This is a genomic window from Gluconacetobacter sacchari (genome assembly GCF_014174255.1).
Classification (GTDB): Bacteria; Pseudomonadota; Alphaproteobacteria; order Acetobacterales; family Acetobacteraceae; genus Gluconacetobacter; species Gluconacetobacter sacchari.
Map to the genome: position 1 here is coordinate 1 of NZ_JABEQJ010000034.1, position 51,526 is coordinate 51,526.

The following is a 51,526-nucleotide window of genomic DNA, read 5'->3' on the forward strand; positions in this document are numbered from 1 at the left end:
GCTCTTCAACGTCAAAAAATCCCGCCTGCTTCACGATCCATACTCCAATCAACGCAAGGAAAATGGAATCACAGAGCAGACCTCAAAACCAGAGGGTTTTTCGAACCCTCCAGGTGCGGCCGGGCCCGAAAGCCCGGCCGCCTCGGGCATCAGCCGGCCGCGATCGCCTTGCGCAGGTTGGTGTCCAGCGCCGCCAGGAAGTCCTGGGTGGTCAGCCATTTGGCATCCGGCCCGATCAGCAGGGCCAGGTCCTTGGTCATCTGGCCCGCCTCGACCGTCTCGACGCAGACGCGTTCCAGCGTGTCGGCGAAATGCGTCACGTCCGGCGTGTTGTCGAACCGCCCGCGATAGGCCAGGCCGCGCGTCCAGGCGAAGATCGAGGCGATCGGGTTGGTGCTGGTCGGCCGCCCCTTCTGGTGCTCGCGATAATGGCGGGTCACCGTGCCGTGCGCGGCCTCGGATTCCACCACGTCGCCGGTCGGGTTCAGCAGCACCGACGTCATCAGCCCCAGGCTGCCGAAGCCCTGGGCCACGATGTCGCTCTCCACGTCGCCGTCATAGTTCTTGCACGCCCAGACATAGCCGCCGCTCCATTTCAGCGCCGAGGCCACCATGTCGTCGATCAGCCGATGCTCGTAGGTCAGGCCCAGCGTCTCGAACTCGGCCTTGAACTCGGCGTCGTAGATCTCCTGGAACACGTCCTTGAACATGCCGTCATAGGCCTTCAGGATCGTGTTCTTGGTGGACAGGTAGACCGGCAGCTTGCGGTCGCGGCCATAGGTCAGCGACGCGCGGGCGAACCCCTCGATCGAGGCACGGGTATTGTGCATGCCCAGCGCCACGCCCGGTCCCTTGAAATCATGCACGTCCAGCGACACCGGCGCGCCGCCGTCGGCGGGCGTGTAGGTCAGGGTCACCGTGCCGGGGCCCGGGATCCTGGTCTCGGTGGCGCGATAGATGTCACCATAGGCATGGCGGCCGATGACGATCGGCTGCGTCCAGTGCGGCACCAGGCGCGGCACGTTGGAACAGATGATCGGCTCGCGGAAGATCGTGCCGTCCAGGATGTTGCGGATCGTGCCGTTGGGCGAGCGCCACATCTTCTTCAGCCCGAACTCGGCCACCCGGGCCTCGTCGGGGGTGATGGTCGCGCATTTCACGCCGACGCGGTACCGTTTGATCGCCTCGGCGGCCTCGACCGTCACCCGGTCGTCGGTGGCGTCGCGATGCTCGATCCCCAGATCGTAATATTTCAGGTCGATATCGAGATACGGGAGAATCAGCTTCTCCTTGATGAAGCTCCAGATGATCCGCGTCATCTCGTCGCCGTCGAGTTCGACAACCGGTTCCTTCACCTTGATCTTGGCCATGCGGCTTGGTCCTCTTGGTTTTTTCTTGCCTGCGGGGATGAAACGATCGACGAGGCCCCAGGAAACCCGACGGGGTCCCCGGCCCGCCCCGGCCCAGTCCTGCCCGCGCGATGCGCCGGCCGCGAAATCCGGGCCCAATCTCATACCGGCCGGCACCAGGGCTGCCTAGCAGGCCTCTCGACTCTGTTATGACAATCGCGACATTATACTTGCGAATGATTATCATTTGAATATTATGGACGTCACTCTCGCCCGATGGAGTCCCGGATGCAGCGCCATCTCTCGACCGGTTCCACCCTGATCTCGGCCTTGCTGGCCCGCGACCGCCCGGCCCGGCCGGCCCGCCGGGCCGACCTCGCCTTCCTCTTCGGCATCGCCGGCCCCCCGTCGTCCCCGCGCAAGGACGCGCGCGGCCATCGCGGATCACGATCGGGTCATTCCCTCGGCGCGCTGATCCAGATCATAGCGCGGAGCCATGCCGACATGGTGGAGTAGCCGCGCGATCCCGACCACACGCAAAGGCCCCGACCATGCATGCGATGAGACTGGATGCCCCGCATACCGCGCTGCGCTGGGTGGAACTGCCGGACCGCCAGCCCGGCCCCGGCGAGATCCGGGTGCGGGTCGGCGCCTGCGGCGTCTGCCGCACCGACCTGCACGTGGTGGATGGCGACCTGCCCTTTCCCGGCCACCCGGTCATCCCGGGGCACGAGATCGTGGGCCGCATCGACGCGCTGGGCGACGGCGTGCGGGACCTGCATCCGGGCCAGCGGGTCGGCATTCCCTGGCTGGGCCATACCTGCGGCGTCTGCCGCTACTGCCATGCCGGCCACGAGAATCTGTGCGACCATCCGCTCTTCACCGGCTACACGCGCGACGGCGGCTACGCCACGGCGGCGATCGCCGATGCGCGCTACGCCTTTCCCCTGGGCGAGGACGGCGACGACGTCGCCCTGGCCCCGCTGCTCTGCGCGGGGCTGATCGGCTGGCGGTCGCTGGTGATGGCGGGCGACGAGGCCAGGACGCTGGGCCTGTACGGTTTCGGCGCCGCCGCCCACATCATCGCCCAGGTCGCGCTCTGGCAGGGGCGCACGATCTGCGCCTTCACCCGCCCCGGCGACCAGGCGACGCAGGATTTCGCGCGCGGCCTCGGCGCGGCCTGGGCCGGCGGATCGGACGAACCGCCACCACGGGAACTGGACGCCGCCATCATCTTCGCGCCGGACGGCGCGCTGGTGCCCGCGGCCCTGCGCGCGGTGCGCAAGGGCGGCCGCGTGGTCTGCGCCGGCATCCACATGAGCGAGATCCCGGCCTTCTCCTACGACCTGCTGTGGGAGGAACGGCAACTGGTCTCGGTCGCCAACCTGACGCGGCAGGACGGGGTCGATTTCCTGTCGCTGGCGCCCAAGGCCGGCATCCGCACCCGCACCACGCGCTACCCGCTGCGCGACGCCAACCGCGCGCTGGCCGACCTCCGCGCCGGACGGTTCGAGGGCGCGGCCGTCCTGGTTCCCTGACGGGCGAAGCCCTGCCCTGCGGGGCAAAAGCGCTTTCGCTCTGGTATTTTCGGCGGCGAGTCTTTATGGAGCGCGATCTCCCGCCATCGTGCCCCTGCCCGCCTCGCGCCGCGCCACGCCGTGGCCTTTTCTGTCCGGATGACCCGCCTCATGCCTTTTCCCGAAACCCATCCCGCCCTCCGGCGCGCGCTCGACGCGCGCGGCTATGACGAGCCCACGCCGGTCCAGCAGGCCGTGCTGGATGTCGCGGCGGACGGCAAGGACCTGCTGGTGTCGGCCCAGACCGGCTCGGGCAAGACGGTGGCGTTCGGGCTGGCCATGGCCGACACGCTGCTGGGCGGCGCGGAACGGTTCGGACCGGCCGGCGCGCCGCTGGCCGTCATCGTCGCGCCGACGCGCGAACTGGCCATGCAGGTGCAGCGCGAGCTGACATGGCTGTACGCCCCGGCCGGCGGGCGCATCGTCTCGTGCATCGGCGGCATGGACGCGCGGCGCGAGGCACGAGCGCTGGAACTCGGCGCCCATATCGTGGTCGGCACCCCGGGCCGGCTGTGCGACCACCAGCGTCGCGGCCGGCTGGTGCTGTCGGACCTGCGCGTCGTGGTGCTGGACGAAGCCGACGAGATGCTGGACCTGGGCTTCCGCGAGGAGCTGGAGCAGTTGCTGGACGCGATGCCCGCCACGCGCCGCACGCTGCTGTTCTCGGCCACCATCGCCAAGGAAATCGCCTCGCTCGCCCGGCGGTACCAGCGCGACGCGCTGCGCATCGACACGCTGTCGGGCGCCCGCCAGCACGCCGACATCAGCTACCGCGCCGTGCTGACCGACCCGCGCGAGATCATCCCGGCCGTGGTCAACATCCTGCGCTACACCGACAGCCCGACCTCGATGGTGTTCTGCGCCACCCGCGAACTGGTGCGCCACATGCAGGGCGCGCTGCTGGAACGCGGCTTCGCGTCGGTGGCACTGTCGGGCGAACTGGGCCAGAACGAGCGCACGCGCGCCATCGACAGCCTGCGCACCGGCCAGGCCAGCGTCTGCGTCGCGACCGACGTGGCGGCGCGCGGCATCGACATCCCGGCCCTGGCCCTGGTGGTGCATGCCAGCCTGCCGACCGACAGCGCCACCCTGCTGCACCGTTCGGGCCGCACCGGCCGCGCCGGGCGCAAGGGCGTGTGCGCCCTGGTCGTGCCGGTCTCGATGCGCCGGCGCGCCGAGCGCCTGCTGGCCATGGCCAAGGTCACGGCGGAATGGACGGCGGTCCCCACCGCCGACGCCATCCGCGCCCAGGATTTCGAACGGCTGCTGACCGACCAGAGCCTGACCGACCCCGTCGCCCCGGGCGACGAGGAACAGGTCGCCCGCCTGGCCGCCGACCGCACGCCCGAACAGCTCGCGGCGGCACTGCTGCAAATGTATCGCGCCCGCCTGCCCGACCCGGAGGACATTCGCCCCCTGCGCGTCGACGCCCCCCGCCCGGCCCGGGACGGCGAGCCCGCCGCCCGCCGCGAGCGCCCGACGCGCGAGGATCACGGCCCGCGCGGCGACGGCGTCTGGTTCTCCATGAGCGTGGGGCGGCAGGACAAGGCCGATCCGAAATGGCTGGTGCCGCTGATCTGCCGCCTGGGCGGCGTGCGCAAGAACGAGATCGGCTCGATCCGCATCGCCGGCGACCACACATTGTTCGAGATCGCCCCGGCCTCGGCCGAGCGCTTCAGCGCCTGCGTCGCCGCCACCGATTCCGACGAGGTCCGGATCAACCCGGCGCAGGCCCCCGCCGGGGGCGCCGAAGGCGGCCCGCGTGGACGCAATCCCCGCAGCGCCCCCCCCTCCGGCGGCCCCCGCCGGCGCCCGGCCGGGGCATCCACGCGCAAGCGCGGCGCATAGGCTCGTTCGGCCCCGGTTCCCGCGCGCTTCGGCGGTCTCTCGGCCCGAACCGGCGTGCCGCGCGACGGAACCGGTCCCGTCGCGCGGCCGATGAGCCGCGACGAACGCACCGATCGATACCCCGTAGGGCCGAAAGCCGCGATGCCGGCCTCGCGCAGAATGTCGCAATCCGCGAGCCGGCGCCGGAACAACACAAGCCCCGCCCACTGCCTCGCCTCATCGCGGCACCAGCGCCTCAACCGTGCAGCCGATCTTCGAAGGCATCCCAAGGCGCAGGGTCAGATGCTCACCTGACCAACTTCCAGCATACGGAACCCGGCAATTTCAGGCCGGCCAGCAATGCCGCACTGGGCTTTGGCACGCGAGCCTGCATTGCCCGGTTTACCGACACAAGCCCCATATGTGGCGCATAACCAGCCGACCACTCGTAGCTATCAAGAAAAGACCAGTGGTAGTAACCCCGAATATCCACTCCATCCCGCCGGGCCCGTTCCAGAGCCGCGACGGCCGACCGGATGTAATGCTGCCGCTGTGCGTCGTCGTCCGTCGCGATGCCGTTTTCAGTCACGACCACGGGCAACCGCGCGACGGATGCAGCGTAACGACACGCCCCCTCCACACAATCGGGATAAAATTCCCACCCCATGGCCGTCTTTTCGGAAGATGCCGATGTCGGCACGATACCGGCCGGACCGATCAAATTGCGGGTATATACCTGAACACCGACGAAATCGGCGCTCTCCCGCGCCGCGACCAGCCAGTTTTCATAAACATAACGCCGCTTCTCATCCCGGCGTCCGGGCGGCCCCACAGCCTGGTCGTCCGTCATCGCAAGCGTGACGCCCAGAGGATACTGTCCCGGTCCGGAGCGGATCACACCGATGGCACGCCGATGCGCCGCGATCATCCTGTCCTCGACGCGCTGCGGATCGCCGGATAGATAATAGCCGAACCGATCCGAACCACATTGCCGCGCGGCCTCGGACAACATGGCCTGCTTCCCCGCCGGCTCGCCCGGCCGGCCCCACAACAGCAATTTGTGCAGATCCGGTTCGTTGAACGTTGCGGCGATCCCGATCAGGTCGCCCAACGCGCGCGATGTGACATCGCAATACCGCAGAAAACGGTCGACAGCGTCCCGCGCCTCCCAGCCTCCCTCGGCGGCAAACCAGGCCGGATTCGCAAAATGGCTGTACGTCACGCAGGGCACGAGATCGTGCTCGTGACAGCACCGCAATACATCCCGATAATGTGCGAGGGCATCGCGAGAAATGACCCCCTTTTCCGGCTCGATGCGCGCCCACTCGAGCGAGAACCGGAAGGAGTTGAAGCCCAGCCACGCCAGCAGGGCGATATCCTCGCGATAACGCCGGTAATGGTCGTCCGCCAGGCCCGCCGGCTCCCGGAAAAGCGTGGACGGCACGCGTTCGAGAATCCGGATATCGGCCGCGCGTTCGTCGCCCTCCACCTGGTAGCCGCTCGAAGCCGCTCCCCAGAGAAAGGGCAGCGTCCTGCAAGGAGCGGCAAAAGCGGAACGGACCGGCCATGCCGTCGCGGCCGCCAGAACGGTGCGTCGCGTCACACGTGCCGCAGCAGAGTTACCAGACGTCATTTCATCTTCCACCCATCCGTTTGCATCAACCCGCCCAGGAGACCGAACAGCCACAAATCATTCAGAACCCGACACTGAAGGTTCCGATAAACGCACGCCCCGCGCCAAGAAAATAGGTCGGTGCGCTCCCTGCGATCATGGTCCCATGCACGCCCCGCGTCGTATGCGCGGCACCCGTGACGGAATTCGCACCACTTATATAAGTCGATCCGGCGAGGTTTTGAATATTAAGCCTGAACTCAGGTTGCTTCATGAACGAAACATTATGAAACCGATACCCGAGGGTCAGATCCACATTGGCATGGGCGGGAATAGATTCGTCATCCATGAAGGTGGAATACTGGCTGTCCATATATTTCATGTTGACATTGCCGAACAGCGATCCGTCATCATAATTCAGACCTGCCGCCGCACTCCATTTCGGCGCGCGAACCGCGATCTTTCCCGCTGTCGGCAGATAGTCCCTGCCGACCTGGAGGTTATTGTCGGTGGTGACGTGCAGATACTCACCCGACATATAGGGCCGGAAGTGATGCCACGGACGGGTGCCGACCTCGACATCCACGCCACGCCCGGTTTCGCCGCCGGCATTGATGAACGTGTTGACCGACGCACCATTGATGATGGCAGCGGTGGAGATCTGGCGATTGGTGAAATTGTAGTTGAAGAAGGAAACCGTCGCCATCACCTCGGACCCGGTATAGCGATAGCCGATCTCCTCGGAAATCGAGAATTCGTTTTTCTGCTGATTGTTGCCGGCAATCAGCAGCGCACCCGTCGCGCCGTTATAGCTGTTGAACATCGAATTCGCGGTCGGCATACGGAACGCCGTGTTCCCACTGAAGAAAATCTGATGCTCCGGCGTGAACTGGTAGCGGAAGCCGAACTGCGGCGTGACCTGAAACGTGTTTTGACCGACGTCGCTCTGGTCGCCCGGCAGATAATTGTATCCGGGACGATGAATCCAGAGCAGTTTTACCCCTGCATCCGCCATCAGCTTGTCGCCGAGCGCGTTGATCTCGTCGCCCAGATACAGCGCGTTGGTATAGGTGCGCGTGATCCAGTCCGTGGACATGTATTCCTGACCGTTCTTCAGCCGCGCATTCGTCGCGTAATTGCCGAGAAGCGACGCAGGCGCGCCAGACGCCGTCACGGCGCCATAGGTCGTCGTATAGACCTGTCGCGTGTAATCGAACCAGTATCCGGCCTTGAGCGTGTTGATCCCCTTCTTCCAGGATACGACCGTATTCACGCCAGGATGTTCGATGTCGAACGTCGTCGGCACATTGACGATCCTCGCACTGCCATAAGTGGGCACGCCCGAAAGGTCGAGCGAGACATGCTGGCTGCCGTAGAACGCCTGGCCGCTGTTCGGAAGCGTGCTGCCATACGCGAAGCCACCCCAGGAATGATATAGATAGGGCGTGACGTTTATCTTGACCGTATTGTGCAGCAGGCTGAGATCGGTCGGCGCGCTGACGATCAACGTCCCGGCGTCCTCGCCATGCAACTGGTAATAATTCGGGTTCGTTCCAGTGAAAACGTTGGAATAGTTGTAATTATTTCCATATTCTCGATACTGCGCGAGCGTCGGTGTGGTAAGCATGTATAGGCGGTAGTCGGTATAGGCGACCACGAGTTTCGACGCACCGACCGAACCCCAGTCCTTGACGAGCTTGAAGTCGAAGTGGTCGCGCCGGTAGGGCGCAGCCGGACCACGCCAGTTCTTTCCGAGAAGATGCGAATAACTCAGGAAGAATTTTACGCCGGAATGCCCGAGTTCGCCGCTGTCGACCCGGAGGGACTGCCGGTATGTGTCGTAAGACCCGAACGTCAGGTTCATCTGGCCGCCCGCCTTGTCCGCGGGATCGAGCAGGGTCATGCGCGTCAATCCGCCGGCGGCGCCGATCATCGGCGCAGTCAGGTCGACTGTCGTCGGTTGCAGGCTTTCGGACTGGATCACGTCTCCATCGGGATATTGCGATGGAATGGTCACGTAGGTGCCGACATTGTTGAGCGGCGCGCCTTCCATCAGGAAGCCGATCTCATCACCATTCAGGCCGCGCACGATGAAATTGCCGGATTGCATATTATAGGGGTCGGAGGTTGCCACATTGGTGCCCGGGACCATCCGCATCACCTCGTAGGACGACGCGGTCGGCGATTGCGCAGCCACGAAATCGCGGGTGACTGTGCTGATGGCAACGGCGGAGGTCTGCTTCACCATTAGGCCGCCGCCAACATCCCGGCCGGTCACGCCACTCGGCGTCTGGTGAACGTGGGTGACGACGTCGATGGTCTCGCCACGCGCCGCGGGTTGCCGGGACGCAGCGCCGGCGACCGGTGTGGCGGCGACGCGGGAGGCGCCGACATGCGGAGTGGTCGGCCTTGCGGCGCCGGCCTGCACCTGCCGGCTCGTCGCATGCGCGGTACAGAGGGGAAGCGCCAGACACGTGCCGGCGAGAAGAAGCGCAGTGCCCGGCAACAAAGTCCGGGCAGGGCGGGGAAGCATGGAACGGATCATTGGCGCCTCCGGCGAAGGGGTCACGGTGTGACCAAATACGGTCACATTGTCCAAAAATAGAATAAGATCGCGTCTCTGTTGTGTCAACGAAATGATCATGAAATCGCGCGAGCGCGACACGTCATCGCACTAAATTCATGCTCGGAACGATGAATATTCTTCATGGAAAGGGGTCCGGACGGCAGCCGGTTCTGTCGGGGGCGGCCCCCGATCGCGTCGCAGTTCACGCCGCACGAACATAAAAATATAGAGTATTCTTCACTCTACATCATCGTAACCGCCTGAATCGCGTCGCTCCGACAGTGGCGACGGCATAGGTCACGTTCCCGCACCATCATGGCCCGGCACGGGCAGCGGAAACTTCAGAGATCGAGTACCAGCCGGCCAGACTGGCAGCGCGACACACAGATCATCATCGTCTTGTTGGCTACTTTTTCGCTTTTGCTCAGAACGCTGTCGCGATGCACCGGCTGTCCTGAAATGACCCGCGTCTCGCAACTGCCGCATACACCCTCGCGGCATGAAGACGTGACCGGCACCCCCGCGGCCTCGAGCACGTCGGCGATGCTCTTGTCGGGTGGAATCTCGAAAACCTTGCCTGATTTCGCGCATTCCACCTGAAAGCTGGCTTCGACCCCGGTAGCCTTCACCGGAGCCGCCGAAAAACGCTCGAGATGCACACGTGATTCAGGAAGATGCGCCGTGGCTTTTTCGAACGTGTCCAGCATGGGCGTTGGACCGCAGCAATAGAAATCCGCACCCGGATGCGCCTCGACAATCGAGGCGATGTCAAGATAGCCGCCTGCCTCGCTGTCGATATGAAACACGGGCTCACGGCTCAGGGCACGGATTTCATCGGCGAAGGAAAGGCAGGCATGGTCCCGCACCGCGTAATACAACTCCGGCCGATTCCCGAGCGCATGCAGACGTCGCATCATGGACAGGATCGGCGTAATGCCGATGCCGCCGGCGATGAACACATGATCGTTCGTCGTCTCATCAAGCGAAAAATGATTACGCGGCCGGCCGATCTCGAACTCCGCGCCGATCCGCAAGGTTTCGTGGATATAGCGCGAGCCGCCGCGGCTGTTCGCATCGTGCGCCACCCCCACGACGTAACGGTGCGTTTCCGCCGGGTCGTTACTCAGCGAATAGCTGCGCGTGATACCGTTCGCAAGGAAGAGGTCGATGTGGCTACCGGCGGTAAATGGCGGCAACGGCCCGCCATCCAGCGCACGGAGTTCCAGGGAGACCACATCGCGGGCCTCCCATTTCAGCACCGACGCGCGCACGCGCATCGTGTCAGCCATTGGCCAGTTCCTCGAGTTGCGTCTCCGCGCAGCGCTTGAGATACCGGCGCAGCCGCACCAGCCCCGCGTCGTGCTGATAGAGAATTTCGCGCTCGTTCGCGCCAGGTTCGTAATCCTCGATCAGGACGCGATCCTGTTCGAGAACATGCCAGTGGCGAGCTTCGAGGCGGTTGCGATACAGGAAGCGCCATGCATCGCGCTGCCAGCCCGTGACTTTGCGCAGCCGCCAGTGAAAGACCCCGCTCCATCCGTCCTGCATCGGCGTGTAGGAGCCAAGAATCGTGAAGCTTCCGCCAGGGCCGCCGGTTTTCGGATAAGGGATCTCCAGGCGCAGCCACATGGACCCGATATCGAGAAATTCCGTCCAGTCGAAATTGACGCCGCGCTGTCCCTCTTTCTCGAAGATAAAGCCGTCATCCGTCTCGACAATGCGGAAATCGGCGGTGGAATCGCCTTCCGACATGGAATGGGAATGGTGATGCAGGAACGTGCCGTGCATCGGGTCCATGACGTTGTCGATCACATAACGGTAATCGCCGCCCCACTCGGTATAACAGAGGAAGTGGCTGTAGTCGGGATCGCTGAATTCCGCCGGAAGGCGCAGTTCCGTCGGCGGCGTATCCTTCGTCTCGCCGACGAAGAGGAAGATCGCGCCCGCATGCTCCTCCAGAGGAAAGCTGCGGGTGGCATGCAGGCCTTCCAGACGGCAGCCCGGGCTGCCCGGCACCTTCACGGCGACACCCCGCGCATCCACCTGCACGCCATGATACGGGCAGGCGATCCGGTCGCCCAGCGGCGCACCCTGGGAAAGCGGGGCGCCACGATGCGGGCAGTGATCCTCCAGGGCATACGCGTTCCCCAGATGGTCGCGCCACAGCACGATGCGAAACCCGCAGCGATAGATCGATGTCGGGGTGGTGGTCACATGGCCCGAAGGCAGAACGGGATACCACTGGTTGCGCAGGCCGCGACGAAGGCGGGTTTCCAGTGATTCCGGAGAGATGGTCATGGCAGATATCCTGTGGACGAAGCGGAGGGAGGGCTTGTTTCAGGCGGCCAGGCGCGCCAGTTCCGCGGCCAGGGAGGCTTCGGACCAGGCGCCGCCGTCGGGTGCGGGGATATCGCGTTCGACCAGCACCGGAAGAATGCCGCCCAGCGTCGTGGCCCCCCGCGCGAAGGCTGCCTCCAGGGCATCCCCGATCAGATTTTCATAGGGGTCCGGCTCCCGGCAGCGGGTCTGATGGGTCTCGTTATAAGGAATAAAGGGCTTCTTCATCATGTATTCTCCGAAACGAGGATCATGCCGGCCGCCTGCTCAGGCTCTGTTCATATATGGTCAATATGAGCATGTGTGAACACATGTTACGAGATCGGAAGAGAAAATCAAGTAACATAACGTCCGCAATGCAGACGCCGACGCTTCCGTTCTTGTGAAAAACCGGCTTAAGGTCGTACGCATGACGCAGGACACCATACAGACGCACGAAGACGGTCCGACCGGCGAGGATCGCTACATTGTTCCGGGGCTGCTTCGCGGGCTCGCCATTCTCGAAAGCTTTACGAAAGATCACCCGGAACGGAGCCTGGCCGTCATCGCGCGAGAGGCCGGATTGCCGCGCGCCACCGCCTTCCGCCTGCTCCATACGCTGGAGACGGCAGGGTATGTCGAGCGCAACGCGGCGCGCAGGACGTTCCGCCTCGGCAACCGGGTCCTCAGGCTGGGCTACAACACCCTGTCCGGGCGCGGACTTGTGGACATCGCCACGCCGGTTCTCGAACGGCTGCGCGACGCGACGGGATGCACCACGCATCTCGTCGTCCTCGCCGGGACCGATGTCGTCTATGTGGTCCGCTGCCCGGGACCGGGCTGGACCAGCAATGCCGTCGGTGTCGGAACGCGCCTGCCGGCTCATGCCACCGTCATCGGTCGCACGCTTCTGGCCCACATGGCACTGGCCGATGTTGTCCGCCTGTATGACGGGTACGCGTTCTCGACCTATACCGATGCCACGCCCGGCGATCTCGGTGCCCTGGTCGCGCAGCTCGAGGTGGACCGTCCGCAGAGAAGCCTTGCCAGCTGGGGATATTTCGAACCCGACGTGGCCAGCATTGCCGCGCCCATACGCAATCGCGTCGGCATCGCGGAAGCCGCGGTCAACGCGATCTGCCCGCTCTCGGCCTATGACCGCGCGGAACTGGAGGATGTCGTGCGCATTCGCGTCGAGGCGGCCGCCGCCGAAATCTCCGCTGCCCTCGGCTATCAGCCCTAGCGACGCATCGAAGCCCGGCCGGCCAGGCGTGCAGGTGGCGCCCCTTGCGGGCCGTTCGCGCTCATTTGCCCACATGGTCAATCGGGCTCACGGTTCGCGAGCACATGGGCAAGGCATCGGTTGAAGAGGTCCGGCGCCTGGAGATAGGAGGCATGTCCCGCGCCCGCAATCCGGCAGAGCCGCGCCGACGGCCGCAGCGCCGCAAGCGTTTCCACCGTCGCGGGCGGCACGATCCGGTCCTCCTCCGCGCAGACAAGATGCAGCGGCCCGTTCCAGGCCGGCAGATCATCCGCCAGCCGACCGCCCGCCAGCAGACGTACGGCATCGCAATATCCGCGCACCGACACCCGGGCCATCGCGTCCGTCACCGCCCGGATCATGGCGGCGTCGGCGCCTGGTCCCAGCGTGCGGGGGGCCCGGTGCTCCGCCATGCCGCGCGGGCCGAGCGACGTGATATCGTCGATGCGCGCCTGGAGCGCCGGAAGCAGGGCCGCGCCCGGCGACTGGCCATAGCCCTGTGCGGGGCTGGACAGGACGAGCGCCTTCACCCGTTCCGGCCACAGCCTCGCAAAACGCGCCGCCGTCACGGCACCCAGCGAATGCCCGACCAGCACGCAGGATGAAACACCCAGCGCATCCAGCCCGTCCATCAACCGCTGCGCCCAGAGCGTAGGGTCGCCCGTCGGCGTCCCCTCGGGAAACGGCGAGCTTTCCGCATATCCCGGCGCGTTCCACGCCAGGACGCGCCGCTCCGGCGCAAAGGCGGCAAGCTGCGCCCGCCACAGCCGCGCGTCCGATCCGATCCCGTGCAGCAGCACCAGGGAAGGAGCGGCGGCCGACCCGCACTCCTGCCAGGTCAGCACCTCGCCGTCCTGCGCGTTCCCCCCGCCGGCCATCGCTACGGACCGGAGAACGCTCACGCGCCCACGGCCGGACGATAGTCGGGGTCGCCAGGCAACGGAGAGCCGATCACGGCGAAAATCGTCGCCGCCGACACATCGTCATTGCGGAAATAATGAGGCCGGCCTGCCGGGCTGACAAACACATCCTTCGGTCCGATCTGCCGCTCGATCGTCCGGCCGTCGATCTCCCAGCCCACCGTGATATGACCGTCCAGGACCAGCCATGCCTCCTCGCAGTCCCTCGTATAGGGCCGCACGCCCGTACCGGACGGGATCAGGAACATTTCCTTGCGCGCCGTGGATGGCGGCGCGCCACCCTCGCCGACATAGATCTTCCGGCCGAAGCCCGCCGCCGTCCAGAGCACCGGCTGCTCGTCATAGCGGACGACATAATGGGCCATCAGCCGTTGCAGCGGGTGTTCCGCGTTCGCGTCCGGCCTCAGGATCTGCCCCTCGCGCGCGCCGAACCGCGCCGCAAGCGCGGGGTCGACATCTTTCGGATGATAGAGATAGCGCGGCGGCAGGGGCTTGCCCACGCCGACCATCACCGACATCGTCACGGGTGTCACCCCCGCGTTGCGAAAGCCGTGCGGAACCTCGCGGGCGTTCAGGATCATGTCCTTCGGTCCCAGCGGCGCCTCCACGACCACGCCGTTATCCTCCCAGCCAACCGTCAGCACGCCGTCGAGAACCAGGAAGGCCTCTTCGATCTCGTGCGCGTGGCATGCCGCATATTTCCCCGGATGCTTGTAGAGAAGGCTCAGCGTGAAATGTTCAGGTTTCAACGCACTGGTATCATTGACTTTCGGCGACCCGCCCGATCCGATGAACCGCATCTGTGCCCGCTCCAGCTCGGGAAAACCCCGATTGGATGGAAACGCGTCCCAGTCGAACGTCTTCTGGCTGAAACGCTGAAGATGCTGGCTGAAATCCTGCTCGATGGAGACGGGTTCTTCTGTGACGACAGACATCGGGACACTCCTGGCGGGCCGGGCATGATTCATCAAGGCCGCAATGAGTGTTTCGTATGCCAAACATAAACCGCGTTTCAAGTTAAAAATATCACTGTTTAGGCGATTGATTCTAGCGTATCCTGCAAAAAAGACCGATCATTGAACAAAAAGACGGATTTTTGTTTCATATATAAAACACGAAGGAGCCCGCCATGCCCCTCTGCGGAATCGATGCCATTACTTTCGGCGTCCAGGATATGGACGAGGCCCTGCGTTTCGTCCGCGACTGGGGGCTGCATGAACGATCCGTCGCGCCGGATTGCCTTGTCTTCGCAACCCGAGACGGCTGCGAGGTCATCGTCAAGCCTGCGTCCGATCCCGCCCTGCCTCCCGCTATCGAGGCTGGAAAGACGGTGCGCGAGGTGACATGGGGGGCCGCGACGCAGGAGGATCTCGACGACGTCCTGTCGAGTCTGGGTGATGCCGTGACGCATGGAGCAGACGAAATCCCCCGCGTCACGGACCCGAACGGACTCACGCTGGCCTTTCGCATCTCGCGCCGCGGGCCGGTGGCGGGAACGCCCACGCTACCCAATGCGCCCGGCGCGTATCACCGCATCGATCGTCGCGGCCCGGTCTTCACCCATGCGGACCCGATCCAGATCGGACATATCGTGCTCTTCGCCGGCGATTTCGCCGCCATGCGCGCCTTCTATACGCAAAGGCTCGGCTTCGTGGTCAGCGACGAATATCCCGGCCACGGCTGCTTCCTGCGCTGCCAGCCGCGCGGCGGCCACCACAACCTCTTCATTCTCAACCGCCCCCAGCGCCCTGGGATCAATCATGTGGCCTTCACCCTCAACGACATCCACGAGGTCGTTGGGGGGGGCCTGGCCATGAGCGGCAAGGGCTGGAAGACCGAGATCGGACCGGGCCGGCATCCGATTTCCTCCGCCTATTTCTGGTATTTCGAGAATCCGCTGGCCGCGCCGCTCGAATATTATGCCGACGAGGATTACTGCACCGAGGCGTGGGAGGCGCGCCTCTGGGAACGCCGCCCCGAGAATTTCGCCGAATGGGCCATCGCCGGCGGCCTCGACGCCGCCACTCGCCGCCAGAAACTCCGCGCCGAGGACAGCGACCGCGGCCACAATTGAGTATCGGCCGCCTCCCGCCCCCGGGTCCGGCGGCCCGTCCGGGGGCGGCGGTTTTATCGCGCAGCCGGCCGCCTAGGTCTGCCGTCGCGTCGTCAGCATGATGGCCGATGCGATAAGGTACGGCACCAGGAACATCACCAGCGCGCCCCGCACATTCGCAGTAAAATCGTCCCCCATTGCCAGGACGAAGAAATAGCCGGATGACGAGGCACCCAGGTAATAGACGGTCAGCAGAATGCCGATAGCCAGGGACGCCCGTGCCTCCGGCGCATTCTCGCGTGCCAGGGCATAGCAGTTTCCATAGATACCTCCGATTCCGATCCCGAAGATCAGCGACAGCACGATGGCGCTGGTCGGATGCAGGGGCCACAGGAACAGCACCGCCGCCGCGATGCCCGTCAGGGCCGAGAGAATGCCCACCCCCCGGAGCCGGTCCGTCCGGTCCAGTACCAGGCCGATCGGCACGCCCCCCAGAATATTGCCGATGCCGAAACATCCGAACGCGAACGATGCCTCTGCCGGCGTCAGGTGCTGCCCCACCCGCGCATAGGTCTGAAACAGCGACATATAGGCATAGCAGCACAACCCGTTCACGGCCGCCATCGCATAGACGGCGGGGAGGGTGCGCGACCGGAGCCAGCCCCACCCCTGCGGCCTGGACGCGGTTTTCTCCTCCGCGCGAAGACGCTGGGGAACGCAGAACAGCAGAAGCAGACCGGCGAGAACGCCGCCGCAGCCCATGAACCGGAAGGGAAAGCGCCAGTCGCCACTGCCGGCCGCCTGCAATGCAAGAACCACTCGTGGCCCCACGAACATGCTCAGGCCGAAGATCGCGGTGGCCCCTCCGATCGCCGTCCCTCGCCAACGGGGAAACAGAGCGACGATAATCATGAAAAACGCGATACTGAAAACGGATTCGCCCGCACCGGTCGCCAGCCGCCCGATCAACAGGGCCAGGATGCCCTTTGCGGCCCCCGACAGCAGCGTCCCGCCGGAAAACACAAGCGTACTCAGCCCCAGCGCCATGCGCAGACCCAGCCGCGCCACCAGTATCCCGGCCGGAATGGACAGGACGGCAATGCCGAGCGTGAAGATGCTGGCCATCAGCCCGGCAGACCGCTGGTCGAGATTCAGGGTCTTCCTCATCTCCACCAGTTCCACCGGCATGACGAGCCTGTCCCAGCCATAAAAGACATAGGTCGCCGCCATCAGAAGCAGGATCGGAATCAGAACCAGCATGTTCAGGGTTGCCGGCGACGCGGCTGCAGGCGCCTCCTCAAGGCTTTCGGTCTGGCTGCGCTGCATGATGCTCTCCCTCTGCCTGACGCGGCGGCGCGCTGGCGCGCACGGTCGGCTTGTTCTGTCAACGAAACACATTTGACACAAGCATCGGCATCGAGTAAACCAAATAAGGATCATGTGATCATATTTGGACAAATGATCGAACCCGAACGGATCGACGAACCGGTGGAACAGGGTTCTTCCGGTCAGCACAGCAAGGAGTGTCCATATCCATGCCGTTCGAGAATGTCCCCGATCCCGGCGCGCTCGCCGGTCGTCGTATCGTCATTACAGGCGCCGCGCGAGGATTGGGCGAGGCGATCGCACGCGCCTGCGCCGCGATGGGCGCCACCCTGTGGCTTGCCGATATCCTGGACGGTGCGGGACGCAGGACGGCCGAGACCATCGCCGGGGATTTCGGAAAGCCCGTTCATTTCAGCCAGGTCGATCTTTCCGACGCCGATTCGATCGCGGCATTCGGATGCGCCGTGCGCGACATGTGGGGCGAGACCGACGGATTGGTCAATAACGGCGCTATCGCCACCAATGTCGGTGGCAAACGCTTCGAGGAAATCGATATCGGCCTGTGGGACCGTGTCCAGCGGGTGAATGTGCGCGGCACATGGCTGATGACGCGCGCGCTCAGCCCGCTATTTTCCCGGCGCGCCAGGATAGTCAATCTCGCGTCCGACACCGCTCTCTGGGGGGCGCCGAACCTGCTCGCCTATACCGCGAGCAAGGGGGCGGTCATCGCCATGACCCGGTCGCTCTCGCGCGAACTCGGGCCGCGCGGGATCGGCATCGCGGCGGTCGCGCCTGGCATCGTGAGAACGGAGGCCACGGAATACGTCCCGAAGCAGCGGCACGACCTTTACGAGAACGGGCGTGCCGTTCCCGGCCCGCAGGACCCGGACGATATTGTCGGAGTCGTCGGCTTCCTGTTGACTGACTATGCCCTTGCATTGACCGGCCAGGTGCTGCCGGTCAATGCAGGCTTCGTGTTCACCTGAAACAAGACGGGAAGGCAGACGGCATGTCAGAGTCCGACGACGACGCAAAAGACGAGGGCAACGGATATGTGTCGCCGCCGGTGCAGCGCGCGGCCCGGCTGCTTCGCTATATCGGCGACGGCGGTTCGCTCGCCAACGTCAAGGCCGCGGCGGCGGCTCTGGGCATCAGCCGGACGACGCTGCTGCGTCTCCTCCATACGCTGGAGATGGAGCGATTCATCGAGCGCGCCCGCGATGGTGAATACCAGATCGGAATCGGCCTTGTCGGCCTGGTGGGCGAAAGCGCCTTCGGCCAGGGGCTGGTCCGGATCGCCCTGCCCATCGTGGCGAATCTCGCCGAAAAATCGGGCCTGTCTGCACATCTGGGCGTCCTCGACGGGCGCGAGGCCGTCTATCTCGCCCGCCGCGTGCCCAATGTACCGCTGGCCAGCAACATCTCCGTCGGTTCGCGCGTCGGCGCTCACGCCACGACGCTCGGCCGCGCCATTCTCGCCTGGCTCGACCCGGAGGACGTGCGGGCTCTGTACGAGAATTGTCCGCTCGGCCAGTATACCGACCGCACGCCCGCGTCATGGAAGACCCTGAGCGAGACGCTGAAACGCGAGCGGGAAACGGGATACTCGGAAAGCGATGGCCTGTATTCCGACGGTGTCAGTTCCATCGCGGCCCCCGTGTTCGACGAGTCGGGACGTCCCATCGCATCCGTCAATGTCTCCGGTCCCACGCCGCTTTTCGAGACGGAGGGTGGACGTCGCGCATATATCGCCGATCTCGTCACGGACGCGGCTCGCCAGATCTCGGTGCGGCTCGGCTGGCGCGCGACGGTCATGACCCACACCCGGACCGCGTCATAGGAGAATCGAGATGGATCTGGGGCTACGCGGGAAAATGGCTGTCGTCACCGGAGGAAGTTCGGGAATCGGGCTTGCCGCCGCCCGCGTTCTCCTGGACGAAGGCATGGCCGTCGCCATCTGCGGACGCAATGCCGAACGGCTGGACGCGGCACGGCAGTCGCTGGCCCCGCACGGTGATGTCCTCGCCGTGCAATGCGATATTCTGGAGGCGGGAGACGTCGAGCGCCTGCGCCGCGATGTCGCCGGATGGCAGGGGCGCTGCGACCTGCTAGTCAACAATGCCGGCCAGGGGCGCGTCTCGACCTTCGCCGAGACGACGGACGAGGCCTGGAGCGAGGAGCTGAGGCTGAAATTCTTCAGTCAGATCCATACGATCCGTGCCTTCGGGCCTATGCTGCGCCAATCGGGGCAGGGTGCGATCGTCGCCGTGAATTCGCTGCTCGCCTACCAGCCCGAACCGCATATGGTCTGCACCTCGGCGGCCAGGGCCGGCGTGCAGAACATGCTGAAATCCCTCGCCGGAGAGTTCGCCCCCGACATCCGGGTCAACGCCGTCGTCGTCGGCCTGATCGAATCCGGCCAGTGGGAACGCCGCTTTCAGGCTCGGGAAGATCGCGGAATCACCCGTGCCGAATGGCTCGCGGATCTCGGCAGGGAAAAGAATATCCCGATGAAAAGACTCGGACGTCCGGAAGAGGTGGCCAACGCCATCGCCTTTCTCGGCTCGCCAGCCTCCGCCTTTATCACCGGTAGCCAGATCGAAGTGTCCGGCGGCCTCTCCAGACATATCTGACGGATCAACCATGACTGACTCTCTATTGGATCACGCCGCTCCCAGCGATACCGCCGCGCGGACCATGCCGGTCGGAGACCTCGTGGCGGCATGGCTCGCCGAAACGGGCGTGAAAGTCGTCTTCGGCGTCATCTCGATCCATAACATGCCCATCCTTGACGCCATCGCCCGCCAGGGCCGCCTCCGCTTCGTACCCGCCCGGGGCGAAGCCGGCGCCATGAACATGGCCGACGCCTATGCCCGTACGACGTGCGGCCTGGGTGTCGTCATCACCAGCACCGGCACCGCCGCGGGCAATGCCGCCGGCAGCCAGGTCGAGGCTTTGACCGCCTGCTCCCCGGTGTTGCATATCACCACCCAGATCGACCGGCCCTTCATCGACCGCGACCGCGCGCCCATCCACGACGTTCCGCGCCAGCCGGAAATGCTGCGTGGTGTTTCCAAGGCGGTCCTGCGTGCCTGGTCGGCGGCCTCGGTCGTTACCACGCTCGCCGCAGGCGCGTCCGCCGCCCTTTCCGCTCCCTCGGGGCCCGTGGCCGTCGAAATTCCCATCGACGTGCAGCGGGAGTCGGCCATCGTTCCCCGCATCTGGCCTAAGCCGCTGACATCCCGCGTGCAGCCCGACGACGCAGCGCTCGACGACCTCGCCGCGATGCTGCGCTCCGCCCGCCGTCCCGTCTTCTGGTTCGGCGGCGGCGCGCGCGGCGCGGCCGCGCAGGCCGCCGAACTGGTGCGCCGGGGCGTCGCCGCCGTCACCAGCACCAACGGGCGCGCCACCGTGCCCGAAGATTCGCCATCCTCGCTGGGCGCGTTCAACATGACGCCGAAAGCCCAGGCCCTGTATGACAGCGCCGATCTCACCGTCATCGTTGGCTCCCGACTGCGCGGAAACGAGACGCGCAACAACGAAATGCGACTTGGCAAGACCGTCGTGCAGATCGACGCCGATGCAAGCCAGGGCGCACGCAACTATCCCGTCGACCTGTTCATCCACGGCGACGCGGCCGAAATTCTCCAGGCCATCCTGGACAGGATTCCGGACGCGCTGCCGACAGACAGCCGTCTCTGCGCGGACGTGACGGCGGCGCGCGAAAGCGGCGAAGCCGACCTGCGCGATACGCTCGGCCCCTATGCCGTCATCGCCGAGACCCTGCGCGACGTGGTCTTCCAGCGTCGCCTCGCCTTCGTGCGCGACGTCACCATCTCCAACTCCACCTTCGGCAACCGTTACGTCCGGCTCGCGGCGCCCAATCTCGGCGTACATGCGCTTGGCGGCGGAATCGGCCAGGGTATCGCGATGGCGATCGGTGCCGCCATGTCCGGCGCGGCCCCGCGCACCATCGCCCTGGTCGGCGACGGCGGCGCCATGCTCTATGTCGGCGAACTGACGACGGCGGTCGAAGAAAAGGCCGATATCGTCTTCATCCTGATGAACGACCGTGGATATGGCGTCATCCGCAACATCCAGGACGCACAGTACCAAGGCCGTCATCACTACACGCTGGACGCGATCCCGGATTTCGGAAAGCTCGCCGAAGCCATGAATCTGCCCCACCGGCGGATCTCCGACATCGACGCCTTCCCCGCGGCACTCGCCTCGGCTCTGGATGCCTCCGGCCCGATCATGCTTGAAATCGACATGATCGCCATCGGCCCCTTCGCCCGCAGCTTCGCGGGTCCGCCGGCGGGTGCGGCGGGAAAGCCGACGACATGATCGCGCCAACCATCGATCTCGGACTGATAGGCTGCGGATCGATGGCCGCAACCGTCATCCGCGCCATCCAGACCGCGGGCATCACACTCTCTTCGGTCGCAATTCTCACCCGCCCCGACCGCGCCGCGGACCCGGCGCAGATCGCGGTCCGCCTCGGCCTGCGGCCCGAATGCGTCAGGATCGTGGGCGACGCCGCCGGCCTTGTCGCCCTCGCGCCGCGCATCGTCGCGGAATGCGCGTCGCAGGACGCCGTCCGGGCAGCCGTGCCGCCTCTCCTCGCCGCCGGGATCGAGACCGTGATCGCCTCGGTCGGCGCCCTTGCCGACGCCGACACCCTACGCGCTCTGTGCGCGCGGGACACCAGCGCACTGCGGATCGCGACCGGGGCCGTCGGCGGCATGGATGCGCTGGCCGCCGCCCGGCTGTCGGGTCTGGCCGAGGTCACGTATGTCGGGCGCAAGCCGCCGGCCTCCTGGCCGGGCGGCGGCACGGGCCATGCGGTGATTTTCGAGGGAACGGCCCGCGAAGCCGCCCTGAAATTCCCGAAAAACGCCAACGTCGCCGCCACGGTCGCCTTCGCCGGTCTTGGATTGGATGCGACAGAAGTGCGCCTCGTCGCCGACCCGGGGTGCATGCACAACGTGCATGAAATCTCATTCTCTGCCGGATGCGCAAAAGGTTTTTTCAGAATGGAGGGCCTGCCGTCGCCAGACAATCCCCGAACGTCCCTCACCGCGGGCTTCAGTGTCGCGCGCTGCGTTCTGGACAGCCTCAGGCCCGGTCCGCATTTCTCGTCCCCGGACCTGATGCCCGCATGATACCCGGCCCGGTCCCCTCGCAAGGAAACATGCCGATGCCCGTTCCCGACCCGGGGTTCACTCCCGACGACCTGCCCGACGGTCGTATCTTCCTGGCGGGCACATTCCGCGAAGGACGAGGCACGGAAATCGAATCCCGCTTCCCCGCCGACGGCAGCCTCAATCGCGTCATGCGCGAGGCAGGAGAGCAGGATGTGGCGGACGCGATCGCGGCGGCGCGGAAAGCGCAGCAAGACCATGCCTGGCGCGATCTCCTGGCGCATCAGCGCGCGGACTATCTCTACAGGATTGCCCACGGCCTGGCCGCGAACGCCGATCGCATCGCCTATATCCAGAGCCGCGACACCGGAAAGACCCTGAAGGAGACACGCGCGCTCGCCATGAGCGCCGCCGGAACCTTCCGCTACTTCGCCGCCGCGCTGGAGACGATGGAAGAAGCGATCACCCCCTCGCGGGGGCCGTGGATGACATTGTCGCGCTTCGAACCCATCGGCCTTGTCGCCGCCATCACGCCCTGGAACTCCCCGATCGCCAGCGACGCCCAGAAGGTCGCGCCGGCTCTCGCGGCGGGCAACGCGGTGATCCTCAAACCGGCAAGCTGGAGTCCGCTGGTCGGGCTGGAATTCGCCCGCATCGTGGCGGAGGCCGGCTTGCCCCCCGGGCTGCTTTCCGTGCTGCCCGGCGGGGGACAGTCGGTCGGCGACAGGCTGGTGAACGACCCGGCCATCGGGCGCATTTCCTTTACCGGCGGCACGAAGGTCGGCCACGCCATCGCCAGCAACGCCGCGAAACGGCTCATCCCCGTGTCGCTGGAACTCGGCGGCAAATCCCCCACCATCGTCCTGCCCGACGCCGATCTCGACCAGGCGCTGGCCGGCATTCTCTATGGCATGTTCTCATCGTCGGGACAGTCCTGCATCGCCGGCTCGCGTCTCTTCATCCATCGCTCGCTCTATCACGATTTTCTCGAACGCCTGGTCGCCGCCACCCGCGCCCTGAAAGTCGGCCATCCCTTCGATCCGCAAACCCAGGTCGCCCCGCTGATCCACCCCGATCACGTCGCGAATGTCGACCGTTGGGTCGATATCGCCCGCGCGGAGGGCGGCCGCGTCCTCGCCGGGGGCCATCGGCCGAAGGGTGCGTCGTGGGACGACGGATATTATTATCTGCCGACGATCATCGACAAGGTGACCAACGAGGCCGCCATCTGCCGCGAGGAAGTCTTCGGTCCCGTCCTCGTCGCGATGCCCTTCGATACGGAAGAGGACGTCATCCGCATGGCCAATGACAGCCAGTATGGCCTTGCCTGCGGCGTCTGGACCCGTGACGTCACCCGCGCCCTCGCCATCGGACGCGCCATCACCGCCGGAACGGTCTGGATCAATACCTATAAGCAGTTTTCCATTTCCACGCCCTTCGGCGCGGACAAGGAAAGCGGCGCGGGCCGCGAGAAGGGACTGGACGGCCTGCGCACCTACATGCGTCAGAAATCCTATTACATGGACACGTCGCACCATGTGATTCCGTGGGCAAACGCAGGCTGAACAGAACACCGGGCGCCTCTCCGGAACCGCCATGATGAACGGCGGTTCCGGATAACGATCAAGGCCAGCGCCAGCACGGCGGCGGGCCCCCTTCGGCGTGCGGCGCGCCTACAATCCGCCGGTCAGCACGCCGGCGATGTTCCCCCGGGTCTGCTGGCCCAGCGCGTTCAGCCGGTTCTGTTCGGTCGTACCGGCGTTACGCAGGCGGTTCATCTGGTTCTGCGGCGCATCGCGCACGGCATCGACCGCATTCTGGCCGGCTTGCAGCCGCTGCCGGGCGTTCTTCGTCACGCCGTCGCGATAGGCGCGGCCACGTCCGGCCAGGCAATCCTCGCGCCGGGCCAGGCGGCCGGCGACATCCCATCCCGGGGCCTGGCTGTCTGCACCGGATGGGGCACAGGCCGCATCCGCCGCGCGCGCGGCCGGCATGGCGGCGGGCAGCCCCCCGGCCAGCACGGTCATGGGCAGGGCGAAGGCAAGCAGGATTTTCCGGATCGTCATCGATCGATTCTCATATTCTGTGACAACAGCGCACCGGACCATGCCGCGATGGCGGGAATAGGTCCATCGTATGGCAGAACTGGGCCAGCCGCATGGGTCGGGCGAACGCGACAGCCGCTCAGCGGATCGTCAGATGCGGCGGCGGCACATCCACCACGGGCGCGGGCAACAGCGGCACGGCAAGGGCGGGCGGCGCGGGCTCCCCATGGGGCGCGGTCTTCACCACCGCCACCGGAATGGCGGTATAGCGCGGCTTGGGCGGTGGCTTCGGATGGCGCGACAGGGTCACGAACAGCACGCCATAGGCCACGGCGAGCACGGCCATCACCCCGAGCTTGAGCTTCTTCGGGTTCGGCAGTCTGGGCAGGAGAGAAGACGGAGCTGAGCGCAGGCGCATGACGGCGACAATATTCCTCGACAGGCTGGCGCGCCGGCACACGGCCGGCCGCCCCGCACCATACACCAGACGGCGGCCCGTTGCGCCCGCGCCGGAAAAAAGATCGGTCGCCGGAAAAATATTGTAAACCGCGCGCCGCCATAAGCGTCCTGTGACCGCCTTCCCATTCCCGCAGCCCAGGAGCCACCCCCGACGTGCCACGCCGTGCCATGCGCCTCATCCCCGCCTGTTCCGTCATCCTGCTGCTGGCCGGCCATTCCACCCGGGCGGCCGAGCCGACGCAGACCGCCGACCTGCTGCTGGAGGCCCCGTATCGCCGGGCCTATGTCGTCATGCAGCGCTTTCCCGACTGGGTCAGTCGCGGGCAGGCCACGTCGACGCCGGTATCGCGGGTCGCCTCGGGCGGGCGGACCTATCTGCTGGGTCACCTGTGCAAGCCCCACGATTGCGCCGACAACCAGCTCGACATCGTCTTCGCCGCCGACGGTCACGCGGCCTGGGGGTTGCTGCATGTCCGGCCGGACGCCGCGCACCCGTTCCTGCAAAGCTGGCTGGGCAGCCCCGACGAGGAAATCCAGGCCCTGCTGCTGCGGAACTTCGCCGCCAACAACCCGCCCGGACCATAGCAGCCGGACGCCGGGCGAAGCACCCGCCCGGCATCTTTCGCCGGCCGGCGCTTCCTGCCATAGTCCCGCGGCGCGCAGCACCCCCGGGTCCGCGCGCCAGAGGAATATCCCAGTGGAATAGCCAGTGTGACGATCACCCATTCCGGCCGGCGTGCCGTCCTGTTCCTGTCCGGCCTCCTTGCCGCCACCCCCGCGATCGCCCAGGACGACGGAGCGGCCGGCTCCCCCGCCCTGGAACTCCAGAGAATCGTGGCGGCCCTGCAAGTCAATCCCAACGCCGCCAGCCAGGCCTGCGTCGACGCGCTGACCGAACTGCACAAGACCCAGGCCACGCTGGACGCCGAGCAGACACGGACCAACGACCCCGATGTGGATGTGGCACGCGACGTGCTGGAAACGGATTTCGAAACCGCGATCCATGACTGCCAGCCCGATGCGGCCGCCCTGTGCGCCAAGGGCGGCACCGACCCCAAGCTGGCCAAAGCCTGCCTGATGGTGGATCAAGCCGCCCCGCCGCCGAAATGAACCGACGGCCCCCCGGGCGCCTCACCCCCTCCGCAGGGCATCCAGCCGCGCCAGCCCGTCCGCGCTGGCCAGCACCGCGGCCTTTTCCGTCCGCTTCAGCCGCGCGACCGCGCTGTCCGGGTCCGGGCTCTCCGCCAGTTTCAGCAGCCCGACCAGCAGGTCGGGATTGATCGGGTCGCCCGGCCGGCGCGCCGGCGGCAGCATCGCGCGATGCGCCGCCATCAGCGCCGGATCGGCCAGCAGCAGATGGATCGCCTCGCCGCCCTCTCCGGCCGGCCGGGCGGCATTGGCGACGGCGGCGCGGCGCAGGATGTCCGGCGGCGACGTCTCCTCGGGGATCAGCAGCAGCCCGGCCCGCAACAGGGCCTGGCCGGCGGCGCGGCTGCCGGTCAGCGCGGCCAGCGGAATGGCGAAGGCCAGCCCCAGCAGCACCGGCGTCATCCACAGGAACAGCGGAATCGACACACTCCACGCACAGGTACCCAGGACCAGGCCGAACAGCATATAGACCCAATAGGCCCGCACCGTGTCCATCAGCGGCACCCCGCCATCGTCGCGCCGCTGCGCGTTCCAGCCCGAATCGCGGCCCATCAGGATCGACAGCACGCCCGAGGTCTGGATCAGCATCGCCACCGGCGCCACCAGCCCGCCGATCAGCGTCTCCACCAGCACCGACAACGCCGCCCGCACCGCCCCGCCGCACCCCCGGCGCGTGACCGGGTCGAACAGCAGCGCGACATAGGCCATCATCTTGGGCGCGAGCAGAATGGCCATGGTGCCGATGAACACGTATTTCGCCTGTTCGGGGTCGACATGCGGCCAGTTCGGATAAAGCGATTTGGTATCGCCGAAATATTCCGGCTTCTCGAAGCGCGATTGCAGCGAGATCAGGATGCCCGCCAGCAGGAACAGCAGCCACAGCGGCGAGGTGACGTACGAGCCGATTCCCATCAGCATGTGCAGCCGGCTGACCCAGTTCAGGCCGCGCGTCCCCACCACCTTGGCATGTTGCAGGTTGCCCTGGCACCAGCGGCGGTCGCGGATCGCGATGTCGGTCAGCGAGGGCGGGCTTTCCTCGTACGAGCCCGGGAGCGCCGGCACCATGTGAATGGCCCATCCCCCCCGGCGCATCAGCGCGGCCTCGACGAAATCATGGCTCAGGATATGCCCGCCGAACGGCTTGCGCCCCGGCAGGTGCGGCAGGCCCGCCTGCTCGGCGAAGGCCCGGGTGCGGATCACCGCGTTATGCCCCCAGTAATTCCCCTCCGACCCGTGCCACCAGGCAATGCCATGGGCGATCAGCGGCCCATAGACCCGGCCGGCGAATTGCTGCATCCGCGCGAACAGCGTGGTGCCGTTGACGATTTCCGGCAGGGTCTGGATCAGCCCCACACCCGGATGGCGCTCCATCGCCGCGACGATCCGCACCACCGTCCCGCCCGCCATCAGGCTGTCGGCATCCAGCGTGACCATCTGCGCGTAGGCCCCGCCGAAGCGGCGCACCCATTCGGCGATATTGCCGGCCTTGCGCTCGGTATTCACGGGCCTGCGACGGTAGAAGATGCGCGCGTCTCCCCCCGTCGCGGCCCGCAGGGCCAGGAACGCGGCTTCCTCCTCCACCCACACGTCTGGATTGGTGGTGTCGGAAAGAATGAAGAAATCGAACGATTCCAGCCGCCCCGTCGCCGCCATGCTGTCATACATGGCGCGCAGCCCGGCCATCACCCGGCCCGGACTTTCGTTATAGGTCGGCATCAGCAGCGCGGTGCGGCTGGACAGGGCCGGCAGGTCCCCCTCCCGCGCGATCCCCAGCCCCAGCCCGCCATGCCGCAGCAGCGACACGAACCCGCCGACGGCGGAGGTGAAAGCCAGCGCGATCCACTGGAACAGCAGCACGAACAGCACCAGCACGGCCACGCCCAGCACCGAATAGCCCACCGAGTTCAGCACCCGGTTCATCGCATAGGCGCCATAGGCCGTCAGCAGGGTGGCCGACCCGATCACCGCCAGCCGCCGCAGCGCCATCAGGGCGGGTTCGGTCACCGGCACGTGCGGGCGGCCATGCGTCAGGGGCGGCGCCGACAGCGATTGCGTCCGCATCTCCATCGGCGATTCGTCGGGCAGGGCACGAAAGGCGCCGCCATCGACGATGCCGGCGCGCGCGCGCTGGTCTAGGGTGTCCATCGATAGGTCCATTGTTCGGAGACCGGCCCGGCATCATTGGCCAGGACACAGGTCAGTTCCGCGATCTTGGCATTGCCGGGGGCGAATTCGAAGGTCGTCCGCCAGCCATGGATGGCCGGGTCGGGCTCGACCACCACATTGCGGATCGTACCGGCCGAACTGCTGGGCACCAGATGGAACCTGGCATCCGGGGCCAGGTTGTCGAACGGCGCGCCGCTGAAATCGATGGCGAAGAACCGCGCGGCCGGGTCGTCGGTCACCGCACCGACGCGCGTGGCGGCGATCCGCGCCAGCCGGGTCGGCCAGGGCGTATCCCATCCCCAGTACATCCGATAGGTGAAGGCATATTCCCGCCCCGCCGCCAGCCCGCCGCCCGGCCGCCAGAACGAGACGATATTGTCGTTCACCTCGTTGGCGGTCGGAATTTCCACCAGGTCGACCGCGCCCGCGCCCCAATCGCCGATCGGCTCGATCCACAGCGACGGGCGCTTTTCGTAGTTCAGCGCCAGGTCCTCGAAATCGGCGAAGGCCCGCTTGCGCTGCATCAGGCCGAACCCGCGCACCGAATTGTCCGAAAAGGCCGAGAATTGCAGATCGCGCGGATTGCGCAGCGGCCGCCACAATTGCTGGCCGCCGCCGGTCCAGATCGACAGCGCCTCGCTGTCATGCGCGGCGGGGCGCCAGTCATCGACATGGTTGCGGTCGTTGGCGTCGAAATAGAACATGCCCGTCAGCGGCGCGATGCCGGGCTCGTCGATCTTGGTGCGCGGATACAGGTAGGACTGCACGTCGAAGACCGTCATGTCGCCCGGGCGGATGGTAAAGCTGAAGGCCCCGGCCACCGAGGGGCTGTCCAGCAGCGCATGCACGACGACCGAATCCACGCCCGGCTGCGGCTTCTCCAGCCAGAAGGCACGGAACAGCGCGAATTCCTCGCCCTTCGGATTGCCGGTGCCATCGGCGAAGCCGCGCGCCGACAGGCCGTAATTCTGCCCCCGCGCCACCGCGCGGAAATAGGACGCGCCGAGAAAGACGCAGAATTCCTCCATCACGCCCGGCGTGTTGATCGCATAGCGCAGCCGCAGCCCGGCGAACCCCACATTGTCCGAGACCTTCAGCCTGGGGTCGCCATAGCTGAACAGGTCGGGGCTGTAGGGCACGGGCGCCGATTTGCCGTCGGCGACCTCATAGATCTCGATCCGCGGCCGATACAGGAAGCCACGGGGGAAGAACTCCACGTCGAAGGCCAGGTTCTGGCCATGCCACAGCGCCTGGTCCTCGCGATAGGCGATCGAGCGATACTGGTCGAAATTCAGCGCGTCGATCGCCGAAGGCAGCGCCTGGTCGGGCGCGCGATAGGCCTGGCGCGACAGATGCTCGGCGATCTGCCGCACCGTACCGGCATCGAAGGCACCGGTCGGCGCGGGGGCGGCCGGCGCGGCCGCATGGGCGGCGCGCGCGCCTGTCCCCAGCAGCGACAGCAGGGGCACGCCCGCCGCTCCGGTCTTCACGAGATCGCGTCTTAACATCCTTGCTCCCCAGACATCGCAGTCCATCAGTCATGACAAAGGCCTGTGGCCATATTGCGGCGTGTTGTTACAATCCCCAAGCGCGAAGATTTCGGCGGCAGAACCGCCGTCAACGCGACGCGAGGCGCGCTTGCAGCTCCCGCAGGGCCGGCCGGGCCGCCTGTTCCGCCCGCTCCTCGACCTCGCGATACAGGCGCAGGACGTCGCTGCCCGCCGGCGACAACGCGGCCCCCCCGCCGCCGCCCGGCCTGGTGGCGACCAGCGGCTCGGCAAAGGCCGCGTTCATGGCTTCGACCAGCAGCCACGCCCGGCGATAGGACATGCCCATCGTCCGCGCGGCGGCGGAAATCGATCCGGCCGCGCCGATGGCTTCCAGCAGGCGGATCTTGCCATGGCCCAGCAAGGGCTGGTCACGCGCGTCGATCCGCACCGTCAGACGCGTATCCTCCATCCCGCACACACCTCCCATCCCGGTCATGACCGGCCCATGCTATGCTGGAGTTCTCGCCCGCCTGTCGAGAGCGTTTTCCCTACCCATGATCACTGCCGCCCCCCTGCCCCACCCGCCCCGCACCCACTGGCGATCCATGCGCCCCGACGACCTCCCCGCCGTGCTGGACATCGCGGCGCGGGTGCATCCCGCCTATCCCGAAGGCCCGGCCGTCTTCACCGAACGGCTGGCCCTGTGCCCCGCCGGCTGCCTGGTTCTGGACCCGGGCACGGGGCCCGAGGGCTATGTCCTCAGCCACCCCTGGCGCGCCGCCGCCCCACCGGCGCTGGATCGCGCGCTGGGCGCGCTGCCGGCCCGGCCGGATTGCTGGTACCTGCACGATATCGCGCTGCTGCCCCATGTCCGGGGCCGGGGCGCCGCCGCGGACGCCCTGACGATCCTGGCCGGCCGCGCGACACAGTCTGGCCTGCCCAACCTCGCGCTGATCGCCACCGGCAGCGCGGCGGCGTACTGGCTGCGGGCGGGATTCACCCCGATCGACCAGCCCGATGCCGCCGCCATCCTGGCCAGCTACGACCCGAAGGCCCTGCTGATGACCCGCGCGGTGCAACCCGGCTGACGCGGCGAGGAAGCAGTGCCCTCAGTCCGGCAGGCCGCCGTACTGCGCCAACGCGGCCCGCACGCCGCTGTCGCGAATGGCCTTCCGGGCGGCGACGATGCCATCGGTCAGTGCCGGGCTCTGCGCGTCGCGCCAGCCATCGAAAGCCGGCAGCGCCAGCGCCGCGTGCAGGTCCACCGCATCCGCCAGTGCCAGGTGCGCCGCGTCCAGCGTCGGTTCGGCGGGCGTATAGCGCGCGCCGGTTTCGTCCACTCCACGCAACGCTTCCAGATAGGCCGCGATGCCAAACGCGATCCGCCGCAGATCCCCGCCATCGGAGAGCACGCGCCGCACCGTCTCGGTCCAGAAAACCTGGATCTTGGACGATCCGTCGCCGCCGATCCGCAGGAGTTGATCCGCCATCGCCGGATTGGAAAATCGCCGCAGCACGTCGCGCCGATAGGCCTGCGGATCCAGCCCCGGCGGCGCGTCAAGGCGCGGAATCACATCCAGTTCCAGATAGGCGTTGACGAACCGCGCCAGATCCGGGTCGCGCAGCGCCTCGTCCACCTGGCGGTAGCCCAGCAGGATGCCAGGAAAGGCCAGCAGGATATGCGACGCATTCAGCATCCGCACCTTCACATGCTCATAACCGGTCACGTCGGTGACGAACTGGACGCCCGCCTTGTCCAGCGCCGGCCGGCCGGCGCAGAACCGGTCCTCCACGACCCACTGGGTAAAATCCTCGGCCACCAGCGGCAGCGCGTCGTCCAGGCCGCTGGCGTCGTTCAGCGCGCGGGCGATCGTATCGTCCACCGACGGCGTGATGCGATCGACCATCCCGTTGGGAAAGGTGACATGCGCCTCGATCCACGCCGCCAGATCCGGATCGCGCGCTCGGGCAAAACCCAGGAACGCCGTCCGCGCCACATCGCCATTATGGCGCAGATTGTCGCAGGAAAGCACGGTAAACGGTCCAACCCCGGCAGCCCGGCGCCGGGCCAGGGCCTCGATAACATAGCCGAAGATCGTCGCCGGCGGCGCGTCACCCGCCAAGTCGGCCCGCACCGCGGCATGATCCAGGCGGAATTCCCCCGTCGTCTCGTCGATATTGTAACCGCCCTCGGTGATCGTCATGCTGACGATGCGAATCGACGGGTCGGCCAGCAGGTCCAGCACGGCCTGCGGGTCGGCCGGAGCCAGCAGATAGGCACGCAGGGCACCGATCACCCGGACCGTTCGCCCGCCGTCCGGGGCGGCCTCGGTAAGGGAATAGAGGCAGTCCTGCCCGATGAACTGCTCGGCCTTGCGTTCCGAGCGGCCGCCCGCCGTCAGCCCGACACCGGCAATCCCCCAGTCCTGCTGCCCCGCCAGCGCCAGGCAGCGATCGACATAGAAGGCCTCATGGGCGCGGAAGAAGTTGCCGACGCCGAAATGCACGATCCCGGTCCCGATGGCCTGCGGATCATAGCCGGGCGCGGATACGCCAGCCGGGAGTGCGTTCAGACTCATCTGGTTCAGCATGGCCTCTATCCTTCGCCTCTGTTCGTCCTCGCATATGGAGCCACCATGCCGTCAGACCAAACCGCCTGGACCACGCGTTCCAGATCGGCATGGAGCATTCCCAGCGTAAACTGCATCGGCGGGCTCCAGTAAGGGCCCGGCGGGTGCAGCACCGCCAGCACGGTTGCCGCATCCTCGCGCGCGATCCGCCGGCGGCCGCGTGCCCCGCGCGCGCAGCGGCGCGAAAGCTGCGACAGCACGCGCGCCAGCGCCCGCCGTTCGGTATCCAGGGCGGCATCCAGGGTCGGCAACTCCCCGGCCTCGGTGGCGGCCCGCGCGGCGAACACCGCACTGCCGCGCAGGCGCCGCAGGAGTCCGGGCAGGACTTCCAGCAGCGGATCGGGCCGCCGACGCAGGACGCGCAGCCCCTCCACCTGAGCCTCGGCCACCGCGCCGTAAATTTCCTGCAAATGGGTGCGGCAGGCCTCGTCAATCGTTTCGATTGAGTCATGATCGAGTTCACCACGCAGAGCCCGATCCAGCAGATCGGCGATATCGGCGACCAGCCGGCCCGAGGCCGTCAGCACGTCGCTTCGCGCCGCATCGTGCAGCACGAACATCGCGACCACGAGCGCGGTCACGACGCCGATCAGGATCGAGGCGATTCGGTCCAGCGGACGCAGGAACGGGTCGCCGCTGATCGGAAACAGCAGCACGATCATCAGCGTCACGGCGGCGAAGCGCAGATTCGGCCGCGCCGCCGCCAACAGCGCCAGCGGCGTCAACGCCAGCCAGAAAGCCAGCCAGCCCGGCACCAGCCCAGCCTGGATCAGCAGAATGGCGAGCAGCCCCGCCCCCGCCCCTACCAGCGTGCCCACGATCTGGTCCCGCCCGGTGGTCAGGGTCTGGGTGATGCGGCTCTGCGTGACGATGACCGAGGTAATCACCGACCAGACCGGTTCGTGCAGATGCACCGCCCGCGCCAGCAGGTCCGACAACAGCACCGACACCAGCAGGCGCGCCGCCTGCCGGATCTCGGCCCCCCTGGGTTCCAGCACCCGGCGGATCGCCGCCCAGCGCGCGGGCAGCGGCGCAGCCGTCATGTCCTGTTCCATCTGGCGTGGACGTTACTTCGCGTCGTCCGCCAGCGGCAGCGGCACCCACCGCAGACCGTCGCTGTTCTGGATCAGGAGCAGGACCGACCGCCGATGCTTCGCCCGCGCCGCCTCGATCAGCCGCCGCAGGTCGGCAGGGGTCGCGACTTCCGCCTGCTGGACCTGGGTGATCACGTCGCCGGCCCGCAGGCCGCGATCCGCCGCCGGCCCGTCCTGGGCCACATCGGTCACGACCACGCCCTTCTGCCCCTCGGCCAGGTTGAATTTCTGGCGAGCGACATCGTCGATCGCGCCCACCGTCATGCCCAACCCCTGCAACGGCACGCTGCCCCGCGCCTTGGCATCAGGCTTGGGCGCAGGCGCTTCCTTGGGGTCCTCGGGCAATGCGCCCACGGTGACCGAGGCCGTCACCACCTGGCCATGCCGCCAGACGCCCAGCTTGACCACCTGTCCAGGAGCGGTATCGGCCATAAGGCGCGGCAGGGCGCGCCCATCGATATCCTTGCCGTTCAGGGTCTGGATCACGTCGCCGACCTGCAACTTGGCCGCCGCGGCCGGACCCTTGGCCTCGACCCCGGCGATCAGCGCGCCATGCGCGGCCTTCAGCCCCAGCCCGTCCGCGATGTCCTGGGTCACGTCCTGAATCCGCACGCCGATCCAGCCGCGCGAGACTTTGCCTGTCCGGCGCAACTGGTCGATGATGCCCCGCGCCTCGGCCGAGGGAATGGAGAAGCCGATGCCGATCGACCCGCCGGAAGGCGAGTAGATCGCGGTATTGATCCCGATCACCTGCCCCTGCATGTCGAACAGCGGGCCACCCGAATTACCCTTGTTGATCGGCGCGTCGGTCTGGATGAAATCGTCGTACGGCCCCTGCTCGATATTGCGGCCGCGCGACGAGATGATGCCCGCCGTCACCGTCCCCGACAGGCCGAACGGGTTGCCGATCGCCAGCACCCAGTCGCCGACCCGCGCGCGGTCGCTGTCGCCGAAGGCAACGGCCGGCAGCGGATGCGGCGATTCGACTTTCAGCACCGCCAGGTCGGTCCGGTCGTCATGGCCCAGCAGCCTGGCCTTGAGCACGGTATTGTCCTGAAGCGTCACCGTAATCTGGTCCGCGTGGCGGATGACATGGTTGTTGGTGACGATAATCCCCGACGCATCGATGATAAAGCCCGATCCCAGGGCCTGCATCTTGCGCGGCGCGGCCTCGGGGCCGTTCTGGTGGCTCATGAAATCATGGAAGAATTTCTCGAACGGCGATCCCTCGGGAAAGTTGGGGATCTGCGGCGCGTCCTCGCCCTCGCCATCCGGATCGCCGTCGTCGCCGGGCTTGACCGTCTCGGTGGTCGAGACATTGACCACGGCCGGCAGCAGCCGCGCCGCCAGGTCGGCGAAACTGTCGGGCGTGCCCCGCCCCGGCGCGGGCAGGTGGATCGGCGGCGCAGCATCGGCCGACGGCGGAACCGGCAGGGGCGCCACCATCGCCGGTTCGGCCCGGGCAATGCCCGCCGCGATCAGGGACAGGGAGGCCGCCAGCCCGATGGCGGCGAACGGACGAGAGGTAACCGGAACAGGCGAGGACATGGGGCGAAATGCTTCCAGCAGGCAGGTCGTCGTGACGCGGCTATCCTAGAGCATGATCACGCCCGAATCGGAAGGGCAGACCCACAGCCCAGCCCGCGATCAGTCGCCGGGGGCGAACGCACCCGCCGGCGCGCCGGTCAGTTCCACCAGCCAGCGCGCGACCGCCTCGCCCAGCAGCAGGTAGCCCCGGTCGCCCATATGCAGCCCGTCGGGCGACAATTCGTCGCGGTCCATGCCCAGTTCGGCGCACCAGGATTTCATGCGGGCATACCGGCCGAAGACCGGAATCCCCAGTTCCGCGCCAATGCGATGCACCGCCGGGACGAAGGGCGGAAAAGCCGCGCATTCCTCCAGCATCCGGCAATATTGCGGGTCGATCAGCGCCAGATCCGCTCCCGTGCGACGGGTGGCCAGCAGGTCCTGGCGCGTCAGATCCTCATAGGTTTCCAGCTTTACGCCCTGCCAGGCATCGTTGCTGCCGGTCTGCCACATCACCAGATCCGCCGCGTCGGCCAGCACACCGGGCAGGCGGTCGTGCATTTCCTGCGCGCCGTTGCCGCCGATCCCGCGATTGACCACCGTCAGCCCACCGGTCGCGAACGGCGCGAGGGTCCGCTCGAACACGGCGGCAAAGCCATGTTCCGGGCTGCTGGCACCGATCCCCTCGGTGGTCGAGGAACCGAAGAGGGTCACGCGCACCGGCCGACCCCGCCGCAGCCGTTCAGTCAGACGCGGCAGGACAGGAGATGGCGCATGTTCGGTCGCATCATTCATCAATGGGCTCTTTCCAGTACGGTCGCGGCGGACGTGGGGGCATGGCCCGCCGCCTGACGCTGTTTCTGCCTGACGCGGATCCGGTCGAGAACCGTCGCCAGTTCCCACAGGATGGCAAATCCGATCACATTCACCGCGATCTGGAGCATCCAGCCCGACCCGAACGAGGTGAAGATCAGGCGCGCATACAGATCGATCACCGTCCCGGCGGAGAAGACTTCCAGCGAATGGCGCCCGAACAGCGCCATCACTCGCCCGATGCGCCCTTCGGCAGCACCTCGCACGCCGTGCGAGGACTGGACCAGATAGAAGATCGCCAGCACGTCCAGCAGCCGCAGCGGCGCCAGCACGCTCTTGTCCGGCGCGGTGAGGACGAAGGGCCGCAGGTCGGGCAGCCCCCATTGCTGCCAGGGAAAGGCCTCCAGCGCCGACACCGCCAGATAGAGTCCGCATGCCACGCGCAGCCAGCCCCGGCGCGGCAGGCTGCCACCGTGCCGCCCCGCCATCACGGCGGCACAGGCCCCCAGCGTAAACAGGAACTGCCAGGCCAGCGGATCGAAATACCAGCCGTCCGGGTCCAGCCAGTTGGGGAAATTGATCGACGGGTCGAGATTGATCAGCAGCCACAGCCCGGCGCTGAGCGCCAGCGTCGTCCACAGGCTGGTCCGCATCATCAGATAGATCAGCGGGAAGACACCCAGCAGCACCATATAGAGCGGCAGGATGTTCAAATTGCTGGGCAACGCGTCGAGGAACAGGACACGCCAGAAGGAACTCAGCCCATGCGCCAGTTCAGGCTCCAGGAAATCGACCGGCACCGGCCAGAAGGCGCGCCAGTAGCGAATGGTGGCCGTCGTCACCACCACCATCACGGCCTGGAAGACATACAGCTTCGCGCAACGCCGCCAAACCCTGCCCACTCCGGCGCGCAGCCCTACCCGTTGGAAATTCCGGCCATAGGCCAGCCACGACGCATAGCCAGCCAGCAGAACGAAGATCTCTGCCGCGTCGGCGAAGCCAACATTACGCAACGTGAAGCGGTTGAGCACGTTCTGGGGGATATGGTCGACGAACATCATCAGCAGCGCGACCCCGCGCAGCGCGTCGACCCGATGGTCGCGCCGGCTGCCGGACGGCGTGGCTGGGCCCGGCGCCTGCTGTCCTGACCCGGACGAGGCCTCCGGGCGCGACACGGATGAAGTCATGTCGGCCGGTTCTCCTACCCGCCGCGAACATGCGGCGCTTTTCGATAGATGGAACGGAGCCGGCCGCCGCTCCAGCCCCGTTGCGATTTCTTACATATGCCCCGAACGCGCCCCCGCGACCATTCCGATTTGCGCGGGGGCGGATTTCGCCTATGTCCGAGCAACGACGCGACCACGCCCCGCGCGGCCGCCAGGGAAGGACAGACCATGACGGAACCTACGCCGGCGCGGATCGCCGATATTCTGCGCCAGATCCGCGACGCGGACGGATCGACGATCCTGGACCATGCGGCGCTGGACACCACGATGCTTCGTGACGGAACGCTGCATGTCGCCCTGGCCACTGACCGGGCGGCGGCGGCCCGCATCGGGCCACTTCTGCCGGCGGCCGAGCAGGCGCTGCGCACCCTGCCTGGCGTCGACGCCGCCAGCGTGATCCTGACCGCTCATCGCCCCGCATCGGCCCCCGCCCCCGCTGGCCACCGGCCGCTGAATCTGGGTGGCCCCGGTAGCAAGGCCGCGCAGCAGGGGCCGCTCCTGCCCGAGGTACGCGCGGTCATCGCCGTGGCATCGGGCAAGGGCGGCGTCGGCAAATCGACGACCGCCGTCAATCTGGCCGTCGGACTGGGGATGGAGGGACTGCGCGTCGGCCTGCTGGATGCCGATATCCACGGCCCCTCCCTGCCCCGCATGATGGGCCTGCACCAGCCGCCGCAGGTTCGCGACGGTCGCATGGCACCGCTGGAGGCGTGGGGCATCCGCGCCATGTCCATCGGGCTGCTGGTCGATGAACGGCAGGCCATGATCTGGCGCGGGCCGATGGTGATGGGTGCGCTGGGCCAACTTTTGGGCGACGTGGAATGGGGCGCGCTGGACGTGCTGGTCGTGGACATGCCGCCCGGTACCGGCGACGCGCAGTTGACCCTGGCGCAGAAGGTCGCGCTGGCCGGGGCGGTCATCGTTTCCACCCCTCAGGACATCGCGCTGCTGGACGCGCGGCGCGGGATCGCGATGTTCGAGAAGATGAACGTCCCCGTGCTTGGGATGGTCGAAAACATGTCCTATTTCTGCTGCCCCGATTGCGGCCACCGCACCGACCTGTTCGGCCATGGCGGCGCACGGGCCGAGGCCGAGGCGCTGGGTGTGCTCTTCCTGGGTGAAATCCCGCTGCTGGCCGATATCCGCGCCAGCGCCGATGCCGGCGCGCCGATCGTGATCGCCGCCCCCGACAGCCCGGCAGGGCAGGCTTATCGAGCCCTGGCCCATACCGTGGCAGCAACGGTCATGCGGACTACAGCTTCCGGTCGCGCTTGATCCGGTCCCAGGCGGCGTTGATCTGCGCGATCCGTTCGGCCGCCGCCTCCAGCGCCGCCGCGTCGGCACCGCGGGCGGCCATGGCATCCGGATGGTGTTGGCGGACCAGGACGCGCCAGGCCGAACGCACCTCGGTATCGGTCGCGCCCCGGGACACACCCAGCACGGCATAGGCGTCGATCTCGCTGACGCCGGGGCGGGCACCGCCGGATTCGGCGCGGTCCCACGCGCCGGGGCTGAGGCCGAAGGCCTGGTGGACACGACGCAGGAAACGGATTTCCGCCGGATGCAGCGCCTCGTCCCGTCCCTGATCGGCGCGCGCGATCGTGAACAGGACGGCCAGCGCCTCTTCCAGCATTTCGGGCTTGTCATGAAAGGCACGGCCCAGTTCGGCGGCGAACGGCTCGAAATCATCGACCCGCTGCCGAGCTTGGTCGAACAGGCGGCCGACGTCGCTCGCATTCTGGGCCGGGATCTGGAACCGGCGCTTGAAAGCGTCGATCTCGGCCCGGTTGACCGGCCCGTCGCATTTGGCGACCTTGGCACTCAGCACGACCATGACCAGCCCGTAGAGCTGGTCGCGCTTGCCCATCACCGATGCCAGCTTGGCCGCGACGAACGTCGCCGCCCCGTTCGGATCGGCATTCATCCGGGGGGCCCAGCGATCGGTCCACCCGCCGACCGGCGTGTCCAGGATCGATCCGTTATCGGCCGCGTGACCGAGCGCCGCGCCCAGCACGGCCCCCATCGGGCCGCCGACCGCGAACCCCGCCACACCACCGAATACTTTACCCCAGATCGTCATTCTTCCCGCCCAGATGTCCGGACCAGCCTTGACCCTAGCACGCGCCCGGCGTGCTCCCCAAATCAGCGCCCGCCTGCGCCGCCTGCAACGCTGCGACCCGCAGGGCGGACGCCAGCGGCCGCGCCGGATCGCGCGCGGAATCGATCCCGGCGATCAGCGCGGGCAGGCCGAGCCCGCGCCTGCGGGCCATGCCATCCAGTGCCAACCAGAATTCGGGTTCAAGCGCCACGCTGGTACGATGCCCGGACAAGACCAGGCTGCGCTTGACCAGGCCCCCGCTCATCCCCGCAGCCGTCCGACCGCCCAGCGGGCGGTCCCGGCCACCACCGGGTTCGGGTCGTCGCACAGATCCTGCGCCACAGGCATCAGGGCGGGCTGGCACGCATTGCCGATCGCCACCAGCACGTTGCGTACAAACCGGTCGCGGCCGATCCGCTTGACAGGCGAGCCGGAGAACAGGGCGCGGAAGCCGGCATCGTCCAGCCGCGCCAATTCGGCCAGGTACGGCGCCGTCAGATCGTCTCGCGCGCGCAGTTTCATGTGACGCGACTCCACAGCGAAACGATTCCAGGGGCAGACAGCCAGGCAATCGTCACAACCATAGATCCGATTGCCCATCGCCACGCGGAATTCCTCGGGAATCGGGCCCGGATTCTCAATCGTCAGGTATGAAATGCAGCGCCGCGCATCCAGTTGATATGGTGCGGGAAAGGCGTCGGTCGGGCAGGAATCCAGGCAGCGGCGGCACGACCCGCAGCGCCCGCCAGAGGCGTCGGATGCCGGAAGAACCAAAGTGGTGTAGATCTCGCCCAGAAACAGCCAACTGCCATGCTGGCGCGAGACCAGGTTGGTATGTTTGCCCTGCCAGCCCAGCCCCGCCTGTTCGGCCAGCGGCTTTTCCATCACCGGCGCGGTGTCGACGAAGACCTTGACGCCCGGGTAGGCCCCCGCACGCTGACCTTGCGCCACCACGAACTGGGCCAGATGCTTGAGCATGCCCTTGACCACATCGTGATAGTCGCGATGACGGGCATAGACCGAGATATTGCCCCGCTCCGCCAATCGCGTCGTCGCCAACGCGTCGCCAGGCGGGGCGTAGGACAGGCCCAGCGCGATCACGCTCCGTGCCTCGGGCCATAGGGCGCGCGGATCGCCGCGCTGCTCCACCCGGTCGGCCAGCCAGTCCATTGCGCCGTGATGACCGGCCGCCAGGAAGTCCGCCAGGCGCCGCCGGGCATCGTCGCCCAGCGTGGCGGCGCAGAAGCCCACCGCGTCGAACCCCAGCGCCAGCGCCTTGTCGCGAATGGCATCGCGCAGCCCGATGGCACGGTCGGACGGCAGACCGTTTTCCATCAGGGAACCGGCGGGATGTCGGGCGGAGGCATTTCGTCCGGAGTCCAGTCCTCCCTCGACCATTCGGTGCGTAGCCGGGCCGCATGGCCCTCCAGCGTTCCTTCCACGATCGCGGTCCGGATGCCGCGCATCAGGCGTTGATAATAGGCCAGATTGTGCCACGTGAGCAGCATCGGACCCAGGATCTCGTTGGCGCGGAACAGATGATGCAGGTAGGCGCGGCTGTGCCGGGTGCAGGCCAGGCAATCGCAATGCGGCGAGATCGGGCGCGCGTCCACCGCGTGCCGCGCGTTGCGCAGGTTCAGCGTGCCCCGCTCGGTATAGGCGCGCGCCGTACGGCCAGCCCGGGTGGGCATGACGCAGTCGAACATGTCCACCCCGCGTTCGACACTGCCCAGCAGGTCGTCCGGCGTGCCGACACCCATCAGATAGCGCGGGCTTTCCCATGGGATCAGTGGCGTGGTGACGTCCAGGGTCGAGAACATCAGGTCCTGCCCCTCGCCCACCGCCAGGCCGCCGATGGCATAGCCCTCGAAGCCGATCCCCGTCAGGGAGCGTACGCTTTCGGCCCGCAATTCGGGCTCGGTACCGCCCTGGATGATGCCGTATTGGGCATAGCCCTGGCGGGGCACGAAGGCCTCGCGGCAGCGCGCGGCCCAGCGCATCGACATCCGCATCGATTGCGCGATCACTTCCGGCGCGGCCGGCAGGGCCGGGCATTCGTCGAAACACATGGTGATGGTGGCGTCCAGCGCGTGCTGGATGTCGGTCGAACGTTCGGGCGTCAGCCGGTGCCTGGAACCATCGATGTGCGAGTTGAATGTCACCCCGTCCTGGTCCAGCTTGCGTAGCGGGCCCAGCGACATGACCTGGAAGCCGCCCGAATCGGTCAGGATCGGACCCGGCCAGTCCATGAAGCGATGCAGGCCGCCAAGCGCGCGGACGCGCTCCGCACCCGGCCGCAGCATCAGGTGATAGGTGTTGCCCAGAACGATACCGGCGCCGGTCGAGCGCACAGCATCCATCGTCATCGCCTTGACGGTGCCGACCGTGCCCACAGGCATGAAGGTCGGCGTCGGCACGATGCCGTGGGCCGTGTGCAGATGGCCTGCCCGCGCACGGCCGGAGCGGGCCTGTTCGACCCAGCGGAATGCTGTGCTCATGCCTCCGGTCCCGTCGGCGCGCGGTGCAGCAGGCAGGCATCGCCATAGGAGTAGAAACGGTATCCCGCGCCGATGGCGTGGGCGTAGGCGTCGCGCATCCTGTCATATCCCGCAAAGGCGCAGACCAGCATGAACAGGGTCGAGCGCGGGAGGTGGAAGTTGGTCATCAGCAGGTCTACCGCGCGGAAGCGGTAGCCGGGGCGGATGAAGATCGCGGTGTCGCCGGCGAAGGGGCGGATCGTGCCGTCATGGTCGGCGGCGCTTTCCAGCAGGCGCAGCGAGGTGGTGCCGACAGCCACGATCCGACCGCCGGCGCGGCGGGTGCGGTTGAGCTTTTCGGCCGTTTCCTCGGTGATCGTGCCGCGTTCGGCGTGCATGCGGTGGGTGGCGATGCTGTTGCCGCGCACGGGCAGGAAGGTGCCCGCCCCGACATGCAGGGTCAGCGTGCAGCACGCCACCCCGGCAGCCTCTAGTGCTGCGAGAAGCTGGGGGGTGAAATGGAGGCCTGCCGTCGGTGCGGCGACTGCGCCGCGATGGGCGGCGAAAAGGGTGGCATAGTCCTGGCGGTCCTGTTCGGTGGGCCCCTGGGGACGGGCGATGTAGGGGGGGAGTGCGAGCACGCCCGCCGTCTGGAGAAAGGCGTCGAACGCCGCGCCTTCGGTATCGAAGCGCAGGATCACGCCACCCTCGTCGTCGCGCGACAGGATGGCGGCGGTGTTGGGCGTGCCGGGAAAGGTCAGCACGTCGCCGGGGCGCAGCCGACGGGCGTTGCGGGCCAGCGCGTGCCAGGTGCCGTCGGGCAGGATCCGGTCCAGCGTGATGCCGATCCGCGCCTCGCCACGCCTGGCGTCGAGCTGGGCGGGGATGACGGCGGTGTCGTTGGCCACCAGCAGGTCGCCCGGACGCAGCAGCGACGGCAGGTCGCGCACCACGCGGTCGTGGAACGGACCCGTCGGCATGATGTCCAGCAGCCGCGCGGCATCGCGCGGGCGTGCCGGATGCTCGGCCACCAGTGCCGGGGGCAGGTCGAAATCGAAATCGGAGACTTGATCACTCATCGGATGCCCCATTTACGGAATCCGGCGCCGCGTGGCCAGCACGATGCGACGGTTGGACAGCGGGGACGGCGGCCGTCAGAATAGTGGCCTTTCAAACCGGAGTTCGATCCATGTCCTATGCCGCGCTCGACGCCGCCCGCGTCGCCCGTGCCTGCCAATCGGCGCTGACCGTCCTGGAGGGCAGCGACGAGACGTCCGAAGCCCATGTGCGCAAGACGCTGATGGTCCAGCGCATCGCGGCGCTGGCCGAGGCGGCCGCGGAATCGCCGGCCGGGGGCGCCGTCGTGACCCTGACCTCGGAGGAATTCTGGCTGGTCAGCAAGAACTGGTAAGCCCAAGGAGACCGACATGACTTTCACCCTGACCAGCCGCGCCTTCAAGGACGGCGAGCGCCTGCCGGACGCCCAGGTCTTCGACGGCATGGGCTATCGCGGCGGCAATATCTCGCCGCCGCTGGCGTGGAGCGGCGCGCCCGAGGGCACGCGCGGCTTCGCCATCACGATGTACGACCCCGATGCCCCGACCGGGTCGGGCTGGTGGCATTGGGTGGTGGTGAACATTCCCGCCAGCGTCTCCAGCCTGGCCGCCGGCGCCGGGTCGGGCGATGCCGACCTGCCCGAGGGCGCGTTCATGACCCGCACCGATTACGGCGGCAACGCCTATGGCGGCGCGGCGCCGCCGGCCGGCCCGGCGCACCGCTATATCTTCACCGTCCACGCGCTGGATACCGAGACGCTGAGCGTGCCCAGCGATGCCTCGGGCGCGATGGTCGGCTTCTTCCTGCACAGCCATTCCCTGGGCGCGGCGAGCCTGACCGCCTTGTTCGGCAAGGATGCCTGAAAGGGGTTCCTGTGCATGCCCCCAGCGGGTATAGGGGGGATATGGAACCGCATTTTCGCGTCGGCGCGCAGGAGCCCTGAATGACCAGGACACATGCCCGGATTTCGGCGGGGTTTCTGGTCTGCCTGCTGATGCAGGTGTGGGTGCTGGTCGGCCTCGTGCCCGCGCATGCGGACAGGGCCCCGATGATGCGTCACCATGGAGCCGCCATGGTGACGCATCATTGCGCCGACATGCACCATGATGAAAAATGCTGCCATGTCCATGTGGCCTGTGCCGACCTTTCGCCACCGGAGGCGACCCTGCTGCCGGGACTGCCGCCGGAAATGAGAAGGCTGGCCTTCGTGGCGTACGATCTGGCAGTTCCCCCCAGCACCGACGGGATGCCGTCGTTCCGGCCACCGAAAATCCGCGCTGTCTGAACGCCTGACGGGCGTATCGCCTTCTGACAGTCCATTTTTAGCGGATCCTTGCCATGTCCATACCGTCCCGCATGCCGGGCGGCCTGACGCGTCGTCGTTTCGTCACGGGGGTGGGAGCAGGCGGCATTCTGGCCGCCCTGCCGCGCCCGTCGCGGGCGTTGGCCATGCCTTCGGGCATGCTACCGCCCGTCGCATCGGCGACCTGGAACCTGAATGTCGGCCGTTCGTGTATCGATATCGATCATAAATCCCTGAACGCGCCCTGTGTCGGGGGCACCGTTCCCGGGCCCATCCTGCGCTGGCGGCAGGGCGACACCGTCGCGATCAACGTGACCAACGGGCTGACGCACGAGGACACGTCCATCCACTGGCACGGCATTCGCGTGCCATCGGGCATGGATGGGGTGCCGGGCCTGAGCTTTACCGGCATCCGGCCCGGCGAAACCTTTACCTATCGCTTTCGCGTCCATCAGAGCGGCACGTACTGGTATCACAGCCATTCCGGCATGCAGGAGGCACAGGGGCTGTACGGCGCGGTGGTGATCGACCCGCGCGACCCGGTGCCCGCCCCCTGCGACCGGGACTATGTGATCCTGCTGTCGGAATGGACCGACGTGGCGCCGTCGGACATCGTCAGCAACCTGAAGATGCAGGACGACTATTATGTTTTTCGCCAGCGTACCGCCGCGTCCTTTCCGGCGGACGCACGGCGGGCCGGGAGCGCCCTCGCCGCGCTGAAGGACAGGCTGGCCTGGTCGCGGATGCGGATGGCCGCGACGGATATCGCCGATGTCAGCGGGATCATCTACACCTATCTGCTGAACGGCCATGCGCCGGACATGAACTGGAGCGGCCTGTTCCGACCCGGCGAGCGTGTGCGGCTGCGCTTCGTGAACGCATCGTCCATGACGTTCTTCGATATCCGCATTCCCGGCCTGGAGATGCTGGTGGTGCAGGCCGACGGCAATGACGTCGAGCCCGTTCCGGTCGACGAATTTCGTATCGGCGTGGCCGAGACCTATGACGTGATCGTGCAGCCGAAGGACGATCGGGCCTATACGATCTTCGCCCAGAGCGAGGATCGCACCGGCTTTGCCCGCGGCACGCTGGCGCCACGGGAGGGCATGGCCGGAGCGGTACCGCCGATGGACCCGCGACCCGTGCGCACGATGATCGACATGGGCATGGGCGACATGAAGCCCGGCGAGCGCATGGCGGACATGGCCGGCATGGATATGGCCCATATGGGCGGCATGGCCATGCCGGCGATGGAGGTGGACGACCCCGGGCCGCCGCCGATCAGTGTCGAGAACCAGAACGTCGCCATGATGCCGGTGGACCGCCTGGGCAGCCCCGGGGACGGGCTGGAGCAGAACGGCCGGCGGGTCCTGACCTACCGGCAGTTGCGGGCCACCCGGCCGGGCGCCGACCCGCGCCCGCCGACGCGGGAGATCATCCTGCATCTGACAGGGAACATGGAGCGCTATATCTGGGGCTTCAACGGCCGGAAATTCTCGGAATCGGGGCCGATCCGGCTGACGCTGGGCGAGCGGGTGCGCTTTACGCTGATCAACGACACGATGATGGAGCATCCGATCCATCTGCATGGATTATGGAGCGAGCTGGAAAACGGCCAGGGGGACTATCGGCCTTACAAGCACACGATCATCTCCCAGCCCGGGTCGCGCCTGAGCTACCTGGTGACCGCCGATGTGCCGGGCATGTGGGCCTATCACTGCCATCTGCTCTATCACATGGATCTGGGCATGTTCCGCACGGTGATCGTGGCATGAGGGGCGTGCTGGTCTTCGCGGCGCTTCTGCCGCTGCTGCCCGCCCGCCCGGCATGGGCGGGCGGGCGCTATGTCGCCGCCGACGCGCCGTCGGCGACGCCGGTTGCCTATCTGGGCACTCTCCAGCCCGTCATGGACCTGGGCCGCTATTTCCATGGCATTCTCGACGAATTCGAGGCCCGGTATTCCGCCGCCGGCCCGGCCTTCCGCTGGGACGGCGAGGCGTGGTACGGCACGGATTACAATCGGATCTGGCTGAAATCCGAAGGTACGGTCGAAAATGGCAGGCTGGGCGACGGCGACCATGAAGTGCTCTACAGCCGCGCGGTTTCGACCTATTTCAACCTTCAGGGCGGTGTGCGGGCCGACCTGGATGATGGGCCGACCCGCACCTGGGGCGCCTTCGGCATCCAGGGGCTGGCGCTTTATGAATTCGAGGTCCAGGCCACGGCCTATGTCAGCGACCGGGGGCGTTTCGCCGGCCGGGTCGAAGGGTCCTATGATTTTCTGCTGACCAACCGGCTGATCCTTCAGCCGCAGGCCGAATTCAACCTCTACACCAAGGCAGACGCCGGACGGCAGGTGGGCGCCGGTTTGTCGGATGTCGATGCCGGACTGCGCCTGCGCTACGAAATCTGGCGGAAATTCGCGCCCTACGTGGCCGTGACCTATGCGGGGCACCTGACCCAGGCGCGGCGGATCGTCCGCGACCAGGGGGGCGAGACCGGCACGCTGCGATTTACCTTCGGGATTCGAAGCTGGTTCTGATTTTTTACATCGACGGAAAGGATTTCTGCATGCGTAACGTCTTTTGCATCCTGACGGCCGCCTTCCTGGCCGGGGCCGCCCATGCCGCGCCGATACGGGCGATGCCTGGCATGGAAATGGACCACAGGACCATGTCGCCCGCGACGCACACGCCGGACCCGATGGCCGGCATGCCGATGGACCGGCAGATGGCGCTCTGTGCCGACCTTGAAAGCCGGGAGCGGCAGGGCAAGACTTTGTCGCCAACCATGGCGCGGCAGCGCGCCGCCTGCCGTGGCATGACCATGGGGGCGCCCGCACAGGCCGCCCCGGCCGCGACCACGGAGCGCTGAGAGGCGGCCTGGCGCGCTCATCGTCCTGCCATCCGCATGGCACAAGCGAGCTCGGTTGCCGCGGGCGACATGGTTTGTGCCGCGAAATGAAGCGTGATCGCAAAGGAGCACAAATCGGGCAAGCTGGCATCGGTCAGGACCACGAGATCTTCCGGGACAATGGACGACAGCCATGGCATGACGGCCAGATCCGCGCGGACCGTCGTCATCGCCGCCTCGATACTGCCGGTTTCGAAGGCGCTTCGCCAAGGCGTACCGCTTTCATGCAGGGCGTCCAGCAGGATAGGACGAAAGGCGCATGTCGCCGGCACCATGGAAATTGGCAGCGGGCAGCGGCTGAAGGCCTGGCCGCCTCGGGCACCCACCCAGACCAGCCTATCCACGGCCAGGCATTCACCTGTCTCCTGCCCCGCCGGTTCCTCGAGAATGGCGAGATCCAATTCTCCCTTCCTGAGGAACTCCTTCAGATCCGGAGACGCGGAGGAAACGAGGAATAACTCGACCTGGGGCCAGGTCTCCGAAAACGCCTTCAGAATGGGGGCAATCATGGTGCCGATCAGGTCGGGGGGCACGCCGAGACGTAACGGCCCCTTGAGCGCCTGTTCGCCGAAATCGTCCAGAATTTCGTCGTTAAGCGCGAGCAGGTGCCGGGCTTTGCGGAGCAGGCGCTCTCCCGACCGCGTCAGTCGCAGACCTGCACGCGCACGCTCAAACAGCGGCCATCCTAACTGATCCTCCAATCGCCTGACATGTTGACTGACCGCTGCCTGCGTCAAATGCAGCTTATTCCCTGCGTTTGTCATGCTGGAGCAGTCGGCTACGGTGACGAAGGTGCGAATCAGCAGAAGATCGAGTGTGCGTGCCATTTTGGCATCATGATTCGTGATGCAGAGCACGTCAATTTATCGTTCTTCCAATCTTTAAAGATGACATATAATTGAAAATCAAGCGTGGGAAATGTCGCAGGTTCCTGATGAATATCAGACGATAAAAAGCAGCAATGTGAAACAGGTTCGGCGTAATGTACGGTACCCACTTGCAAAACGGGTTGCCACACCGCGAACGGTCGCAATTCATTTCTTTTGTTTTGATAGAGAAGATTCGTATCCATGCGGAAAAAGCGATTAAATGGCTTGCTATGGGAAATACATGAAGCATATGTGAAGAATCGCTTTGTTGCCGTTGACGGTAATGACATGATCCGCATTCTTGAGGAACTAGGTGCCAGAGACGAAGATTTTTATACTTTGAAGACGGTGGGCGAGCATCTGGCTCCAGACCCTACACTTCCGTTTCGAGAAACAAATGGGGGGCGCTTCTGCCTCGACTCAGAACGGAACAAAATAAGTCGGCTTGAATTTCAGCCGTTCGTTCTTTCGATTGCAGAAGATTTTGTACGTCACGATTCTGGAAAATTACGAAGCTTTCGTGGCATTGGGGACAATCTTCAACTAAACAAGGCATTCCACGCGCTCTTATTTTTTAAATATTTCATTATTCGCGATGTGAATGTGTCACCCCGAGCCAACTTGGATATGTCTTCCGCAAAGTGGGTATCAACTGTATTTCCTACGCGAACGATCACGACGCCCGATCTGCTGGGCGAACCAGCTCTGGAAGGGGTCCATAGCGACGGCGTCGACCACACTATGACCTCTCTATTGGGAAGTCATAACATGATGAATGACAGTGCCAAAACATTTATACATGACATGAGAGAAGAGAATTCGAAACGATGGAATGAAACAAACCGCCTTCTCAGAACAGGTGAATTTCAGCATAAGAAATTTCTGGATACAGTCCTAATAATCGATCACGAAAGAAAGCACAGCCTTTCGCCAGTGCATGCGACTGATCCTAACCAGAGAGCTACACGTGATGTAATAATTTTTTTTACACGCAAACCAGCGACCGAAGGTCATATTTCATACCATTACGATTCATTCAATCCTCACCTTGAATTTCCGCTGAGCCTTGACATTCCACAACCTCCAGTAATCGTTCGTGCGGACGATAGCCGTAACGGCTGATTCGTCAAAAAAAAGAGAGGGTCATGCAATCCCCATCCTTGCAACTTGCCATCGCAATGGCGCTTTCCGGAACTATCGGCGTCTTTGTCGTGCAAAGCACCCTTGATCCGATAAATTTCGTATTCTGGCGTTGTATATTCGGTGCCATGTCCCTCGGTATCTGGTGTCTCGTTCGTGGATTATTTTCCTACTTTCATAGGCGCGATATCATCGCGGCCGTGGCGTGTGGCGCACTTATCGTGTGCTCCTGGGTTTTGTTCTTTACCTCCTATGGACTGACATCGATCGCGACGGCAACGATAGTTTACCATATTCAACCTTTCTTTGTTATCATATGTGGTGTCCTGTTTCTTAAAGAAAAAGTGACGCGCTTGCAGATTGCATGGATTGCCGCGGCTTTTATTGGCGTGGCACTTTCCAGTGGCTTGTTCTCCAAAGGAACAACGGGTGAAAAGCACGCACTAATGGGAGTGCTGCTCGCACTGCTCGCCGCCGCTGCTTATGCGCTCATCACCATCATTACGAAGGGAATCCGTAGCCAGCGGGCCGAAATCACAACATTCTGGCAGCTTGCAACTGGTGCCATTCTTCTGGCACCGTTCGCCGGCTATAGTCATCTGCCAGGCTGGCCAGCGTGGGGATGGATCATCGGTGCCGGTGTGATCCTTACAGGTCTATGTTATGCCTTGATGTTCAATTCGTACCCGCATCTGAGCACGGCAACGATAAGCTCCCTGACGTTCATATATCCGCTCGTGGCGATTCTTTGTGACAATCTGGTCTATGGTCATCGTTTGACAGCCATCCAGTATATCGGAGCCGTCTTGATTGCCGTTGCGACCCTGGGCGCGAGATTTCGATGGAGCATGCCGCGCGGGGCAGCGATATGGGCGGGACCGAGAGAGGACCTGGATGCGGGATGACGATACTCCTTGTTCTGCACATTATTGTTCGTGAGATGCCGTAGCGCGCGAGCCGCTCGGGCGGCGACCATGGACCGCCGAGGGCCTGCCCTGGTAAGCTGCCTTGCGCGGCCTTCAGGAGGCCGCGTGAAACGCCTTGCGGCCTTCTTCATCGAGTGCCGCGGCGTCGTCATCGGACAGCGGGATGTCGACGGCGGCGACGTTCTGCTCGAGATGCGCGACCTTGGACGTTCCCGGGATCGGGAGCATGACCGGGCTGCGCTTCAGGATCCAGGCCAGTGCGATCTGACCCGGGTGGGCACCGTATTTTCCGGACATCGTGTCCAGTATCGAGCCGGGCTTCGCGAGGTCGCCGGCGGCGAGGGGGAACCAGGGGATGAACCCGATGCCTTGCGCGGCGCAATGGTCGAGCACGTCCTCACTGGTGCGATCGACCAGATTATAGCGGTTCTGCACCGTCGCGACGTCGAAGAATTGCGATGCCACCGCGATCTCCGCAATGGAAACCTGGCTTAGCCCCGCGTGGCGAATGAGTTTCTGGTCGATCATCGACCTGATCGCATCAAACTGTTCGTCGGCCGGGACCTTGGGGTCGATACGGTGCAACTGCCAGAGGTCGATCTGTTCGACGCCGAGATTGCGCAGGCTTTTATGCACCTGCTGGAGCAGGTATTCGGGTCGCCCGACCGGGCGCCAGATGTCGGGCCCCGATCGGGTCAGGCCGCCCTTGGTCGCGATCACGAAGCCCTGGGGGTAGGGATGCAGCGCCTCGCGGATCAGCCATTCCGACACGTCCGGCCCGTAGGCATCGGACGTATCGATGAAGTTGACGCCGAGCTCGGGGAGGCGCCGCAGCGTACGGATGGCTTCGTCATGATCGGCAGGTGGGCCCCAGACGCCTTTGCCGGTAATGCGCATCGCCCCGAAGCCGAGGCGGTTGACGCTGAGCGCGCCGCCGATGCTGAAGGTGCCGGATCTGGCCGCATCATGATGTGAAGTGCCCATTGTGGCCTGCCTTTCATCGTCGAGATTGGTACCGCGCGCCGGCTTGCGCGCATGCCGACAGGCAGATAGATATGGGCAGGCCGCCGGAACAGACAATGAAGCGTTCCGCATTTCTCGAAGGCTGTTCCGACACTCAACCGTTTGCATCATGCGCTCTATGTCTGTTGTCGGGTCCAAGCGAGGCGCGAGGCCAGTCCGATAGTGGCGATCATCGACAGGCAGAGTGTCAAAAGCACAAAAAAGGATCTCGCACCCGGCGGGTTTCGACGCTGGCAAGAAGATCAAGGGTAAGAAATGTCTTCCTCCGATCGATACGACCGGCCCTGGAACTGGAAAACTTCACGACAGCACCAGCATACCCACGCCGCCTGAACACGCACGCGTCTCACGCCAGATGCTCGAATGGACGGATCCACCTCAAACGATCTTTCGCGTGGGTCATACGATTCGGAAGGCTCGTCACAGATTATGAGCGGCACGCCTCGATACTTGCAAGTCTCCATACCATCGATTTAGCATGCTCCAAGATTAAAAATTCCGCTATATTCGATATAGACATGTAGAATATTTCATAAATACTTCGGCAGATGAAATTTATATCTTGTATGTCTACTGAGAAATTAAACCATCGACCGTCAAATTATACACGAAATCGAATCTAGACCGCTGCATAATTGCTCCGTGCATAATCACCAAAAGTGTCTTTCCCCGAGAAATTCGAAAAATCGCATTCATTACGGTCTCCCCGGAATAATCATCCAAATTTGCGAGAGGTTCATCAAATACGTATAAATCTGCCTCCCTTGAAAGAGCCAAGGCTATGGCAACTTTCTTCTGCTGGCCGACCGACAAATTATATGGGAGCACGTCCATGATCTCTGCCCGCGCCAACCCGAGTTCCTCGACGATGGACACGCTCAATCCCAGTTGCGAAACTCTAATCGGCGGTAAATAAATTGGAAGTATACATGAACTTATTTTTTTGGTCTTCTTATTTTTCCGCCAAACGTAGAGAAGTGCCCGGAAATTATATTAGCTAATGTCGTTTTTCCAGCGCCATTTTCTCCTTCTATCAACACTGATTGGCCATAGGATACAGCTAGCCCGGAAATCTCACACGGGCCTTCCGAGCCTGTGTCGCGGGTGGGAATGCTCGTGATCTGATGTGTGTCGCTGGGCGTCGCGGGTGCTTTTCCGTTTTCCAGACAAA

General features: G+C 65.6%; 51 protein-coding genes and 1 pseudogene. 24 read left to right on the plus strand and 28 right to left on the minus strand.

From position 1 onward, the window contains the following. Nucleotides 1–149 precede the first annotated feature (149 nt). A complete protein-coding gene (locus tag HLH48_RS19040) occupies nt 150–1,370 on the minus strand; it encodes an NADP-dependent isocitrate dehydrogenase (RefSeq protein WP_182999060.1) in 1,221 nt (406 codons plus the stop codon). 267 nt (nt 1,371–1,637) lie between these two features. On the opposite strand from HLH48_RS19040, the gene HLH48_RS19045 reads away from it, so the two are divergent. From HLH48_RS19045 to HLH48_RS19055, 3 genes are all read left to right on the plus strand, one after another. Further along, nucleotides 1,638–1,865 carry a hypothetical protein gene (locus HLH48_RS19045; protein ID WP_182999061.1) on the plus strand — a complete coding sequence of 76 codons (228 nt, stop codon included), beginning with the start codon at nt 1,638–1,640 and terminating at the stop codon, nt 1,863–1,865. A 35-nt stretch (nt 1,866–1,900) separates the two neighbouring features. Beyond that, entirely contained in the window at nt 1,901–2,887 is a 987-nt protein-coding gene (locus tag HLH48_RS19050) for a zinc-dependent alcohol dehydrogenase family protein (protein ID WP_182999062.1), read from the plus strand. 150 nt (nt 2,888–3,037) lie between these two features. Further along, nucleotides 3,038–4,774 carry a DEAD/DEAH box helicase gene (locus tag HLH48_RS19055; protein WP_182999063.1) on the plus strand — a complete coding sequence of 579 codons (1,737 nt, stop codon included), beginning with the start codon at nt 3,038–3,040 and terminating at the stop codon, nt 4,772–4,774. 286 nt (nt 4,775–5,060) lie between these two features. Here HLH48_RS19055 and HLH48_RS19060 read toward each other — a convergent pair whose 3' ends face one another. The 5 genes from HLH48_RS19060 to HLH48_RS19080 form a co-directional block, all read right to left on the minus strand. Continuing rightward, complete coding sequence (locus tag HLH48_RS19060) at nt 5,061–6,386, minus strand: glycoside hydrolase family 1 protein (RefSeq protein ID WP_182999064.1); 1,326 nt, start codon at nt 6,384–6,386, stop codon at nt 5,061–5,063. A 61-nt stretch (nt 6,387–6,447) separates the two neighbouring features. Then, entirely contained in the window at nt 6,448–9,030 is a 2,583-nt protein-coding gene (locus HLH48_RS19065) for a TonB-dependent receptor (protein WP_182999065.1), read from the minus strand. Between the two features lie 242 nt (nt 9,031–9,272). Next, the gene (locus HLH48_RS19070; protein ID WP_182999066.1) at nt 9,273–10,220 is read right to left on the minus strand and encodes a PDR/VanB family oxidoreductase; all 948 of its coding nucleotides are present in this window, start codon (nt 10,218–10,220) and stop codon (nt 9,273–9,275) included. Continuing rightward, nucleotides 10,213–11,229, minus strand: coding sequence for an aromatic ring-hydroxylating oxygenase subunit alpha (locus tag HLH48_RS19075; RefSeq protein ID WP_182999067.1), 1,017 nt, complete (start codon nt 11,227–11,229; stop codon nt 10,213–10,215). The genes HLH48_RS19070 and HLH48_RS19075 overlap by 8 nt, the downstream gene beginning before the upstream one ends. A gap of 39 nt (nt 11,230–11,268) precedes the next feature. Continuing rightward, a complete protein-coding gene (locus HLH48_RS19080) occupies nt 11,269–11,499 on the minus strand; it encodes a recombinase-like helix-turn-helix domain-containing protein (protein WP_220795206.1) in 231 nt (76 codons plus the stop codon). A 178-nt stretch (nt 11,500–11,677) separates the two neighbouring features. On the opposite strand from HLH48_RS19080, the gene HLH48_RS19085 reads away from it, so the two are divergent. Next, a complete protein-coding gene (locus tag HLH48_RS19085) occupies nt 11,678–12,490 on the plus strand; it encodes an IclR family transcriptional regulator (protein ID WP_182999068.1) in 813 nt (270 codons plus the stop codon). Nucleotides 12,491–12,567: 77 nt separating this feature from the next. On the opposite strand, the gene HLH48_RS19090 is transcribed toward HLH48_RS19085, so the two are convergent. Beyond that, nucleotides 12,568–13,410, minus strand: coding sequence for an alpha/beta fold hydrolase (locus tag HLH48_RS19090; protein WP_182999069.1), 843 nt, complete (start codon nt 13,408–13,410; stop codon nt 12,568–12,570). Further along, the gene (locus tag HLH48_RS19095; RefSeq protein WP_182999070.1) at nt 13,407–14,363 is read right to left on the minus strand and encodes a cupin domain-containing protein; all 957 of its coding nucleotides are present in this window, start codon (nt 14,361–14,363) and stop codon (nt 13,407–13,409) included. The genes HLH48_RS19090 and HLH48_RS19095 overlap by 4 nt, the downstream gene beginning before the upstream one ends. A 194-nt stretch (nt 14,364–14,557) precedes the next feature. On the opposite strand from HLH48_RS19095, the gene HLH48_RS19100 reads away from it, so the two are divergent. Further along, a complete protein-coding gene (locus tag HLH48_RS19100; RefSeq protein WP_182999071.1) occupies nt 14,558–15,502 on the plus strand; it encodes a VOC family protein in 945 nt (314 codons plus the stop codon). Between the two features lie 72 nt (nt 15,503–15,574). Here HLH48_RS19100 and HLH48_RS19105 read toward each other — a convergent pair whose 3' ends face one another. Further along, on the minus strand, nt 15,575–16,807 hold the full coding sequence (locus HLH48_RS19105; protein ID WP_182999072.1) for an MFS transporter: 1,233 nt from the start codon (nt 16,805–16,807) through the stop codon (nt 15,575–15,577). Nucleotides 16,808–17,016: 209 nt separating this feature from the next. Here HLH48_RS19105 and HLH48_RS19110 point away from each other — a divergent pair, with 209 nt between their 5' ends. Genes HLH48_RS19110 through HLH48_RS19135 form a run of 6 tightly spaced genes read left to right on the plus strand, consistent with a single transcriptional unit; the run spans nt 17,017 to nt 23,516 of the window. After that, the gene (locus HLH48_RS19110; protein WP_182999073.1) at nt 17,017–17,793 is read left to right on the plus strand and encodes an SDR family oxidoreductase; all 777 of its coding nucleotides are present in this window, start codon (nt 17,017–17,019) and stop codon (nt 17,791–17,793) included. Between the two features lie 23 nt (nt 17,794–17,816). Beyond that, nucleotides 17,817–18,647 (plus strand): IclR family transcriptional regulator, encoded by an 831-nt coding sequence (locus tag HLH48_RS19115; protein ID WP_182999074.1) that lies wholly within the window; start codon nt 17,817–17,819, stop codon nt 18,645–18,647. 10 nt (nt 18,648–18,657) lie between these two features. Then, the gene (locus HLH48_RS19120) at nt 18,658–19,440 is read left to right on the plus strand and encodes an SDR family oxidoreductase (protein ID WP_182999075.1); all 783 of its coding nucleotides are present in this window, start codon (nt 18,658–18,660) and stop codon (nt 19,438–19,440) included. A 10-nt stretch (nt 19,441–19,450) separates the two neighbouring features. Continuing rightward, the gene (locus HLH48_RS19125; RefSeq protein WP_246387550.1) at nt 19,451–21,154 is read left to right on the plus strand and encodes a thiamine pyrophosphate-binding protein; all 1,704 of its coding nucleotides are present in this window, start codon (nt 19,451–19,453) and stop codon (nt 21,152–21,154) included. Continuing rightward, on the plus strand, nt 21,151–21,972 hold the full coding sequence (locus tag HLH48_RS19130) for an aspartate dehydrogenase (protein WP_182999076.1): 822 nt from the start codon (nt 21,151–21,153) through the stop codon (nt 21,970–21,972). Before HLH48_RS19125 ends, HLH48_RS19130 begins: the two co-directional genes overlap by 4 nt. A gap of 35 nt (nt 21,973–22,007) precedes the next feature. Further along, entirely contained in the window at nt 22,008–23,516 is a 1,509-nt protein-coding gene (locus tag HLH48_RS19135; RefSeq protein WP_182999077.1) for an aldehyde dehydrogenase, read from the plus strand. A gap of 108 nt (nt 23,517–23,624) precedes the next feature. Here the strand turns inward: HLH48_RS19135 and HLH48_RS19140 are convergent, their stop codons facing one another. Next, the gene (locus HLH48_RS19140; protein WP_182999078.1) at nt 23,625–24,017 is read right to left on the minus strand and encodes a hypothetical protein; all 393 of its coding nucleotides are present in this window, start codon (nt 24,015–24,017) and stop codon (nt 23,625–23,627) included. A 118-nt stretch (nt 24,018–24,135) separates the two neighbouring features. After that, nucleotides 24,136–24,414: a hypothetical protein gene (locus HLH48_RS19145; protein WP_220795207.1), complete on the minus strand. Its 279-nt coding sequence runs from the start codon at nt 24,412–24,414 to the stop codon at nt 24,136–24,138. A gap of 194 nt (nt 24,415–24,608) precedes the next feature. On the opposite strand from HLH48_RS19145, the gene HLH48_RS19150 reads away from it, so the two are divergent. Further along, nucleotides 24,609–25,040 (plus strand): Ivy family c-type lysozyme inhibitor, encoded by a 432-nt coding sequence (locus HLH48_RS19150; protein ID WP_343065450.1) that lies wholly within the window; start codon nt 24,609–24,611, stop codon nt 25,038–25,040. 126 nt (nt 25,041–25,166) lie between these two features. Then, nucleotides 25,167–25,565, plus strand: a complete 399-nt coding sequence (locus HLH48_RS19155; protein ID WP_182999079.1) for a hypothetical protein — start codon at nt 25,167–25,169, stop codon at nt 25,563–25,565. 21 nt (nt 25,566–25,586) lie between these two features. On the opposite strand, the gene mdoH is transcribed toward HLH48_RS19155, so the two are convergent. The 3 genes from mdoH to HLH48_RS19170 all read right to left on the minus strand — a co-directional run bounded on the left by mdoH (nt 25,587) and on the right by HLH48_RS19170 (nt 29,729). Beyond that, nucleotides 25,587–27,749 (minus strand): glucans biosynthesis glucosyltransferase MdoH, encoded by a 2,163-nt coding sequence (gene mdoH / locus HLH48_RS19160; RefSeq protein WP_182999080.1) that lies wholly within the window; start codon nt 27,747–27,749, stop codon nt 25,587–25,589. Next, nucleotides 27,737–29,278 (minus strand): glucan biosynthesis protein, encoded by a 1,542-nt coding sequence (locus HLH48_RS19165; RefSeq protein WP_182999081.1) that lies wholly within the window; start codon nt 29,276–29,278, stop codon nt 27,737–27,739. Before HLH48_RS19165 ends, mdoH begins: the two co-directional genes overlap by 13 nt. Nucleotides 29,279–29,387: 109 nt before the next feature. Beyond that, the gene (locus HLH48_RS19170) at nt 29,388–29,729 is read right to left on the minus strand and encodes a winged helix-turn-helix domain-containing protein (protein WP_182999082.1); all 342 of its coding nucleotides are present in this window, start codon (nt 29,727–29,729) and stop codon (nt 29,388–29,390) included. Between the two features lie 85 nt (nt 29,730–29,814). On the opposite strand from HLH48_RS19170, the gene HLH48_RS19175 reads away from it, so the two are divergent. Further along, entirely contained in the window at nt 29,815–30,348 is a 534-nt protein-coding gene (locus HLH48_RS19175) for a GNAT family N-acetyltransferase (protein ID WP_182999083.1), read from the plus strand. A gap of 21 nt (nt 30,349–30,369) precedes the next feature. Here HLH48_RS19175 and HLH48_RS19180 read toward each other — a convergent pair whose 3' ends face one another. The 5 genes from HLH48_RS19180 to HLH48_RS19200 all read right to left on the minus strand — a co-directional run bounded on the left by HLH48_RS19180 (nt 30,370) and on the right by HLH48_RS19200 (nt 36,511). Then, nucleotides 30,370–31,851, minus strand: a complete 1,482-nt coding sequence (locus tag HLH48_RS19180; RefSeq protein ID WP_182999084.1) for a mannitol dehydrogenase family protein — start codon at nt 31,849–31,851, stop codon at nt 30,370–30,372. 5 nt (nt 31,852–31,856) lie between these two features. Beyond that, the gene (locus tag HLH48_RS19185) at nt 31,857–32,933 is read right to left on the minus strand and encodes an FUSC family protein (RefSeq protein WP_246387552.1); all 1,077 of its coding nucleotides are present in this window, start codon (nt 32,931–32,933) and stop codon (nt 31,857–31,859) included. 24 nt (nt 32,934–32,957) lie between these two features. Further along, nucleotides 32,958–34,532, minus strand: coding sequence for a DegQ family serine endoprotease (locus tag HLH48_RS19190; protein WP_182999086.1), 1,575 nt, complete (start codon nt 34,530–34,532; stop codon nt 32,958–32,960). A 99-nt stretch (nt 34,533–34,631) separates the two neighbouring features. Beyond that, nucleotides 34,632–35,306, minus strand: coding sequence for an SGNH/GDSL hydrolase family protein (locus tag HLH48_RS19195; protein ID WP_182999087.1), 675 nt, complete (start codon nt 35,304–35,306; stop codon nt 34,632–34,634). Next, nucleotides 35,306–36,511, minus strand: a complete 1,206-nt coding sequence (locus tag HLH48_RS19200; protein WP_182999088.1) for an OpgC family protein — start codon at nt 36,509–36,511, stop codon at nt 35,306–35,308. The genes HLH48_RS19195 and HLH48_RS19200 overlap by 1 nt, the downstream gene beginning before the upstream one ends. A 207-nt stretch (nt 36,512–36,718) precedes the next feature. Between HLH48_RS19200 and HLH48_RS19205 the strand changes: the two genes are divergently transcribed. Then, nucleotides 36,719–37,825, plus strand: coding sequence for an Mrp/NBP35 family ATP-binding protein (locus tag HLH48_RS19205; RefSeq protein ID WP_182999089.1), 1,107 nt, complete (start codon nt 36,719–36,721; stop codon nt 37,823–37,825). Here HLH48_RS19205 and HLH48_RS19210 read toward each other — a convergent pair. From HLH48_RS19210 to queA, 5 genes are read right to left on the minus strand one after another with little or no spacing between them, the layout of a single operon-like run. Continuing rightward, nucleotides 37,803–38,630, minus strand: coding sequence for a TerB family tellurite resistance protein (locus HLH48_RS19210; RefSeq protein ID WP_182999090.1), 828 nt, complete (start codon nt 38,628–38,630; stop codon nt 37,803–37,805). The genes HLH48_RS19205 and HLH48_RS19210 overlap by 23 nt on opposite strands. 34 nt (nt 38,631–38,664) lie before the next feature. Beyond that, a complete protein-coding gene (locus HLH48_RS19215; RefSeq protein WP_182999091.1) occupies nt 38,665–38,913 on the minus strand; it encodes a ribbon-helix-helix domain-containing protein in 249 nt (82 codons plus the stop codon). Further along, a complete protein-coding gene (gene queG / locus HLH48_RS19220) occupies nt 38,910–39,983 on the minus strand; it encodes a tRNA epoxyqueuosine(34) reductase QueG (protein ID WP_182999092.1) in 1,074 nt (357 codons plus the stop codon). Before queG ends, HLH48_RS19215 begins: the two co-directional genes overlap by 4 nt. Beyond that, complete coding sequence (tgt, locus tag HLH48_RS19225) at nt 39,983–41,146, minus strand: tRNA guanosine(34) transglycosylase Tgt (protein ID WP_182999093.1); 1,164 nt, start codon at nt 41,144–41,146, stop codon at nt 39,983–39,985. The genes queG and tgt overlap by 1 nt, the downstream gene beginning before the upstream one ends. After that, the gene (gene queA / locus HLH48_RS19230) at nt 41,143–42,204 is read right to left on the minus strand and encodes a tRNA preQ1(34) S-adenosylmethionine ribosyltransferase-isomerase QueA (protein WP_182999094.1); all 1,062 of its coding nucleotides are present in this window, start codon (nt 42,202–42,204) and stop codon (nt 41,143–41,145) included. Before queA ends, tgt begins: the two co-directional genes overlap by 4 nt. Before the next feature lie 110 nt (nt 42,205–42,314). Here queA and HLH48_RS19235 point away from each other — a divergent pair, with 110 nt between their 5' ends. From HLH48_RS19235 to HLH48_RS19260, 6 genes are all read left to right on the plus strand, one after another. After that, nucleotides 42,315–42,536, plus strand: coding sequence for a hypothetical protein (locus HLH48_RS19235; protein WP_182999095.1), 222 nt, complete (start codon nt 42,315–42,317; stop codon nt 42,534–42,536). A 16-nt stretch (nt 42,537–42,552) separates the two neighbouring features. Beyond that, on the plus strand, nt 42,553–43,044 hold the full coding sequence (locus HLH48_RS19240; RefSeq protein WP_182999096.1) for a kinase inhibitor: 492 nt from the start codon (nt 42,553–42,555) through the stop codon (nt 43,042–43,044). Nucleotides 43,045–43,124: 80 nt separating this feature from the next. After that, entirely contained in the window at nt 43,125–43,466 is a 342-nt protein-coding gene (locus tag HLH48_RS19245; RefSeq protein WP_182999097.1) for a hypothetical protein, read from the plus strand. A 53-nt stretch (nt 43,467–43,519) separates the two neighbouring features. Then, a complete protein-coding gene (locus HLH48_RS19250) occupies nt 43,520–45,259 on the plus strand; it encodes a copper resistance system multicopper oxidase (protein WP_182999098.1) in 1,740 nt (579 codons plus the stop codon). Beyond that, complete coding sequence (locus HLH48_RS19255) at nt 45,256–46,026, plus strand: copper resistance protein B (protein WP_182999099.1); 771 nt, start codon at nt 45,256–45,258, stop codon at nt 46,024–46,026. The genes HLH48_RS19250 and HLH48_RS19255 overlap by 4 nt, the downstream gene beginning before the upstream one ends. Nucleotides 46,027–46,055: 29 nt before the next feature. Next, complete coding sequence (locus tag HLH48_RS19260; protein ID WP_182999100.1) at nt 46,056–46,358, plus strand: hypothetical protein; 303 nt, start codon at nt 46,056–46,058, stop codon at nt 46,356–46,358. A 17-nt stretch (nt 46,359–46,375) separates the two neighbouring features. Here the strand turns inward: HLH48_RS19260 and HLH48_RS19265 are convergent, their stop codons facing one another. After that, nucleotides 46,376–47,224 (minus strand): LysR family transcriptional regulator, encoded by an 849-nt coding sequence (locus HLH48_RS19265; RefSeq protein ID WP_182999101.1) that lies wholly within the window; start codon nt 47,222–47,224, stop codon nt 46,376–46,378. Between the two features lie 243 nt (nt 47,225–47,467). On the opposite strand from HLH48_RS19265, the gene HLH48_RS19270 reads away from it, so the two are divergent. Both HLH48_RS19270 and HLH48_RS19275 read left to right on the plus strand, forming a co-directional pair. Continuing rightward, entirely contained in the window at nt 47,468–48,388 is a 921-nt protein-coding gene (locus tag HLH48_RS19270) for a 2OG-Fe dioxygenase family protein (RefSeq protein ID WP_220795208.1), read from the plus strand. A gap of 23 nt (nt 48,389–48,411) precedes the next feature. After that, nucleotides 48,412–49,311: a DMT family transporter gene (locus HLH48_RS19275; protein ID WP_182999102.1), complete on the plus strand. Its 900-nt coding sequence runs from the start codon at nt 48,412–48,414 to the stop codon at nt 49,309–49,311. A gap of 114 nt (nt 49,312–49,425) precedes the next feature. On the opposite strand, the gene HLH48_RS19280 is transcribed toward HLH48_RS19275, so the two are convergent. Continuing rightward, complete coding sequence (locus HLH48_RS19280) at nt 49,426–50,316, minus strand: aldo/keto reductase (protein ID WP_182999110.1); 891 nt, start codon at nt 50,314–50,316, stop codon at nt 49,426–49,428. Between the two features lie 129 nt (nt 50,317–50,445). Here HLH48_RS19280 and HLH48_RS23365 point away from each other — a divergent pair. Beyond that, nucleotides 50,446–50,611, plus strand: a pseudogene (locus HLH48_RS23365) (IS5/IS1182 family transposase); the annotation flags it as partial. Between the two features lie 314 nt (nt 50,612–50,925). Here the strand turns inward: HLH48_RS23365 and HLH48_RS19285 are convergent. Further along, nucleotides 50,926–51,231, minus strand: a complete 306-nt coding sequence (locus HLH48_RS19285) for an ATP-binding cassette domain-containing protein (protein WP_182999103.1) — start codon at nt 51,229–51,231, stop codon at nt 50,926–50,928. Nucleotides 51,232–51,290: 59 nt separating this feature from the next. Beyond that, the coding region (locus HLH48_RS23605; RefSeq protein ID WP_182999104.1) for an ATP-binding cassette domain-containing protein at nt 51,291–51,526 on the minus strand (236 nt) is incomplete at its 5' end.

Bases quoted from the DNA above. Each gene is read 5' to 3' on its own strand.
- HLH48_RS19070 (WP_182999066.1), bottom strand. From the start codon at position 10,220: ATGGCTGACACGATGCGCGTGCGCGCGTCGGTGCTGAAATGGGAGGCC.
- HLH48_RS19270 (WP_220795208.1), top strand. From the start codon at position 47,468: ATGCGGAAAAAGCGATTAAATGGCTTGCTATGGGAAATACATGAAGCA.
- HLH48_RS19175 (WP_182999083.1), top strand. From the start codon at position 29,815: ATGATCACTGCCGCCCCCCTGCCCCACCCGCCCCGCACCCACTGGCGA.
- HLH48_RS19060 (WP_182999064.1), bottom strand. From the start codon at position 6,386: ATGACGTCTGGTAACTCTGCTGCGGCACGTGTGACGCGACGCACCGTT.
- HLH48_RS19110 (WP_182999073.1), top strand. From the start codon at position 17,017: ATGCCGTTCGAGAATGTCCCCGATCCCGGCGCGCTCGCCGGTCGTCGT.
- HLH48_RS19120 (WP_182999075.1), top strand. From the start codon at position 18,658: ATGGATCTGGGGCTACGCGGGAAAATGGCTGTCGTCACCGGAGGAAGT.
- HLH48_RS19075 (WP_182999067.1), bottom strand. From the start codon at position 11,229: ATGACCATCTCTCCGGAATCACTGGAAACCCGCCTTCGTCGCGGCCTG.
- HLH48_RS19125 (WP_246387550.1), top strand. From the start codon at position 19,451: ATGACTGACTCTCTATTGGATCACGCCGCTCCCAGCGATACCGCCGCG.
- HLH48_RS19135 (WP_182999077.1), top strand. From the start codon at position 22,008: ATGCCCGTTCCCGACCCGGGGTTCACTCCCGACGACCTGCCCGACGGT.
- HLH48_RS19255 (WP_182999099.1), top strand. From the start codon at position 45,256: ATGAGGGGCGTGCTGGTCTTCGCGGCGCTTCTGCCGCTGCTGCCCGCC.
- HLH48_RS19190 (WP_182999086.1), bottom strand. From the start codon at position 34,532: ATGTCCTCGCCTGTTCCGGTTACCTCTCGTCCGTTCGCCGCCATCGGG.
- HLH48_RS19265 (WP_182999101.1), bottom strand. From the start codon at position 47,224: ATGGCACGCACACTCGATCTTCTGCTGATTCGCACCTTCGTCACCGTA.
- HLH48_RS19280 (WP_182999110.1), bottom strand. From the start codon at position 50,316: ATGGGCACTTCACATCATGATGCGGCCAGATCCGGCACCTTCAGCATC.
- HLH48_RS19055 (WP_182999063.1), top strand. From the start codon at position 3,038: ATGCCTTTTCCCGAAACCCATCCCGCCCTCCGGCGCGCGCTCGACGCG.
- HLH48_RS19180 (WP_182999084.1), bottom strand. From the start codon at position 31,851: ATGCTGAACCAGATGAGTCTGAACGCACTCCCGGCTGGCGTATCCGCG.
- HLH48_RS19250 (WP_182999098.1), top strand. From the start codon at position 43,520: ATGTCCATACCGTCCCGCATGCCGGGCGGCCTGACGCGTCGTCGTTTC.
- tgt (WP_182999093.1), bottom strand. From the start codon at position 41,146: ATGAGCACAGCATTCCGCTGGGTCGAACAGGCCCGCTCCGGCCGTGCG.
- HLH48_RS19100 (WP_182999071.1), top strand. From the start codon at position 14,558: ATGCCCCTCTGCGGAATCGATGCCATTACTTTCGGCGTCCAGGATATG.
- HLH48_RS19140 (WP_182999078.1), bottom strand. From the start codon at position 24,017: ATGACGATCCGGAAAATCCTGCTTGCCTTCGCCCTGCCCATGACCGTG.
- HLH48_RS19240 (WP_182999096.1), top strand. From the start codon at position 42,553: ATGACTTTCACCCTGACCAGCCGCGCCTTCAAGGACGGCGAGCGCCTG.
- HLH48_RS19080 (WP_220795206.1), bottom strand. From the start codon at position 11,499: ATGATGAAGAAGCCCTTTATTCCTTATAACGAGACCCATCAGACCCGC.
- HLH48_RS19115 (WP_182999074.1), top strand. From the start codon at position 17,817: ATGTCAGAGTCCGACGACGACGCAAAAGACGAGGGCAACGGATATGTG.
- HLH48_RS19170 (WP_182999082.1), bottom strand. From the start codon at position 29,729: ATGGAGGATACGCGTCTGACGGTGCGGATCGACGCGCGTGACCAGCCC.
- HLH48_RS19085 (WP_182999068.1), top strand. From the start codon at position 11,678: ATGACGCAGGACACCATACAGACGCACGAAGACGGTCCGACCGGCGAG.
- HLH48_RS19205 (WP_182999089.1), top strand. From the start codon at position 36,719: ATGACGGAACCTACGCCGGCGCGGATCGCCGATATTCTGCGCCAGATC.
- mdoH (WP_182999080.1), bottom strand. From the start codon at position 27,749: ATGGACACCCTAGACCAGCGCGCGCGCGCCGGCATCGTCGATGGCGGC.
- HLH48_RS19045 (WP_182999061.1), top strand. From the start codon at position 1,638: ATGCAGCGCCATCTCTCGACCGGTTCCACCCTGATCTCGGCCTTGCTG.
- HLH48_RS19235 (WP_182999095.1), top strand. From the start codon at position 42,315: ATGTCCTATGCCGCGCTCGACGCCGCCCGCGTCGCCCGTGCCTGCCAA.
- HLH48_RS19165 (WP_182999081.1), bottom strand. From the start codon at position 29,278: ATGTTAAGACGCGATCTCGTGAAGACCGGAGCGGCGGGCGTGCCCCTG.
- queG (WP_182999092.1), bottom strand. From the start codon at position 39,983: ATGGAAAACGGTCTGCCGTCCGACCGTGCCATCGGGCTGCGCGATGCC.
- queA (WP_182999094.1), bottom strand. From the start codon at position 42,204: ATGAGTGATCAAGTCTCCGATTTCGATTTCGACCTGCCCCCGGCACTG.
- HLH48_RS19210 (WP_182999090.1), bottom strand. From the start codon at position 38,630: ATGACGATCTGGGGTAAAGTATTCGGTGGTGTGGCGGGGTTCGCGGTC.
- HLH48_RS19040 (WP_182999060.1), bottom strand. From the start codon at position 1,370: ATGGCCAAGATCAAGGTGAAGGAACCGGTTGTCGAACTCGACGGCGAC.
- HLH48_RS19260 (WP_182999100.1), top strand. From the start codon at position 46,056: ATGCGTAACGTCTTTTGCATCCTGACGGCCGCCTTCCTGGCCGGGGCC.
- HLH48_RS19195 (WP_182999087.1), bottom strand. From the start codon at position 35,306: ATGAATGATGCGACCGAACATGCGCCATCTCCTGTCCTGCCGCGTCTG.
- HLH48_RS19145 (WP_220795207.1), bottom strand. From the start codon at position 24,414: ATGCGCCTGCGCTCAGCTCCGTCTTCTCTCCTGCCCAGACTGCCGAAC.
- HLH48_RS19200 (WP_182999088.1), bottom strand. From the start codon at position 36,511: ATGACTTCATCCGTGTCGCGCCCGGAGGCCTCGTCCGGGTCAGGACAG.
- HLH48_RS19105 (WP_182999072.1), bottom strand. From the start codon at position 16,807: ATGCAGCGCAGCCAGACCGAAAGCCTTGAGGAGGCGCCTGCAGCCGCG.
- HLH48_RS19050 (WP_182999062.1), top strand. From the start codon at position 1,901: ATGCATGCGATGAGACTGGATGCCCCGCATACCGCGCTGCGCTGGGTG.
- HLH48_RS19245 (WP_182999097.1), top strand. From the start codon at position 43,125: ATGACCAGGACACATGCCCGGATTTCGGCGGGGTTTCTGGTCTGCCTG.
- HLH48_RS19130 (WP_182999076.1), top strand. From the start codon at position 21,151: ATGATCGCGCCAACCATCGATCTCGGACTGATAGGCTGCGGATCGATG.
- HLH48_RS19215 (WP_182999091.1), bottom strand. From the start codon at position 38,913: ATGAGCGGGGGCCTGGTCAAGCGCAGCCTGGTCTTGTCCGGGCATCGT.
- HLH48_RS19185 (WP_246387552.1), bottom strand. From the start codon at position 32,933: ATGACGGCTGCGCCGCTGCCCGCGCGCTGGGCGGCGATCCGCCGGGTG.
- HLH48_RS19275 (WP_182999102.1), top strand. From the start codon at position 48,412: ATGCAATCCCCATCCTTGCAACTTGCCATCGCAATGGCGCTTTCCGGA.
- HLH48_RS19095 (WP_182999070.1), bottom strand. From the start codon at position 14,363: ATGTCTGTCGTCACAGAAGAACCCGTCTCCATCGAGCAGGATTTCAGC.